The sequence below is a fragment of the Pseudomonas sp. Eth.TT006 genome, from assembly GCF_054456575.1.
Map to the genome: position 1 here is coordinate 168888 of NZ_JBTJEN010000007.1, position 57671 is coordinate 226558.

43 protein-coding genes and 1 pseudogene (1 of these 44 only partly in view) are annotated in these 57671 nt (G+C 59.6%); 18 read left to right on the forward strand and 26 right to left on the reverse strand.

All coding sequences use genetic code 11. From position 1 onward, the window contains the following. The 10 genes from tolQ to ACXR0M_RS13620 all read right to left on the reverse strand — a co-directional run. Positions 1 to 91: the beginning of a protein TolQ gene (gene tolQ, locus ACXR0M_RS13575; protein ID WP_458832341.1), read on the reverse strand. It extends 605 nt beyond the left edge of the window; the window shows 91 of its 696 coding nt (coding positions 1–91); it begins with the start codon at positions 89 to 91; its stop codon lies off the left edge, out of view. Continuing rightward, complete coding sequence (ybgC, locus tag ACXR0M_RS13580; protein ID WP_458832342.1) at positions 81 to 548, reverse strand: tol-pal system-associated acyl-CoA thioesterase; 468 nt, start codon at positions 546 to 548, stop codon at positions 81 to 83. The genes tolQ and ybgC overlap by 11 nt, the downstream gene beginning before the upstream one ends. 127 nt (positions 549 to 675) lie before the next feature. Then, on the reverse strand, positions 676 to 1737 hold the full coding sequence (gene ruvB / locus ACXR0M_RS13585; RefSeq protein WP_458832343.1) for a Holliday junction branch migration DNA helicase RuvB: 1062 nt from the start codon (positions 1735 to 1737) through the stop codon (positions 676 to 678). Further along, complete coding sequence (gene ruvA, locus ACXR0M_RS13590) at positions 1738 to 2346, reverse strand: Holliday junction branch migration protein RuvA (protein ID WP_003227522.1); 609 nt, start codon at positions 2344 to 2346, stop codon at positions 1738 to 1740. A gap of 113 nt (positions 2347 to 2459) precedes the next feature. Then, a complete protein-coding gene (gene ruvC, locus ACXR0M_RS13595; RefSeq protein ID WP_458832344.1) occupies positions 2460 to 2987 on the reverse strand; it encodes a crossover junction endodeoxyribonuclease RuvC in 528 nt (175 codons plus the stop codon). 157 nt (positions 2988 to 3144) lie between these two features. Beyond that, complete coding sequence (locus tag ACXR0M_RS13600; protein WP_458832345.1) at positions 3145 to 3891, reverse strand: YebC/PmpR family DNA-binding transcriptional regulator; 747 nt, start codon at positions 3889 to 3891, stop codon at positions 3145 to 3147. A 129-nt stretch (positions 3892 to 4020) separates the two neighbouring features. Beyond that, the gene (gene aspS / locus ACXR0M_RS13605) at positions 4021 to 5796 is read right to left on the reverse strand and encodes an aspartate--tRNA ligase (RefSeq protein ID WP_458832346.1); all 1776 of its coding nucleotides are present in this window, start codon (positions 5794 to 5796) and stop codon (positions 4021 to 4023) included. Positions 5797 to 5896: 100 nt separating this feature from the next. After that, entirely contained in the window at positions 5897 to 6118 is a 222-nt protein-coding gene (locus tag ACXR0M_RS13610; RefSeq protein ID WP_458832347.1) for an FmdB family zinc ribbon protein, read from the reverse strand. 120 nt (positions 6119 to 6238) lie between these two features. Beyond that, positions 6239 to 6589 carry a ribbon-helix-helix domain-containing protein gene (locus ACXR0M_RS13615; protein ID WP_458832348.1) on the reverse strand — a complete coding sequence of 117 codons (351 nt, stop codon included), beginning with the start codon at positions 6587 to 6589 and terminating at the stop codon, positions 6239 to 6241. Positions 6590 to 6772: 183 nt separating this feature from the next. After that, on the reverse strand, positions 6773 to 7243 hold the full coding sequence (locus ACXR0M_RS13620; RefSeq protein WP_123467217.1) for a Dps family protein: 471 nt from the start codon (positions 7241 to 7243) through the stop codon (positions 6773 to 6775). A gap of 309 nt (positions 7244 to 7552) precedes the next feature. On the opposite strand from ACXR0M_RS13620, the gene ACXR0M_RS13625 reads away from it, so the two are divergent. Continuing rightward, entirely contained in the window at positions 7553 to 8155 is a 603-nt protein-coding gene (locus ACXR0M_RS13625) for a cold-shock protein (protein WP_458832349.1), read from the forward strand. Between the two features lie 75 nt (positions 8156 to 8230). Here ACXR0M_RS13625 and ACXR0M_RS13630 read toward each other — a convergent pair whose 3' ends face one another. Beyond that, a complete protein-coding gene (locus ACXR0M_RS13630) occupies positions 8231 to 8437 on the reverse strand; it encodes a SlyX family protein (RefSeq protein WP_458832350.1) in 207 nt (68 codons plus the stop codon). A 3-nt stretch (positions 8438 to 8440) separates the two neighbouring features. Then, entirely contained in the window at positions 8441 to 8866 is a 426-nt protein-coding gene (locus ACXR0M_RS13635; RefSeq protein ID WP_458832351.1) for an HIT domain-containing protein, read from the reverse strand. An 890-nt stretch (positions 8867 to 9756) separates the two neighbouring features. On the opposite strand from ACXR0M_RS13635, the gene ACXR0M_RS13640 reads away from it, so the two are divergent. Continuing rightward, entirely contained in the window at positions 9757 to 11121 is a 1365-nt protein-coding gene (locus ACXR0M_RS13640; RefSeq protein ID WP_458832352.1) for an OprD family porin, read from the forward strand. A 118-nt stretch (positions 11122 to 11239) separates the two neighbouring features. On the opposite strand, the gene ACXR0M_RS13645 is transcribed toward ACXR0M_RS13640, so the two are convergent. Further along, positions 11240 to 12082 carry a mechanosensitive ion channel family protein gene (locus ACXR0M_RS13645; protein WP_458832353.1) on the reverse strand — a complete coding sequence of 281 codons (843 nt, stop codon included), beginning with the start codon at positions 12080 to 12082 and terminating at the stop codon, positions 11240 to 11242. 150 nt (positions 12083 to 12232) lie between these two features. Continuing rightward, positions 12233 to 12718 carry a YajQ family cyclic di-GMP-binding protein gene (locus tag ACXR0M_RS13650; RefSeq protein WP_003227548.1) on the reverse strand — a complete coding sequence of 162 codons (486 nt, stop codon included), beginning with the start codon at positions 12716 to 12718 and terminating at the stop codon, positions 12233 to 12235. Between the two features lie 140 nt (positions 12719 to 12858). Here ACXR0M_RS13650 and ACXR0M_RS13655 point away from each other — a divergent pair, with 140 nt between their 5' ends. The 3 genes from ACXR0M_RS13655 to ACXR0M_RS13665 are packed head-to-tail and all read left to right on the forward strand — an operon-like array spanning position 12859 to position 16446. Beyond that, complete coding sequence (locus ACXR0M_RS13655) at positions 12859 to 13776, forward strand: putative 2-dehydropantoate 2-reductase (RefSeq protein ID WP_458832354.1); 918 nt, start codon at positions 12859 to 12861, stop codon at positions 13774 to 13776. Positions 13777 to 13821: 45 nt separating this feature from the next. After that, complete coding sequence (locus tag ACXR0M_RS13660; protein ID WP_458832355.1) at positions 13822 to 15858, forward strand: sensor histidine kinase; 2037 nt, start codon at positions 13822 to 13824, stop codon at positions 15856 to 15858. Positions 15859 to 15861: 3 nt separating this feature from the next. After that, a complete protein-coding gene (locus ACXR0M_RS13665) occupies positions 15862 to 16446 on the forward strand; it encodes a cob(I)yrinic acid a,c-diamide adenosyltransferase (protein ID WP_458832356.1) in 585 nt (194 codons plus the stop codon). Between the two features lie 120 nt (positions 16447 to 16566). Here ACXR0M_RS13665 and ACXR0M_RS13670 read toward each other — a convergent pair whose 3' ends face one another. From ACXR0M_RS13670 to secA, 4 genes are all read right to left on the reverse strand, one after another. Beyond that, entirely contained in the window at positions 16567 to 17514 is a 948-nt protein-coding gene (locus ACXR0M_RS13670; protein ID WP_458832357.1) for a Nudix family hydrolase, read from the reverse strand. Beyond that, a complete protein-coding gene (locus ACXR0M_RS13675; RefSeq protein WP_458832358.1) occupies positions 17511 to 18143 on the reverse strand; it encodes a glutathione S-transferase family protein in 633 nt (210 codons plus the stop codon). The genes ACXR0M_RS13670 and ACXR0M_RS13675 overlap by 4 nt, the downstream gene beginning before the upstream one ends. A gap of 160 nt (positions 18144 to 18303) precedes the next feature. Continuing rightward, a complete protein-coding gene (gene argJ, locus ACXR0M_RS13680; RefSeq protein WP_458832359.1) occupies positions 18304 to 19521 on the reverse strand; it encodes a bifunctional glutamate N-acetyltransferase/amino-acid acetyltransferase ArgJ in 1218 nt (405 codons plus the stop codon). Between the two features lie 122 nt (positions 19522 to 19643). Continuing rightward, a complete protein-coding gene (gene secA, locus ACXR0M_RS13685; RefSeq protein ID WP_458832360.1) occupies positions 19644 to 22379 on the reverse strand; it encodes a preprotein translocase subunit SecA in 2736 nt (911 codons plus the stop codon). A 309-nt stretch (positions 22380 to 22688) separates the two neighbouring features. Here secA and ACXR0M_RS13690 point away from each other — a divergent pair, with 309 nt between their 5' ends. After that, complete coding sequence (locus ACXR0M_RS13690; protein WP_458832361.1) at positions 22689 to 23144, forward strand: DUF721 domain-containing protein; 456 nt, start codon at positions 22689 to 22691, stop codon at positions 23142 to 23144. A gap of 124 nt (positions 23145 to 23268) precedes the next feature. On the opposite strand, the gene ACXR0M_RS13695 is transcribed toward ACXR0M_RS13690, so the two are convergent. Continuing rightward, the gene (locus ACXR0M_RS13695; protein ID WP_458832362.1) at positions 23269 to 24756 is read right to left on the reverse strand and encodes a helicase HerA-like domain-containing protein; all 1488 of its coding nucleotides are present in this window, start codon (positions 24754 to 24756) and stop codon (positions 23269 to 23271) included. Between the two features lie 187 nt (positions 24757 to 24943). On the opposite strand from ACXR0M_RS13695, the pseudogene ACXR0M_RS13700 reads away from it, so the two are divergent. From ACXR0M_RS13700 to ACXR0M_RS13720, 5 genes and pseudogenes are all read left to right on the forward strand, one after another. Continuing rightward, positions 24944 to 25975 (forward strand): annotated as a pseudogene (locus tag ACXR0M_RS13700) (HAMP domain-containing protein); the annotation flags it as partial. 93 nt (positions 25976 to 26068) lie between these two features. After that, positions 26069 to 26833 (forward strand): methyl-accepting chemotaxis protein, encoded by a 765-nt coding sequence (locus ACXR0M_RS13705; protein WP_458832453.1) that lies wholly within the window; start codon positions 26069 to 26071, stop codon positions 26831 to 26833. Positions 26834 to 27275: 442 nt separating this feature from the next. After that, entirely contained in the window at positions 27276 to 28367 is a 1092-nt protein-coding gene (locus ACXR0M_RS13710) for a glycosyltransferase family 4 protein (protein WP_458832454.1), read from the forward strand. Further along, a complete protein-coding gene (locus ACXR0M_RS13715) occupies positions 28360 to 29136 on the forward strand; it encodes a DUF2334 domain-containing protein (RefSeq protein ID WP_458832363.1) in 777 nt (258 codons plus the stop codon). The genes ACXR0M_RS13710 and ACXR0M_RS13715 overlap by 8 nt, the downstream gene beginning before the upstream one ends. Next, the gene (locus ACXR0M_RS13720; protein WP_458832364.1) at positions 29133 to 30128 is read left to right on the forward strand and encodes a lysylphosphatidylglycerol synthase transmembrane domain-containing protein; all 996 of its coding nucleotides are present in this window, start codon (positions 29133 to 29135) and stop codon (positions 30126 to 30128) included. The genes ACXR0M_RS13715 and ACXR0M_RS13720 overlap by 4 nt, the downstream gene beginning before the upstream one ends. Before the next feature lie 23 nt (positions 30129 to 30151). Here ACXR0M_RS13720 and ACXR0M_RS13725 read toward each other — a convergent pair whose 3' ends face one another. Both ACXR0M_RS13725 and purU read right to left on the reverse strand, forming a co-directional pair. After that, positions 30152 to 30334, reverse strand: coding sequence for a hypothetical protein (locus ACXR0M_RS13725; protein WP_458832365.1), 183 nt, complete (start codon positions 30332 to 30334; stop codon positions 30152 to 30154). An 86-nt stretch (positions 30335 to 30420) separates the two neighbouring features. Next, complete coding sequence (gene purU, locus ACXR0M_RS13730) at positions 30421 to 31269, reverse strand: formyltetrahydrofolate deformylase (RefSeq protein WP_458832366.1); 849 nt, start codon at positions 31267 to 31269, stop codon at positions 30421 to 30423. Positions 31270 to 31606: 337 nt separating this feature from the next. Between purU and mvaT the strand changes: the two genes are divergently transcribed. Further along, positions 31607 to 31984 carry a histone-like nucleoid-structuring protein MvaT gene (gene mvaT, locus ACXR0M_RS13735; RefSeq protein WP_003227581.1) on the forward strand — a complete coding sequence of 126 codons (378 nt, stop codon included), beginning with the start codon at positions 31607 to 31609 and terminating at the stop codon, positions 31982 to 31984. A 103-nt stretch (positions 31985 to 32087) separates the two neighbouring features. Here mvaT and sbcB read toward each other — a convergent pair whose 3' ends face one another. Continuing rightward, positions 32088 to 33518: an exodeoxyribonuclease I gene (sbcB, locus tag ACXR0M_RS13740; protein ID WP_458832367.1), complete on the reverse strand. Its 1431-nt coding sequence runs from the start codon at positions 33516 to 33518 to the stop codon at positions 32088 to 32090. Positions 33519 to 33698: 180 nt separating this feature from the next. Between sbcB and ACXR0M_RS13745 the strand changes: the two genes are divergently transcribed. From ACXR0M_RS13745 to ACXR0M_RS13770, 6 genes are all read left to right on the forward strand, one after another. After that, positions 33699 to 34424 (forward strand): RDD family protein, encoded by a 726-nt coding sequence (locus ACXR0M_RS13745; protein ID WP_458832368.1) that lies wholly within the window; start codon positions 33699 to 33701, stop codon positions 34422 to 34424. Next, positions 34421 to 35398, forward strand: coding sequence for a stage II sporulation protein M (locus tag ACXR0M_RS13750; RefSeq protein WP_458832369.1), 978 nt, complete (start codon positions 34421 to 34423; stop codon positions 35396 to 35398). The genes ACXR0M_RS13745 and ACXR0M_RS13750 overlap by 4 nt, the downstream gene beginning before the upstream one ends. Further along, positions 35385 to 36932: a DUF4129 domain-containing protein gene (locus tag ACXR0M_RS13755; RefSeq protein WP_458832370.1), complete on the forward strand. Its 1548-nt coding sequence runs from the start codon at positions 35385 to 35387 to the stop codon at positions 36930 to 36932. Before ACXR0M_RS13750 ends, ACXR0M_RS13755 begins: the two co-directional genes overlap by 14 nt. After that, complete coding sequence (locus ACXR0M_RS13760) at positions 36929 to 38092, forward strand: DUF4350 domain-containing protein (RefSeq protein ID WP_458832371.1); 1164 nt, start codon at positions 36929 to 36931, stop codon at positions 38090 to 38092. Before ACXR0M_RS13755 ends, ACXR0M_RS13760 begins: the two co-directional genes overlap by 4 nt. Then, positions 38089 to 39090, forward strand: a complete 1002-nt coding sequence (locus tag ACXR0M_RS13765) for an AAA family ATPase (RefSeq protein WP_458832372.1) — start codon at positions 38089 to 38091, stop codon at positions 39088 to 39090. The genes ACXR0M_RS13760 and ACXR0M_RS13765 overlap by 4 nt, the downstream gene beginning before the upstream one ends. A gap of 178 nt (positions 39091 to 39268) precedes the next feature. Further along, positions 39269 to 40600 carry a DUF58 domain-containing protein gene (locus ACXR0M_RS13770; RefSeq protein WP_458832373.1) on the forward strand — a complete coding sequence of 444 codons (1332 nt, stop codon included), beginning with the start codon at positions 39269 to 39271 and terminating at the stop codon, positions 40598 to 40600. Here the strand turns inward: ACXR0M_RS13770 and ACXR0M_RS13775 are convergent. The 4 genes from ACXR0M_RS13775 to ACXR0M_RS13790 all read right to left on the reverse strand — a co-directional run bounded on the left by ACXR0M_RS13775 (position 40597) and on the right by ACXR0M_RS13790 (position 57668). Further along, complete coding sequence (locus tag ACXR0M_RS13775) at positions 40597 to 44166, reverse strand: Ig-like domain-containing protein (RefSeq protein WP_458832374.1); 3570 nt, start codon at positions 44164 to 44166, stop codon at positions 40597 to 40599. The genes ACXR0M_RS13770 and ACXR0M_RS13775 overlap by 4 nt on opposite strands. Continuing rightward, positions 44163 to 48671: a Tc toxin subunit A-related protein gene (locus tag ACXR0M_RS13780; protein ID WP_458832375.1), complete on the reverse strand. Its 4509-nt coding sequence runs from the start codon at positions 48669 to 48671 to the stop codon at positions 44163 to 44165. The genes ACXR0M_RS13775 and ACXR0M_RS13780 overlap by 4 nt, the downstream gene beginning before the upstream one ends. Before the next feature lie 3 nt (positions 48672 to 48674). After that, positions 48675 to 53351 (reverse strand): Tc toxin subunit A, encoded by a 4677-nt coding sequence (locus ACXR0M_RS13785; protein ID WP_458832376.1) that lies wholly within the window; start codon positions 53349 to 53351, stop codon positions 48675 to 48677. Between the two features lie 231 nt (positions 53352 to 53582). Then, positions 53583 to 57668 (reverse strand): hypothetical protein, encoded by a 4086-nt coding sequence (locus ACXR0M_RS13790; protein ID WP_458832377.1) that lies wholly within the window; start codon positions 57666 to 57668, stop codon positions 53583 to 53585. Between the last annotated feature and the right edge of the window lie 3 nt (positions 57669 to 57671).

Sequence of the window (57671 nt, forward strand, 5' to 3'; positions counted from 1 at the left end):
CCACCAGGGTCAACATTACCAACTGCACCACGATGCTGGCATTGCTGACCAGGCTCCACATGGAGGAATGGTCGACGACGTTAGCTTCCACGCTTTATCTCCTGCTTTGAGTGTTTACCCGTGCCGCCCGCGTCGGCAAAGGCCGCACGCAAGGATTCGGGCATGGCCCGGGGTTTCAAACTGTCGGTGCGCACGCAGGCCACCAGAAACTGCCCTTCGCAGAGCAGCACATTATCCGTGGCCCGCCTGACCTGCTGTTGGAAGCGCAGGCTGGCACGGTTCAATTCGATTACATCAGCGCTTACCAGCAGTTCGTCGTCCAGTCGCGCCGGCGCGTGGTAGCGCGCTTCGCTGGAATGCACGACAAACAACAGGTCCTCCCCGGCCAGTTCCGACTGGGCAAAGCCCAGCGTCCGGAGCCGCTCGGTTCGAGCCCGTTCCATAAACTTGAGGTAATTAACGTAATACACGATGCCGCCCGCATCGGTGTCCTCGTAATAAACGCGACAACGATGTGCGAACGGCTCAAGCCCGTTTTGCGCGCGCATACTCTAGTGCTTACTCCTCGGGTTGCCAATCCAGCCAGGCAACTGTTTTTTCAGTGTTTTAGGCTTTACCGCAAAAGTACCGTGCTGTGACAGTACAAACGCTGAATAAATCGACAATAAATGTGTACTAATCGTCTACCGCATCGAGAAACTCGTCTACCACGGGCATCTCGCCCATTCGTGACGGAATGTTTAAACCGAAATGCAGGTACGCATGCCGCGTCACCACCCTGCCCCGTGGCGTGCGCATGATGTAGCCCTGCTGAATCAGGTATGGCTCGAGCACGTCTTCAATGGTGTGGCGCTCTTCGCTGATCGCCGCCGCCAGACTGTCGATGCCGACCGGTCCGCCGTCGAACTTCTCGATCATGGTCAGCAGCAAGCGCCGGTCCTGATGATCGAAACCGTGCTCGTCGACATCCAGCAGGTTCAGCGCCAGATCGGCGACGGCCTTGGTGATGTGGCCCTTGGCGCGCACTTCGGCGAAATCGCGTACCCGGCGCAGCAAGCGGTTGGCGATCCTCGGCGTGCCACGAGCGCGGCGAGCCACCTCGAAAGCGCCCTCCGGATCCAGCGGCAGGCCGAGAATGTTCGCCGAACGACTGACAATCGTCGACAAGTCAGTGGTGTTGTAGAACTCGAGACGCTGGACGATACCGAAGCGGTCACGCAGCGGGTTGGTCAGCATGCCCGCGCGGGTGGTGGCGCCGACCAGAGTGAACGGTGGCAGATCCAGCTTGATCGAGCGCGCCGCCGGGCCTTCGCCGATCATGATGTCGAGCTGAAAATCTTCCATGGCCGGGTACAACACTTCTTCCACGATCGGCGACAGGCGATGGATTTCATCGATGAACAGCACATCGTGAGGCTCGAGATTGGTCAGCAGCGCCGCCAGATCGCCGGGGCGTTCAAGCACCGGGCCGGAGGTGCTCTTGATCGAGACGCCCATTTCCTGAGCGATGATGTTGGCCAGCGTGGTTTTACCCAAGCCGGGCGGGCCGAAGATCAGCGTGTGATCAAGCGATTCGCTCCGACCACGGGCGGCCTGGATGAACAGTTCCATCTGCTCGCGGACCGTCGGCTGGCCGATGTAGTCGGCCAGACTGACAGGGCGAATCGCCCGGTCCTGGACTTCTTCGCGCTCGCGCGGACTGTGCGCGGCGGCGATCAGACGATCAGCTTCAATCACTTAAATCATTCCCTTCAGGGCGCGGCGGATCAGGTCTTCACTGCTCAAATTCTTGTCCTTGATGGCGGTAATCGCCTTGCTCGCTTCCTGCGGCTTGTAGCCCAGGGAAATCAGCGCGCTGACCGCATCGTTTTCGGCGGTATTGACCGGCGCCGGGCCGTCCGGCTGGTTCGGCACCAGGGCGAACATCGCTGGCGAGGTTTCCCAGGCCTTGAAGCGGTCTTTCAGTTCAACCAGCAGACGCTCGGCGGTTTTCTTGCCGACGCCCGGGACCTTGGTCAGCGCCGAAGTGTCCTGGGATTGCACGCAGCGAATCAGCTCATCGACCTCCAGACTCGACATCAACGCCAGCGCCAGTTTCGGCCCGACACCATTGAGACGGATCAACTCGCGAAAAAAGTCTCGCTCACGCTTGCCGGCGAAACCATAGAGTAACTGCGCGTCTTCGCGTACGACCAAATGGGTGTGCAGCGTCAGCGGTTCACCGACCGACGGCAGGCGATAAAGGGTGGTCATGGGCACTTCCAGCTCATACCCGAGGCCGTTTACATCCAGAATCAGGTGCGGCGGCTGTTTCTCAGCCAGGGTGCCGCGCAAGCGTCCAATCACGTTTCAGATCCTTGAGCGTTGGCCAGCCGGGGCTGGCGACAAAACAGCATACGGATTCGGGCCGACGACCCAGGCACACAATCCCTATACCGGAAAATTGATTGCTGATGCTATCAGAGACGCAGGCGCCCGCCACGACTGCGTGCAGCTCCCAGACCGTGCGGCAGCAGACTGGAGCGGGTGTGTGCGTGACAAATGGCGATGGCCAGGGCATCCGAGGCGTCGATTTGCGGCTTGGCGGTCAGCTTGAGCATGTGCATGACCATCATCTGCACCTGCTCCTTGTTGGCCGCACCGGTGCCGACCACGGCTTGCTTGACCTGGGTTGCGGTGTACTCGGCAATCTCCAGACACTCTTCCGCCCCGGCCACAATCGCGGCGCCACGGGCCTGCCCCAGTTTCAACGCGGAATCGGCGTTTTTCGCCATGAACACTTTTTCGATGCCCATGGTTACCGGGCCATAGGTCTGAATGATTTCACGCACGCCGCGATAAACGATTTGCAGCCGCTCATGCAGCTCGCCGGCGCCGGTACGGATGCAGCCCGAGGCCACGTAGATGCAGCCGCCACGCCCGGTATCGCGAACAACGCCGTAACCGGTGATGCGCGAGCCGGGGTCGATACCCAGAATTAAAGTCATAACGCCTGCGGTTTTGAAAAAACACGATTTACATAACAACAAAAAACAACTGTGGGAGCGGGCTTGCTCGCGAAAGCGGTGGGTCATTCAGCATTAATGTTTGCTGATACGCCGCCTTCGCGAGCAAGCCCGCTCCCACATTCAAGCCTAGTCGCTCTTAACCGAGCTGAGCGGCCACGTCTTCCGGAATGTCCGCGTTGGAATAGACGTTCTGCACGTCATCCAGGTCCTCAAGCATGTCGATCAGCTTCAGCACCTTCTCCGCGCCGTCCAGATCCAGCTCGGCACTGGTGGTCGGCTGCATGACGATTTCCGCGTCATCGCCCTTGAACCCTGCGGCTTCCAGCGCGTTGCGTACGGCATAGAAACTGGTGAACGAGGTGAATACATCGATGGAGCCGTCTTCATGAGTGACCACGTCGTCGGTATCGGCTTCCAGCGCCGCTTCGGTCAGCGCATCTTCGTCAACGCCCGGGGCGAAGCTGATCTGGCCTTTACGTTCGAACAGATAAGCCACCGACCCGTCGGTGCCGAGGTTGCCACCGCACTTGCTGAACGCATGGCGGACGGCTGCCGCGGTGCGGTTGCGGTTGTCGGTCATGCATTCGACCATCACCGCCACGCCGCCCGGGCCGTAACCTTCGTAGGTCAGCTCTTCAACGTTGTCCGCTTCAGTCGCCCCGGCGCCACGGGCCACGGCACGATCGATAATGTCGCGGCTCATGTTGGCCCCGAGCGCCTTGTCCAGGGCCAGACGCAGGCGCGGGTTGGAACCCGGATCGCCGCCGCCCTGGCGGGCTGCAACGGTCAGTTCACGGATCCATTTGGTGAAGATCTTGCCCCTCTTGGCATCCTGACGTTCTTTGCGGTGCTTGATGTTCGCCCACTTGGAATGACCTGCCATAACTCGCTCCGAATTCTCTTTGAAACGTTGCCCGCCCTGCTCAGGCAGCGGCCGGCAAACAAAAAAATCTCGACCTGCTCTCTACAGAAAGAAAAAAGGCGCATCCGAAGATGCGCCTTCAGGCCCGTCTTACTCAGCCTTTGGCGTTTCGCGCAAACGAATGTGCAGCTCACGCAGTGCCTTGGCATCCACCACACCCGGCGCTTGCGTCATCACGTCGGCAGCACTCTGGGTTTTCGGGAAGGCGATCACTTCACGGATCGACTGGGCGCCGGTCATCAGCATCACCAGACGGTCGAGACCGAAGGCCAGACCACCGTGCGGCGGTGCACCGTACTTCAGCGCGTCGAGCAGGAAGCCGAATTTCTCTTCCTGTTCCGCCTCGTTGATACCCAGCAGACGGAACACCGCTTGCTGCATTTCCTTGCGGTGGATACGGATCGAGCCGCCACCCAGTTCGGTGCCGTTCAGCACCATGTCGTAGGCGCGGGACAGTGCGCCGGCCGGATTGGCTTCCAGTTCTTCAGGAGAGCATTTCGGCGCGGTGAACGGGTGGTGCAGCGCCGAGAAGCTGCCGTCGTCGTTTTCTTCGAACATCGGGAAGTCGACAACCCACATCGGTGCCCACTTGCAGGTCAGCAGGTTCAGGTCGTGACCGAGCTTGATCCGCAGTGCGCCCAAGGCTTCGCTGACGATCTTGGCCTTGTCGGCACCGAAGAACACGATGTCGCCATCGACCGCACCGACGCGATCGAGGATCACGTTCAGTTTGTCTTCCGGGATGTTCTTCACGATCGGCGACTGCAGGCCTTCAACACCGGCAGCACGCTCGTTGACCTTGATGTACGCCAGGCCCTTGGCACCATAGATGCCGACGAACTTGGTGTAGTCGTCGATCTGCTTGCGCGGCATGCTCGCCCCGCCTGGCACGCGCAGTGCGGCGATGCGGCATTTCGGGTCGTTGGCCGGGCCGCTGAACACCTTGAATTCGACTTCTTTCAACTGGTCGGCAACGTCTACCAGCTCCAGCGGGTTACGCAGGTCCGGCTTGTCGGAACCGTAACGACGCATGGCTTCTTCGAACGTCATGTGCGGGAATTCGCCGAACTCCAGATCCAGCACTTCCTTGAACAGGTTGCGGATCATGCCTTCGGTCAGGCCCATGATGTCTTTTTCGTCGAGGAAGCTGGTCTCGATGTCGATCTGAGTGAACTCAGGCTGACGGTCGGCACGCAGGTCTTCGTCGCGGAAGCACTTGGCGATCTGGTAGTAACGGTCGAAGCCGGCGACCATCAGCAGTTGCTTGAACAGCTGTGGCGATTGCGGCAGCGCGAAGAACGAACCGGCGTGAGTACGGCTTGGCACCAGATAGTCACGCGCACCTTCAGGGGTGGCACGGGTCAGGATCGGCGTTTCCACGTCGAGGAAGCCGTTCTCGTCGAGGTAGCGACGGATGCTGGTGGTCATGCGCGAACGCAGGCGCAGCTTCTCGGCCATTTCCGGACGACGCAGGTCGAGGAAGCGATAACGCAGACGGGTTTCTTCGCCGACATCGGAGTATTCGTTGAGCGGGAACGGCGGGGTTTCCGCTTCATTCAGCACTTCCAGCTCGTAGCCCAGCACTTCGATCATGCCCGACGCCATGTTGGCGTTGGTGGCACCGGCCGGACGCAGACGCACTTTACCGGTGATCTTCACCACGTATTCGCTGCGCACGCGGTCAGCGGCGGCGAAGCTCTCGGCGCGATCCGGGTCGAACACCACCTGAGCCAGACCATCACGATCACGGATATCGAGGAAAATCACCCCGCCGTGGTCGCGACGACGGTGAACCCATCCGCAAAGGGTAATTTCCTGACCTTCCAGGCTTTCGTTCAGTTGGCCGCAATAATGGCTGCGCATCATGGTAGTGGTTTCGCTTCTCGTAATTCGAAATTCGGTGGAGATCCCGTCGCCATCAAGCAGTGCGAAATCTCACGCGTGTCGTTCGACCTGGGATTGAACCCTAGTCAGCTTTGTCGCCACCGGCCAGGTTCTTCTTGGCTCCGGTCTTGAAATCGGTTTCGTACCAACCGCTGCCGCTGAGGCGAAAACCTGGCATGGACAGCTGTTTCTTGAGCTCTGGCGCCTGACAGGCAGGGCAGTCGACCAGCGGTGCCTCGCTGATCTTTTGAATGGCTTCCAACTGATGACCACAGGAAGCACATTGGTAATCGTACATCGGCATGGAGGGTGTCTCGGCGATCAGATTGCCACCGCGCGCAGGGCTTTGCGGCGAAAGAGCGGGATTATATCCATTAAAATGCGGGCTGTGCAGCCGTAAGACTGCACAGCCCGCCAGGTCATTTCAACTATTGCCGATTCCGGGCTCGGCGGCCGGCGCGGTATCGCGCAAGCCATTCATCACGCACACCACCCGCACCAGACCGCTGAAGTTTTTCACCCCGCCTTGACGCAGGTGCACCTCGCGGTCCACATGGGACAGCAGCGTACCGACCGAACAGCTGTTGTCTTCGGCCATCGCCGCCAGAATGTTCCAGTACACCTGCTCGAGCCGCAAGCAGGTCGCAAAGCCATTCAGACGCACCGACCTCGACAGCGGCCGGATCAATTCGAAGTCGAAGTCGCTGACCAGCGGTTCGACCTTCATTTCCTGTCGCGAACCAAGCTGTTCGCTTCGCCTGTCACCACCTACCATATCGCTGACACTCCTTTGCCATTTCTGGTTGTTACAAAAGCAACATCCTGTGCCTTCATAAAAACGCAGACGCCAAGTCAGCGCCAGACGACTAGTTGCCGATCTACGTAGGATAAGCCGACATCATCGGTAAGATTTGCATCAGCACGCGGACATCCACCGGGACGCCCGCGTTTATGGCGATCAGGCTTCCAGCAACGCGCGCAGCATCCATGCAGTCTTCTCATGCACCTGCATGCGCTGGGTCAGCAGGTCCGCCGTCGGCTCGTCACTGACTTTGTCCAGCAACGGGAAAATGCCGCGAGCGGTGCGGGTTACCGCCTCCTGCCCTTCGACCAGTTGCTTGATCATGGCCTCGGCACTGGGCACGCCCTCCTCCTCCTTGATCGAAGAGAGACGGGCATACGTGGCGTAGGCACCCGGCGCGGGGAAGCCGAGAGCACGGATACGCTCGGCGATCAGGTCCACGGCCAGCGCCAGTTCGTTGTACTGCTCTTCGAACATCAGGTGCAGGGTGCGGAACATCGGACCGGTGACGTTCCAGTGGAAGTTATGGGTTTTCAGATACAGCACGTAGGTGTCCGACAGCAGCCGCGACAGCCCTTCGACGATGGACTTGCGATCTTCTTCACTGATACCGATATCGATTGCCATGTTTACCCCCTGAGGCGATTGAATTCATCCAGCAGTTGCTGACTCACTCTAGCAAGGCCAGCGCCCGCTCGCAGCCTGCAATCGCCTTGCTGCGTGCGACAAATCGACCGGCAGGCGCCGCTGGCCGGGGTAATTTGAGAACCCGCAGGCTTTGCTGTTAAATAGACGGTGTGTCGCTACGCCCCATTTTTCGGGGGTGAGGCGCATAGGCTGATGCCGCGTACGTGTCCAACGCCTCTTTATTGTTCCGAAGCGAACCATGCGCCTTCAGCTCTTCCTTGTGAGCCGTCATAACGTGAGCCAATCAAAATGTTGAAAATCGTCCACCTGCTAATGGGCGCAGCGGCCTTGCTGCTGTCGTTCATACCCAGCTTGAAGTCCGAAGCCGTTCCTTACCTGCAACAACCCGATGCACTTTACCTGGCCTTTTTCGGCCTGCTGAACCTGGTCATCGCTCCAGTGATTCCTTACTGGAACAAAGGCCCGCGCCAGCATCTGCAAAACCTGGTCAGCGCGCTGCTGGTACTGACCGTCGTCCTGCAAACCCTGACCCTGATCGCGCCGATGCCGGTCATCGCCGGTCAACCGGCCGTGCTGTTCAGCCTGCTGATTGCACTGATTGCCGTGGTGGTGCACCTGGCTGTCAGCTTCTATAAATCGTCGCCGGCCGCCGCACCGACCAGCTATGACATGAGCAACCGCGATACCGGCACCGTCAAGTGGTTCAACACCTCTAAAGGCTTCGGTTTTATTTCCCGGGATTCCGGTGATGATATTTTCGTGCACTTTCGTGCAATCCGTGGCGAAGGCCACCGCGTTCTGGTCGAAGGCCAGCGCGTGGAGTTCTCGGTGATGAACCGCGACAAAGGCCTGCAAGCCGAGGACGTGATCGCCGCCCTGCCGCGTCGCTGATCCAAGGCAACAAAAAAAACCGCGAACAGCCAGACTGTTCGCGGTTTTTTTATGCCCGCACAAAAGGTGCTGCCATCAATAGTGCGGTGGCGGCGCCTCTTCCTCGGAAGAATCGAACTGCCCGACCATCTCTTCCTGACGCTTGAGCAATGCGGCCATTTGCAGTTGCAGACGCTCGATTATCCGTTGCTGCGCCACCAGCTCGTCGTTCAGGGCCTCGATGGTGTCGTCCTGAAAAGCCAGACGACTTTCCAGATCGGTAACGCGCGCTTCAAGGCTCATGACTCAATCCTCCAGAAACGTGAAGTGCTCGGTCAGCACCAGACCCAGCCGCTCACGGATGGCCGCTACCTGCTCGGCATTGTACGGCTTGGCCGGGTGCTTGCCCCAGACCGGCGCGGGCCACGCGGCGTCATCCCGTTTGCGCACGACCACATGCATATGCAGCTGGCTGACGACGTTGCCCAGGGTCGCGACGTTCATCTTGTCAGCGTCGAACAAGTCCTTGAGCAACTCGGCCAGTGCAGTGGTTTCCTGCCACAACTGCTGCTGGTCGGCGACATCCAACTGAAACAACTCGCTGATATCGTCGCGACGCGGTACCAGGATGAACCACGGGTAATTGGCATCGTTGGACAGCAGCAGCCGACACAACGGAAAGTCGCCGATGGTCAGGGTGTCCTGTTGAAGTCGTGAATCCAAAACAAACACTGCGTGCACTCCCGGCTGATCTACCTCATTTAGCTTGGCGGCCGCCTGTACAGGCAGCGCACCAAGCGACAGACAGGCAGCATACCTGCGAATGCACCGGGCTTCACGACGGCAATCCCCGACGAGGACCATCAGCCCCGACAAGAGACATCCATGTCCGTCGCGCACCATTGCGGAGCCCAGACAATTCTTTGATACAGAAAAATGGCCGAAACGACCTGTTACCCGCCAACAGTCCTGCTCCAGCTGTATGAATCTGGTACAGCCTGCAAATTTTTTGCACCAAAACCGTACATTGCGTCTACGCTCAGTGCGTCGGGCATCCGCCAAATACTCACGGACGGGGTGAACCGGTAACGTTTTTGGTTGTCAGGCCGCCCGGCGCACCTGACAACACGATGTAACGGTGTGCGTCAAGCCCCTGATAAAAAAGGGCTTGAACCCGCGTTTTCACAAGGTTTTCACGAACGCGGGTGGCTGTTTTGAAAAATAAAAGGCACACGCCTGCACTTTGTGCACGCTTGTTGCATTGATACACAGAAGGTCTGCAAGCACACCACGGGAAGTGGCAGCTTCAGACCAATCAAACACGGTGGCAGGGTTGCCCCAATGGAGATTCAAGTGTTTTGCCAGGGACTCTTTTTTACCGATGCAAAAGGCCCGAAAACAGCGATAAAGTTGTCAGCCCGGCTGCAGGGGTAATGTGAATTTGCGACATCAACCCAGCTGTTTGCGACGTCGTCGTAAAGAACGCGAAAGGTTGTATGTGCAAGTATCGCCAACATTGTCGGCGTGATATAAGTTTGCGCCGACACAAAAAGAAAGAGCCGCCCAGATAATAAAACAGGTGGGACGGCAGTACTCTTCTAAAACCAAAGGAGCAAATCACGATGCGCGTGATGAAGTGGAGCACAATCGCACTGGCCGTTGCAGCAGCAGCCAGTACTCAGTTGGCTACGGCCGCCCCGTTTGTTAGTGACCAGGCAGAAGCCAAAGGTTTCGTTGAAGATGCGAAACTCACCGAGACGTTGAAGAACTATTACTTCAACCGCGACAACAAGAACGGTGGTCACGACCAGAAAGACTGGACCCAGGGTTTCCTCGGTAACTTCACCTCCGGTTACACCCAAGGCACCGTAGGCGTCGGTATCGATGCATTCGGTTACCTGGCAGTCAAACTGGATGGCGGTGACGGTACTTCCGGCACTGGCAACATGAGCCGCAGCGACACCGTCAAGGCCAACGAGTATGCCCACGACGTTAATGACAGTCAGGGCAAAGCCGGCGCAGCCGTCAAGTTCCGCATCTCCAAAACCGAGCTGAAAGTCGGCGACCAGCAGCCAAGCACTGCTCCTGTGTTCGCAGTTGGTGGCTCCCGTATCATTCCGCAATCGGCTAGCGGCTTCCAGCTGCAGAGCAGCGAAGTCAAAGACCTGGACCTCGAAGCCGGTCACTTCTACTCGGCGACCAGCCAGGACAAAAACGCCCGTAACGGCGGCCTGTACGCTAACTACGCTGGCCAAGAAGCCAAGTCGATCGATTACTTCGGCGGCAAATACGGCATCACTGACAACCTGACCGCATCGCTCTACGGCGCCAAACTGGAAGACATCTGGAACCAGTACTACGCGAACGTCAACCTCACCACTCCATTCGGTGGCGACACTTCGCTGAACACTGACTTCAACATCTACCGCACCACCGACACCGGTGACAAGCTGGCAGGTGACATCAGCAACACTGCCTTCTCCCTGGCAACCGCGCTGTCGTTCCTGAAAGCACACACTTTCACCCTGGCCTTCCAGAAGGTTAACGGTGACACACCATTCGACTACGTCGGTGTAGGCAAGAACAACCGCGGTGGCGACTCGATTTTCCTCGCCAACTCCATCCAGTACTCTGACTTCAACGGCCCAGGCGAGAAATCCCTGCAAGCGCGTTATGACCTGAAAATGGCCGAGTACGGCGTACCAGGCTTGAGCTTCATGGTTCGCTACGTCAAAGGTTGGAATATCGACGGCACCGGCCTGGCTGCAAACAGCCAATACCGCACCGACACTGGCGCACCGCTGTACGGTGAAGATGGCAAACACCACGAAACCAACTTCGAAGCCAAATATGTTGTTCAGTCTGGCCCAGCAAAAGATCTGTCCTTCCGCATCCGTCAAGCCTGGCACACCGCCAACGCCGACGAAGGCGAAGGCGACGTTAAAGAGTTCCGCCTGATCACCGAATACCCACTGAACATCCTGTAACTGTCAGTGGTTAGTTTGGAAGCATAAAAAAAGGCCCATCTTCGGATGGGCCTTTTTTATTGCCTGTCGCCTTTCATAAATGCCTGACCAATAAGTCAGGCATTTAATTAGCAACCTATCATTGTGTTGCCGATTCCTGAACTACACGAATCACACGCTGTGGAAACGGGATATCAATACCGGCCGTCTTCAAACGATCACGCGACAGTTCGTTAAACATGAACATCACGTCCCAGTAGTCTGCGGTTTTAACCCAGACACGCAGGGAAACAGTGATCGAACTGTCACCCAAGGTCGAAATCACCGCCTGTGGCGCAGGGTCCTGCAACACGCGATCATCCTTGGCCAGATCCAGCAGCACCTGACGGGCTTTCTGTAGATCTGCTTCGTAGTCCACACCTACATCGAACACAACCTTGCGGGTAGGCTGACGATTGGTGTTGGTGATGATGCCGTTCGACAGGTTGCCGTTCGGCACGATGATGGTCTTGTTGTCGCCGGTACGCAGCACAGTGTGAAAAATCTGGATGCTGTCGACCGTACCCGCCACGCCTTGGGCTTCGATCCAGTCACCAATGCGGAACGGACGGAACAACAAAATCAGCACGCCGCCGGCGAAGTTCGCCAGGCTGCCCTGCAAAGCCAGACCGATGGCCAGACCGGCCGCACCGATGGCCGCCACGAACGAGGTAGTTTCCACGCCGATCATCGAAGCCACGCTGACGATCAGCAGCACCTTGAGGATGATGTTCGCCAGGCTGCTGATGAAACCTTGCAGCGCCAGGTCAGCATTGCGCAGGGCCAGCAGACCGCCGAGCTTTTGCGTGACCTTGTTGATCAGCCACCAGCCGATCGCCAGTGTAATCACCGCCAGCAGCACCCGGCTGCCGTATTCCATGATCATCGGAATCCACGCCTGGGATGCCTTGACCAGGTGGTCTACCTCAGCATTCAAATCCATCTCTCATCTCCTGATTCCGGCTACCCGGCCTGTACACAAAGTAAATGTGGGAGCGGGCTTGCTCGCGAAGGCGTTGTGTCAGTCAATCAATTGCTGACTGACAGAGCGCTTTCGCGAGCAAGCCCGCTCCCATAGGTCATACGACCGGACTCAGTCGCGGAAGTTGTTGAACTGCAGTGGCATGCCGAATTCCTTGGCGCGCAGGGCCGCGATGGCTTCCTGCAGGTCATCGCGCTTCTTGCCGGTTACACGTACTTGCTCGCCCTGAATGGCGGCCTGCACTTTCAACTTGGCGTCCTTGATGTGCGCGACGATTTTCTTCGCCAGCTCTTTGTCGATGCCTTCCTTGAGGATCGCATCCTGCTTCATCAGCTTGCCCGAGGCGTAAGCGTCTTTGACTTCCAGGCATTGCACATCGATCTTGCGCTTGGTCAGGGCCAGCTTCAGGATCTCGATCATCGCTTCCAGCTGGAAACCGGCTTCAGCGGTCAGATTGACGGTCAGGTCCTTTTCCTTGAACTCGAAGCTGCCCTTGCCTTTCAGGTCATAACGACGGTCGAGTTCCTTCACGGCGTTCTCGACCGCGTTGGTCAGCTCGTGTTTGTCCAGTTCGGATACCACGTCGAACGACGGCATGTAATCTCTCCAATAAAAAGGCGCGCTCGATCAGCATGGAGCGCGCTTGGCTTGCGGTTAAAATCCGGCTCATTATAACGGGTCTTTTCCCACCGATACGGCGAGCCTTGCATGCCAGTACCTTACCGAGTGCAAAACTGATGTCCACCCCCTGGCACGTTCTCGGCGCCGGCAGCCTCGGCACCCTGTGGGCCACGCGCCTGGCCCGCGCTGGCCTGCCGGTGCGGCTGATCGTGCGTGATGCCGAACGTCTGCGCAGTTATCAGGCGGCCGGTGGGCTGACCCTGGTCGAACAGGGCACAGCCCACACCTACGCCGTTCCCGCGCAGACGGCGGACGACCCGGAGCCGATCCGCCGCCTGCTGGTCGCCTGCAAAGCCTATGACGCCGAAAACGCCGTCGCTCGCCTCGCTCCAAGACTGACAGCGAATGCCGAGTTGATCCTGTTGCAGAACGGCCTCGGCAGTCAGGACGCGGTCGCGGCACGGGTTCCGCAGGCGCGCTGCATCAGCGCCTCCAGCACCGAAGGTGCCTTCCGGGACGGCGACTGGCGCGTGGTGTTCGCCGGTCATGGTTTCACCTGGCTGGGTGACGCCGCGCACCCGGTGGCGCCGATCTGGCTGGACGATCTGGAAGCGGCGAAGATTCCCCACGAATGGAGCACCGACATCCTCACCCGGCTGTGGCGCAAGCTGGCGCTCAATTGCGCGATCAATCCGCTGACCGTGCTCCACGGCTGCCGCAATGGCGGCCTTGAGCAGCATCAATGCGAAGTCGCCACGCTCTGCGCCGAACTGGCCGAGTTGCTGGAACGGTGCGGGCAGCCAGCGGCGGCAGTCAATCTGCAACAGGAAGTCGAACGGGTGATCCACGCCACGGCAGCCAACTACTCCTCGATGTATCAGGACGCGGCGAACCAGCGCCGCACCGAAATCAGCTACCTGCTGGGCCACGCCTGCAAAGTCGCCGCGCGCCATCAACTGAAACTGCCGCACCTCACGCAATTGCAACAGCGTCTGGTCGAGCACCTGCGCAGCCTTGGATTGCCCAGCGACTGAGCAGCGGCTACGCTGGCCACTTGTTCCTTAGCTGCGATAAACCTGATGCCATTGCGCCAGCGCCTCGAAAACCTGCCGGTCGGCCAGAAACTGTTGGCCGCCCTGCTGGTGTTGTTGACCACCGTTCTGCTGGTCGCCAACCTGACCTTTATCAGCGCCGCCTATTACATCTCCCAGGAAAGCATGGCGCCGCAGGCCCTGCAGACCATCGGCCGGCTGATCTCCAACCCGAGCCTGGTGTCCCAGGCACTGGAGTCGCCGCAAAGCGCCGAACGCCTGCTCAAGGAACTCGACAGTTATTCGCCGCTGCGCGCGGCAGCGCTGTATGACGGCAAGGGTGACCGCCTAGCCCAGGTGCAGCGTGGCGACAAGCTCAATCTGCCGGAACGCTATCGCCATGTGGAAGCCTGGCAACTCACCGAATTTCGCAGCAACCAGTTGATCACCCTGCCCCGCCCCGGCACCGCACCGGGGCATCTGCTGTTGGTGGCCAGCAGTGAACTGCCGATGGCGTTCTACACCGGCACGCTGACCGCCAGTCTCGGCATCCTGATTTTCAGTGTGCTGCTGTGGCTGGTGATTGCCCGACAGATCAAACGCCTGATCACCCGCCCGATCCATGAACTGGAAGAGCTCTCGCGTCAGGTCACCCGTGAAGAGAACTACGCCCTGCGCGCCTCGCGAGGCAACCACGATGAAATCGGCAGCCTCGCCGAAGCGTTCAACACCATGCTCTCGCGCATCGAAGCCCGCGAGCAGCAACTCAAGCGCGCCCGCGACGACTCGCAGGCCGCTTACGATCAGGCCCAGGGTCTGGCCGAAGAAACCCGCCACACCAACCGCAAGCTGGAGCTGGAAGTCCAGGTGCGGAGCAAGATCGAGAAGAAGCTCACCGGTTTCCAGAATTATCTCAACAGCATCATCGACTCGATGCCCTCGGCGCTGATCGCCCTCGACGAACAGCTTTACGTGACCCAGTGGAACCAGGAGGCCAGCGCCCTTTCCGGGACGCGTCTGGATGAGGCGCTGAACCAGCCGATCTTCCTCGCCTTCGAACCACTCAAGCCGTTTCTGCCGCAACTCAAGCAGACCGTCGAAGAGCACACGGTGGCGAAGATCGAGCGGGTGACCTGGGTCAAGGATGACGAACCGAAGCATTACGCCCTGACCTTCTACCCGCTGATGGGCGGTGCCGGTCGCGGCGTGGTGATCCGTATCGACGACATCACCCAGCGCCTGTCGCTGGAAGAAATGATGGTGCAGTCGGAAAAGATGCTTTCGGTGGGCGGTCTTGCTGCCGGCATGGCGCATGAGATCAACAACCCGCTTGGCGCGATTCTGCACAACGTGCAGAACATTCGCCGCCGACTGTCGCCGGAGCTGCCGAAAAACCTCGAAACCGCCGAACAACTGGGGATCGAGCTGGACACGGTCAACCTCTACCTGCAGAACCGCGAAGTGCCGAAACTGCTCGATGGCATCCAGCAGGCCGGCGCCCGTGCCGCGAAAATCGTTACCCATATGCTCAGCTTCAGTCGGCGCAGCACCCGGCAACTGGCGCCGTGCGATTTGCCGGCGCTGATCGATCAGGCGGTGGAAATCGCCGGCAACGACTTCGATCTGGCCATCGGCTTCGACTTCAAGGGTCAGGCGATCATCCGCCAGTTCGACCCGGCGCTCGGCCCGGTGCCGGGCACCGCCAACGAACTCGAGCAAGTGCTGCTCAACCTGCTGAAAAACGCCGCGCAGGCCATTCACCAGCGCGAAGATGACAGCGAGCCGGGGCGGATCATTCTGCGCACCAGACTCAACCCGCCATGGGCGGAAATTCAGGTCGAGGATAACGGCATCGGCATGAGCGAGAGCGTGCGCAAACGCACTTTCGAGCCGTTCTTCACCACCAAGGAAATCGGCCAGGGCACAGGCTTGGGGCTGTCGGTGTCGTACTTCATCATCACCAACAACCACAAAGGCCAGATGGAGGTGCAGTCCGCGCCGGGCCAGGGCACCTGCTTCACGCTGCGCCTCCCCCTGACCCAACCGGCCGCGATCGCCGCCGAAACCAATCAACTACCGAGGTAACCCATGGGCTTTCGCCTGTCGAAGATTTACACCCGCACCGGCGACTCCGGTGAAACCGGCCTGGGCGATGGCCGCCGCGTGCCCAAGGATCACCCGCGCATCGAAGCGATTGGCGAGGTCGACACGCTGAACAGTCAGGTTGGCGTGTTACTGGCCGGGTTGAGCGCCGAGTGTGAGAAGTTTCCGGGTCTGGATGAGCTGATCGAAGTGCTCGCCCCGTGCCAGCATCGTCTGTTCGACCTGGGCGGTGAGCTGGCGATGCCGGAATATCAGGCGCTGAACACCGCAGAAATCGAACGCCTGGAAGCGGCGATCGATGTGTGGAACGAGGAATTGGGGCCGCTGGAGAATTTCATTCTGCCGGGAGGCTCAACGCTGATCGCCCAGGCCCACGTGTGCCGCAGTCTGGCACGCAGCGCCGAGCGCCGCTGTCAGCACCTGAATGCGATCGAGCCGCTGGCCGGGGTGGGCCTGGCGTATATCAATCGATTGTCGGATTTGCTGTTTGTCGCGGCGCGGTTGATTGCGCGGCGGCAGGGGATTGCGGAGATTTTGTGGCAGCCGGCGGCGAAGCCTGCAGAAATCTAGCGCCTGACAGGACGCCATCGCTGGCAAGCCAGCTCCCACAGGTTTCGAGTTGTACGCAGCATTTGTGAACGACACGAAACCTTGTGGGAGCTGGCTTGCCAGCGATGAGGCCGGCAGCCTTTACAGAGCCTCAGGCCAAAACGCCCGAATCCCCGCCACCCCCTGCGCCCCAACGCCCCAGGCCTTCTCGCGCTCCGCCGGTCCCACCCCGCCGAGCAAAAACACCGGCTTGCTGAAACCCTCGATCAACGTTGACGCCTGCTCCCAACCCAACGGCTGCGCATCCGGGTGGGTCAAGGTTGGCTGCACCGGCGACAGGGTGACGAAATCCACGCCCATCTGCTCGGCCAGCGCCAGCTCTTCGGCGTTGTGGCACGAAGCCGCCAGCCAGCGCTCCGCCGGCAATGGCCGCCCCGCTGCGGCGTATTTGCGCAACTGCGCAGCGGTGATGTGCCAGCCGGCGGAGGGGAAATCGCCGAGCCACTCGAACGGCCCCTTGATCATCAACTGCGCCTTGCCGGCACACAGGCCGACCGCATCCACCGCCAGATCGCGGTATTTGGGGTCATAGCCGTTTGGTGCGCGCAACTGGATCAACTTGATCCCGCCGGCAATCGCCTTCTGGATACCACGCAGCAAGGCTGGCGTTTCCAGGTCTTCCGGGGTGATCAGGTATTCGCCGGGCAGGCGTGCGGCGGCGACGATCGGCTGGTTGGCGGCCGGAAACTCATAGCTCAGCAGCTCCTTGGCCGTCACCCAGGCCAGTGGTTGGCCCTCAGCGCCGTGTGGTTCGCCAGTGAAGCTCGACACTTCCCAGACGTCCAGCAACACCTGCTTGTCCGGATAATCGTGGCGCACTTTGATCAGCGGACGCGCAGCGCCAACGACAATACCCAACTCTTCCTGCAGCTCGCGCGCCAGGGCGCTTTCAACGGATTCGTCAACCTCGACCTTGCCGCCGGGAAACTCCCACAGACCACCCTGATGCTGGGTGTCGGCACGGCGGGCGATCAGGATCTTGCCGCTGTCGTCACGAATGACGGCGGCGGCGACGTGTACACGTTTCACGGGTTCAATTCCTCCAGTCCAGCCTTTTGCCACGCCTTGAAGGCGGGCCATTGGTAGACGGTTTCAACATAGGCTTCATCGACGTCAGGCAACGACACCTGATAAGTGCGCAGACGCACGGCAATCGGCGCGAAGAACGCATCCGCCAGACTTACCCGACCAAACAGATACGGCCCGCTCTCGGTGGCAGCCGCACGGCATTCGGCCCACAGCGCGAGCATGCGTTCGATATCGACCTTCACCTCCGGCGGCACCGGGTTGAGTGGCGCGTCGTGGCTCAGGTTGAACGGCATGTGGTTGCGCATGGCGAAAAAACCGCTGTGCATCTGCGCGCAGGCCGAACGGGCCTGGGCGCGGGCGAAAAGATCGCTCGGCCAGAGTTGCTCGGACGGGAACTGTTCAGCGAGGTATTCGGCAATCGCCAGCGAGTCGGCGATGGTGCCGCGAGAAGTCTGCAGCAGCGGCACCTTGGCGGTCGGCGAATGCTTGAGCAGCCGTTCGCGGGTATCGGGCTTGCCGAGTTTGATCAGTTCTTCAGTGTAGGGTGCGCCGGTCAGTTCAACGGCCAGTGCGGCACGCAGGGACCAGGAGGAAAGCAGTTTGTCGCCGATGATCAGGTGCAGGGACATGGTGTGGCGCCTTTTCGTCAGGAGGATCAGGCTGGAATTTTTGGTGCCTGATTAGTCGCCATCGCGAGCAGGCTCACTCCTACAGGGGTTCGGTGAACGACACACATCTCCTGTAGGAGTGAGCCTGCTCGCGATGGCGGCGACTCGGTCTCAGGTTAGATCAGGTACGGTACTCGGCGTTGATTTTCACGTATTCATGCGACAGGTCGGTGGTCCAGATGGTTTCGCTGCAATCGCCGCGACCCAGTTCGATGCGGATGGTGATTTCTTCCTGCTGCATCACCGCCGAGCCTTGGGCTTCAGTGTAGGTCGCTGCGCGGGCGCCACGGCTGGCAATGCACACATCGCCGAGGAACACGTCGATCTTGCTCACGTCCAGATCCGGCACGCCGGCCCGGCCAACCGCGGCCAGAATACGGCCCCAGTTCGGGTCGGAGGCGAACAGCGCGGTCTTGATCAGCGGCGAGTGCGCCACGGTGTAACCGACGTCCAGGCATTCCTGATGGTTGCCGCCGCCGTTGACTTCAACAGTGACAAACTTGGTCGCGCCTTCGCCGTCGCGCACGATGGCCTGGGCTACGTCCATGCAAACTTCGAACACCGCTTGCTTGAGCTTGTTGAACAGCTCGCCTTCGGCGCGGGTGATTTCCGGCAGCGCGGCCTTGCCGGTGGCAATCAGCATGCAGCAGTCGTTGGTCGAAGTGTCGCCGTCGATAGTGATGCGGTTGAACGACTTGTTCGCGCCATCGAGCATCAAGCTGTGCAGCACCTCGCGGGAGACTTTGGCGTCGGTGGCGATGTAACCGAGCATGGTCGCCATGTTCGGCCGGATCATCCCCGCGCCTTTGCTGATGCCGGTGACGGTGATGGTCACGCCGTCATGCTGGAACTTGCGGCTGGCACCCTTGGGCAAGGTGTCGGTGGTCATGATGCCGGTCGCGGCGGCTTCCCAGTTGTTTTCCGAGAGGTCGTCCAGCGCCGCTTGCAGCGCGCCTTCGATCTTCTCGACCGGCAATGGCTCGCCGATCACCCCAGTGGAGTACGGCAGAATCTGGCTGGCATCGACACCGGTCAGCTCGGCCAGCTTCGCGGTGGTGTGCTCGGCGGCGGCCAGGCCCGGCTCGCCGGTGCCGGCGTTGGCGTTGCCGGTGTTGGTCAGTAGGTAACGCACGTCGTTGTGCACGCGCTTTTTCGCCAGGATCACCGGCGCGGCGCAAAAGGCGTTCAGCGTGAACACACCGGCCACGGTCGAACCTTCGGCGCAGCGCATCACTACCACATCCTTGCGCCCGGGGCGCTTGATGCCGGCTGAGGCGATACCGAGTTCAAAACCGGCAACCGGGTGCAACGTTGGCAAAGGACCAAGACCAACAGCCATGAATGCGCTCCTTACTCAATGATGTCAGCACCGCTCAGAGTGAGGGCGGTGGTGTAAATGGCAAAACGCCGCGACGGCTGATGCCGGTCGCGGCGCGGGTATTTCAGCAATGGAAACGGGGGTTACTGGATCTGCCCGTGGCAATGCTTGAATTTCTTGCCCGAACCGCAGTAGCACAGTTCGTTGCGGCCCAGCTTCTGCTCGTTGCGCACCGGCGCGGTGGCGAGGGCCACATCGACCTCTTCACCCAACACTTCCGGCTGATCCAGACCAGGGGCCTCGGCGTGTTCGAACTGCATGCGCGCGGCCAGTGCTTCGGCTTCCTGACGCAGGCGTTGCTCTTCGGCTTCCGGATCTTCGCGGCGTACCTGAACGTGCGACAGCACACGGATCGAGTCCCGCTTGATCGAATCCAGCAGCTCGGAGAACAGCGTGAACGACTCGCGCTTGTATTCCTGCTTCGGGTTCTTCTGGGCGTAGCCACGCAGGTGGATGCCGTGACGCAGGTGATCCATGGTCGACAGGTGGTCTTTCCACAGATCGTCGAGCACGCGCAGCACGATTTGTTTCTCGAAGGAGCGCAGCGCTTCGGCACCGGCCTGGTCTTCTTTCTCGTTGTACGCGGCCATCAGCTCGACCATCAGCTTCTCGCGCAGGGTCTCTTCGTACAGGTGATCGTCTTCGTCGAGCCATTGCTGGATCGGCAGTTTCACCCCGAAGTCGCTGGCAATCGACGCTTCCAGACCGGCAACGTCCCACTGCTCTGGCAGCGATTGCGGCGGAATGTGAGCGCTGACGGTGGCGTTGAGCACGTCCTGACGGAAGTCGGCGATGGTTTCACCGATGTTGTCGGCGGCCAGCAACGTGTTACGCATGTGATAGATCACTTTACGCTGTTCGTTGTTGACGTCGTCGAACTCGAGCAATTGCTTGCGGATGTCGAAGTTGCGACCTTCCACCTTGCGCTGCGCCTTCTCGATCGCGTTGGTCACCATGCGGTGCTCGATCGCTTCGCCCGGCTGCATGCCCAGGGCTTTCATGAAGTTCTTCACCCGGTCAGAGGCGAAGATGCGCATCAGGCTGTCTTCCAGCGACAGGTAGAAGCGGCTGGAACCGGCGTCGCCCTGACGGCCGGCACGGCCACGCAGCTGGTTGTCGATACGGCGCGATTCGTGACGCTCGGAGGCGATCACCTGCAAACCGCCGGACTCCAGCACTTGCTGGTGACGCTTCTGCCAGTCGGCCTTGATCTGGGCGATCTGCTCCGGGCTCGGGTTTTCCAGCGCCGCAACTTCCACTTCCCAGTTGCCGCCCAGCAGGATGTCGGTACCACGACCGGCCATGTTGGTGGCGATGGTCAAGGCGCCCGGACGACCGGCCTGTGCAATGATTTCAGCTTCTTTTTCGTGGAACTTGGCGTTCAGAACCTTGTGCTCGATGCCTTCCTTGGTGAGCAGGTTGGACACGTGCTCGGAAGTCTCGATGGTCGCGGTACCCACCAGGATCGGACGGCCCTGGGCCATGCCTTCCTTGATGTCGTTGATGATCGCCGCGTATTTCTCTTCGGCAGTCAGGAACACCAGGTCGTTGTAGTCTTTACGCGCCAACGGCTTGTTCGGCGGGATGACCATGACCTGCAGGCCATAGATCTGGTGGAATTCGAACGCTTCGGTGTCGGCGGTACCGGTCATGCCGGACAGCTTGGTGTACAGACGGAAGTAGTTCTGGAACGTGGTCGAGGCCAGGGTCTGGCTCTCGGCCTGAATGTTCAGACCTTCCTTGGCTTCGATGGCCTGGTGCAGGCCTTCGGACAGACGGCGGCCCGGCATGGTACGGCCGGTGTGTTCGTCGACCAGTACGACCTGACCGTCCTGCACGATGTATTCGACGTTGCGGTGGAACAGCTTGTGCGCACGCAGACCCGAGTAGACGTGGGTCAGCAGGCCCAGGTTATGCGCCGAGTACAGGCTTTCGCCTTCGGCCAGCAGGCCGACGCCGGTGAGCATTTCTTCGATGAACTGGTGACCGGCCTCGTTGAGTTCGACCTGACGGGTCTTCTCGTCGATGGTGTAGTGACCGGCCTTGGTGACCTGGCCTTCGACTTCTTCGACGTGCAGTTCCAACTGCGGGATCAGTTTGTTGATCTCCATGTACAGCTTGGAACTGTCCTCGGCCTGACCGGAAATGATCAGCGGGGTACGGGCTTCGTCGATGAGGATGGAGTCGACTTCGTCGATCACGGCAAAATTGAGTTCGCGCTGGAATTTCTCTTCCATGCTGAACGCCATGTTGTCGCGCAGGTAGTCGAAGCCGAATTCGTTGTTGGTGCCGTAAGTGATGTCGGCAGCATAGGCGGCGCGCTTCTCTTCCGGCGGCTGGAACGGCGTCACGACGCCGACGGTCAGACCGAGGAATTCATACAGCGGGCGCATCCAGTTGGCGTCACGGCGGGCCAGGTAGTCGTTCACGGTTACCACGTGCACGCCCTTGCCGGACAACGCGTTGAGGTAAACGCCGAGGGTGGCCACGAGGGTTTTACCCTCACCGGTACGCATTTCGGCAATCATGCCTTCATGCAAGGTCATGCCGCCGATCAACTGCACGTCGAAGTGGCGCATGCCCATGACGCGTTTACCGGCTTCACGGGCGACCGCGAAGGCTTCTGGCAACAGCTTGTCGAGGGATTCCCCTTTGGCGATGCGGGCCTTGAACTCAGCGGTCTTGGCGCGCAATTGATCGTCCGAAAGGGCCACCATTTGCTCTTCGAAGGCATTGACGAGCTGCACCGTCTTGAGCATGCGTTTGACTTCACGCTCGTTCTTGCTTCCAAAAAGTTTCTTTAACAAAGGCGCAAACATATCGGCAGGATCTTCCACACTAAAGGGATGGAGGGCGGCCCCGTGAGCGTCGCCCGTGCAGCCCTCATGGCCGCATGCGAACGAGCATTCTACCCGGAAACGGAAGTGAGGAAAGTGGCGATATTCCACGATGCTGGCACTGCGCTTTGACGGGGCCCACCTAAAATAAGGGCGTTTTGCTCAACTTCAACCCATACGGGCAAGAAGTTAGTCGTTGATTTAATGGGCAAAGCACAGACAAAAGCAATGGGCGAGTGGTTCCGCGGCTTTCTGCTACCATGGCTTCTCTGTGACTTCAGGTGTTAGATCATGGCATTTCGCCCGCTTGCAGCCAAAGCGCCCGCCGCTCTGCTACGCGAAGCCAAGCCGCTCAAAGCCATTCTCGGCCATGCCCAACGTCTGGCGCATTTGCAACGTCTGCTCGAAAGCCAGCTGCAACCAGCCGCACGCGCGCATTGCCATGTCGCGAAATGGCGCGAAGGCGAACTGTCACTGGTGGTCACCGACGGCCATTGGGCGACGCGCCTGCGCTATCAGCAAAAACGCCTGCAACGGCAACTGCAGTTGTTCGAAGAGTTCGCCAACCTGACGCGTATCAAATTTACCGTACGCCCGCCGATCGTGCAGCCCGGGGTTGTGGGGCATACGCTGGATCTGTCGACTGATGCGGCGGCGACCATTCAATCGACGGCTGACGGGATCAGTGATCCGGGGTTGCGGGCGGCGCTGGAGCGGTTGGCGGCGCACGCTAAAGACAAAACCTGACAGCTATCTGACCGCTCACGCATCCTGCAATGTGGGAGCGAGCTTGCTCGCGAATACGGTTTCACATTCAACATTCATGCTGGTTGATCCACCGCTTTCGCGAGCAAGCCCGCTCCCACAGGGTTTAGCGGCGTTTGCTGCCACCCAGCAACGAGCCCATCAGCCCGCGCACCAGTTGCTTGCCCAGATTATTGGCGGCCTGGCGCATGGCTGACTTCAGCGCCTGCCCCGCCGCCGTCCCGAGGAATTCGCCCGCCCGATCAGCCAGGCTCGGCTCCTCGGCAGCGGGTTTGCCCGCCGGAGTTTCTGCCTCCGGCGCGAGGTTTTTGCGGCCCATGAGGATTTCATACGCCGACTCGCGATCGATCGGCTTGTCGTAGCGGCCTTTGAACGGCGAACCGGCAATCAGCAGCGTGCGCTCGGTTTCGCTCAACGGCCCGATCCGCGATTGCGGCGGCGCCACCAGTACGCGCTGGACCATTTCTGGCGTGCCTTTTTCCTGCAGCGTGCCGACCAGCGCTTCGCCGATGCCCAACTCGGTCAGCACCGACAAAGTATCGAACGCCGGATTCGGCCGGAAGCCATCAGCCACCGCGCGCAGGGATTTCTGTTCCTTGGCGGTAAACGCGCGCAAACCGTGCTGGATGCGCAAGCCCAGCTGCGCCAGAACGTCATCCGGCAGGTCGCCCGGCGACTGGGTGACGAAATACACGCCGACGCCTTTCGAACGAATCAGCCGCACCACTTGCTCCAGCCGCTCCTGCAAGGCCTTGGGCGTATCGCCGAAGAGCAAATGCGCCTCGTCGAAAAACAGCGCCAGCAGTGGTTTGTCGGCATCGCCACGCTCCGGCAACTGCTCGAACAGCTCAGCCAGCAGCCACAGCAGGAACGTCGCGTAGACCTTCGGCGCCTCGTGCACCAGCCGGCTGGCATCGAGCAGATGAATGCGCCCACGGCCGTCCGCCGCCGGTTGCAGAATATCTTCGAGTTGCAGCGCCGGTTCGCCGAACAAGGCTTCGGCGCCCTGCTGTTCCAGGGTTGCCAGCCGGCGCAACAAGGCCTGACTGGAACCGGTGGTCATCAGCGCGGCGTCTTCGCCCAGCAACTGCGGGTTGTCCTTGAGGTGATTGAGCAGCGCCTTGAGGTCTTTCAGGTCCAGCAGCAACAGGCCTTCGCGGTCCGCCACTTTAAAGGCTGCATACAGCGCCGACTGCTGGCTGTCGGTCAGTTCCAGCAGACTGCCAATCAGCAGCGGGCCCATTTCACTCAAGGTAGTGCGCAACGGATGACCCGATTCACCATGAATGTCCCACAGCGTCACCGGATAAGCCTGCGGTTTGTAGTTCAGCCAAGGCATCCCGGCGATGCGCTCGGCGACTTTCCCCTGCGGATTGCCGGCGGCGCCGAGGCCGCATAGGTCACCCTTGATGTCTGCAGCAAAAACCGCGACCCCGGCGTCGCTGAATGCTTCGGCGAGGCGCTGCAGGGACACCGTTTTGCCGGTCCCGGTCGCCCCGGCGATCAGCCCGTGGCGGTTCGCCAGGCGCATGGCCTGAGCAATCGGTTGCCCCGCCAGATCGGCGCCGATAACAAGTTGCGATGTGTCAGGCATTTCGTCACCTATGGTTAATCTTTAATTCGCTGTGGCCGATAGATAAAGGCGAGAACCTGACTGAAAAGTCGGGTCGGACATTTCCCTAAGGAGAGTCGGAAATATCAGTTTGTTTCACCCTTGCCCATATTGCGCGTCTTTATAAAAGCACGCCCAGGACATTAAGACCTTAGCGGAACCCCAAGCCATGAACAAAAACCTGCGCTTCAGCCATAAAATTTTGCTTGCCGCCGCTCTCATCGTCATCGCCGCTTTCGCCTCGTTCACGCTGTACAACGACTGGCTGCAACGCAACGCGACCCGCGATGACCTGAACAACTATCTCAACGAGATGGGCGAAGTCACCGCCGACAACATTCAGACCTGGCTCAACGGTCGTATTCTGCTGGTCGAAAACGCCGCGCAGAACATCGCCATCAACCCGGAACAAGCCAACGTCGCCAGCCTGCTGGAACAGAAGTCCCTGACTTCGACCTTCATGGCGACCTATCTGGGTGATGCCACCGGTCATTTCACCATCCGCCCGGACGTGAAGATGCCGGACGGCTTCGATCCACGGGTTCGCCCTTGGTACAAAGGCGCCGAGGGCAGCAGCGGCTCGACCCTGACCGAACCGTACATCGACGCTGCCACCGGGCAGTTGATCATTTCCATCGCCACCGCCTCGAAAAAGGCCGGGCAGAGCGTCGGTGTAGTCGGCGGCGACCTGAGCCTGCAAACCCTGGTCGAGACCCTCACCGCCCGGGACTTCTCCGGCATGGGTTACGCGTTCCTGGTCAGTGCCGACGGCAAGATCCTCGTGCACCCGGACAAGGCTTTGGTGATGAAATCGCTGAAAGACGCCTATCCGCAGGACACTCCGCGCATCAGCAGCGACTTCAGTGAAGTCACCGTCGACGGCAAGACCCGCATCGTCAGCTTCACGCCGATCAAAGGCCTGCCGTCGGTGAACTGGTACGTCGGCCTATCCGTGGACAAGGACAAAGCCTTCTCGATGCTCAGCGAGTTCCGCACCTCGGCGGTGATCGCTACCGTGATTGCGGTGGTGATCATCATCGCCCTGCTGGGCATGCTGATCCGTCTGCTGATCCAGCCGCTGCACGTCATGACCCGCGCCATGGAAGACATTGCCGACGGCGAAGGCGACCTGACCAAGCGCCTGACCATCGTCAACAACGATGAGTTTGGTGTGCTGGGTACCGCGTTCAACCGCTTCGTCGAGCGTATTCATGGTTCGATCCGTGAAGTGTCTTCTGCCACCGGCCAGGTCAATGAGGTTGCCCTGCGCGTGGTCGCCGCATCCAACTCGTCGATGTACAACTCCGACCAGCAAGCCTCGCGCACCAGCAGCGTCGCCGCCGCGATCAATCAACTGGGCGCCGCCGCTCAGGAAATCGCGCGCAATGCCGCGCAGGCCTCGAACCAGGCCAGCGACGCCCGTGGCCTTGCCGAGGACGGTCAACAAGTGGTGGATCGCAGCATCAAGGCGATGAATCAGCTGTCGAGCATGCTCAGCGCCTCCAGCACCAACATCGAGTCGCTGAACAGCAAAACCGTGAACATCGGGCAGATTCTGGAAGTGATCACCAGCATCTCCCAGCAGACCAACCTGCTGGCGCTCAACGCGGCCATCGAAGCGGCACGTGCCGGTGAGGCCGGCCGTGGTTTCGCCGTGGTGGCGGATGAAGTGCGCAACCTCGCGCACCGCACCCAGGAGTCGGCGCAACAAGTACAAACCATGATCGAGGAGCTGCAAGTCGGCGCCCGCGAATCGGTGAGCACCATGAGCGACAGCCAGCGCCACAGCCAGGACAGCGTGGAAATCGCCAACCTTGCCGGCGAACGCCTCAATAGCGTGACCCAGCGCATCGGCGAGATCGACGGGATGAACCAGTCGGTCGCCACCGCGACCGAGGAGCAGACCGCCGTGGTCGAATCGATCAACGTCGACATCACCGAGATCAACACGCTGAACCAGGAAGGCGTCGAAAACCTGCAGGCGACCTTGCGCGCCTGTACCGATCTGGAACAGCAGGCTGCACGACTGAAGCAGCTGGTCGGCAGTTTCCGCATCTAAGATCAAGATCAAAAGCCTACCCCCTCACCCCAGCCCTCTCCCCCATAGGGGGCGAGGGGGAAAGGGAGCAGATCTCCAAGCCTTTCAAATCCAGAGTTCGACTCCGGACTTTCAGGTCGATGTATAGCAAAAGAACAACCCGGTCAGTCCCCTCTCCCTTCCCCATTGGGGGCGAGGGGAAAGGGAGCAGATCTTCAAGCCTTTCAAATCCGGAGTTCGACTCCGGACTTTCAGGTCGATGTATAGCGAGAGAACAACCCGGTCAGTCCCCTCTCCCCCTGGGAGAGGGTTAGGGTGAGGGCCTTACGCTCTCACCCCCGCCACAAATCCACCTGCCGCCCCCCACCGCGAAACCCCGACCGAACGTCTATTACGGACAAAGGTCAACCAAGGGAGTGAACACAACGGAGGGTCGATCACCGTGCATATCGCCGACATCACCATGTTCTACGCCCCGGCCAGCGGTGGCGTACGCACCTACCTGGACGCCAAGCACCGCCGCCTGACCGGCAAACCGGCGATTCGGCACAGCCTGCTGATCCCCGGCGCGCGTTTCGCTGAACATGACGGTATCTACACCGTGCCCGCCCCCGCCCTGCCCTTCGGCAAAGGCTACCGCTTTCCGTTGCGCCTCGCGCCTTGGCGCAATGTCCTGCAGGATTTGCAGCCGGATCTGATCGAGGTTGGTGACCCCTACCTCACCGCATGGGCGGCGCTCGATGCACGGCGGCAACTGGATGTGCCGGTAATCGGCTTTTACCACTCGGACCTGCCGCTGCTGGTCGGCAACCGCATGGGCCATTGGCTCACGCCGAATGTCGAGGCGTACGTGACCAAGCTTTATGGCAACTTCGACCGGGTGCTGGCGCCAAGTCAGGTGATGGCCGACAAGCTCACCGGGCTGGGCGTGCGCAACGTGTTCGTGCAGCCATTGGGCGTGGATCTGCAAACCTTTCATCCGCAAGCCCGCGATAACGGCCTGCGCGCCGAACTGGGAATCGCCGAAGACACCCGCCTGCTGATCTTTGCCGGGCGCGGTTCGAAAGAGAAAAACCTGCCGGTTCTGCTCAAGTGCATGCAGCGCCTCGGCCCGCGCTATCACTTGCTGCTGGTCGGTTCATCGATGCCGGCGATGGTGCCGGACAATGTCAGCGTGATCGACTCGTTCTGCCCGGCGCCCACCGTCGCGCGCTTGATGGCCAGCGCCGATGCCCTGCTGCATGCCGGTGATCAGGAGACCTTCGGTCTGGTGATTCTGGAGGCCATGGCCTGCGGGATTCCGGTGGTCGCAGTCGCCGCCGGAGCCTTCGAGGAAATCGTCAACGAAGAATGCGGCTTGCTGTGTCTGCCAAACAACCCGCAAGCCATGGCCAATGCCGTGCGCGAACTGTTCAGCCGCGGTTGCAGCCAGCTAGGCCAACAAGCGCGGCAACATGTGGAGCGGCATTATGCCTGGGACAGCGTGGTCGACAGCCTGCTCGGGCACTACCACGCGGTGCTCGGCCAAACGCTGCCAAGGGTGGCCAATGGCTGATGTCCTGAACGAGCGCGCCGTGCTGCTGGTACTGCACGACGTAGCACCGTCGACGTGGGCGGATTATCGGCCATTCGTCGAAGCGGTGGATGCCATCGGCGGCGTACCGATGACCTGGCTGGTGGTGCCGAATTTCCACGGCCACGACGCACTGGCCAAGCATCCGCAGTTTTGTCGAATGCTTGGCGAGCGTGTGGCCCGTGGCGATGAACTGGCCTTGCACGGCTTTTACCATGATGACCGCGAGCCCGCCCCCACCACGCCCCGCGACTGGTTCATGCGCCGCATCTATACCCACGAAGGTGAGTTTTATCGCCTGTCGCGCGAGGCGGCCCTGGCCCGGATAAACGCCGGCATCGAGCTGTTTCGGCACAATGACTGGCCGCTGCACGGTTTCGTCGCCCCCGCCTGGCTGATGAGCAAAGGGACGCGTCAGGCCCTTCGCCAGACGTCATTGAGTTACACCAGCGACCCGCAACATATTTATCAACTGCCGGATTTCACCGCCATTGAGGCGCCGGGTCTGGTGTGGAGCGCGCGCAATGCCTGGCGGCGCGGCTTGTCAAAAGTCGTCAGTGATTGCCGCGAACAACACTGGCGCGACGCGGCGGTGATTCGTCTAGGCTTGCACCCGGTAGACATGCGCCACGCGTTTTCGCGTAATTACTGGCTACACACCCTTGAACGGCTGCTGGCGGAAGGACGCAAGCCCATGAACAAAATCGACTGGTTGTTGCAACAACGTGAGCGAACGGGACGCGCGGCATGAGTCGCGGCATTGTCCTGCTGATCGGCCTGCTCGCCGCCCTGCTGATTCCGCTGTTGCTCGGCGGCAGCGAGATCGGCGCGCGCCTGCAGAACTTTCCGCTGCAGTGGCTGCTGATCATGTTCGGCATGATCCTGCTCTGCTGGGGCATCAACACCCTGCGCCTGCGCCTGTTGCTGGGTGATCAGCGCAACCGGGTCACGCCGCTGAAAAGCCTCGGCGTGGTCATGGCTGCGGAATTCGCTTACTGCGCCACGCCCGGTGGCAGTGGCGGACCGCTGACGATCATGGCGTTGCTGGCCCGTTGCGGGGTGCGCCCGGCCCGCGGCAGTGCGGTGTTTGCCATGGATCAGTTGAGTGATCTGCTGTTCTTCCTCTGCGCCCTCAGCGGGATTCTGATTTACGCGTTATTTCAGCACCTCAGCGACCGTCTGGAATGGCTGCTGATGGTCAGCGCGGTGTCGCTGTTCGGCGGCCTGTTCAGCTGCGTACTGCTGGCGCGCTATCACCGGCGGCTGATTCTCCTCAGCGGACGCCTGCTCGCGCGCCTGAACGTGCAGCCGGCCACGCGCCGGCGCTGGGCGCGCAAGCTGCTGCATTTTCTCGATGCGTTTATCGACACATTGAAGTTGCCGTGGCAGACGCTGATCAAGGTGTTCGCCCTGACCTGTCTGCATTGGCTGCTGCGCTACAGCGTGTTGTACCTGGCGTTGCGCGGCTTGGGCGCGGACTTGCAATGGGCCTGGAGTTTCCTGGTGCAGATGCTGTCGCTGGGTGCCGGCCAGATGAGCCTGTTACCCGGTGGTGCAGGCGCGGCGGAACTGACGTCGGCGGCGCTGCTGGCGCCGATGGTCGGCAAATCCACGGCGGCGGCAGCGATTCTGATCTGGCGGGTGGTGACGTTCTATTTCTATCTGGTAGTGGGTGGGCCGGTGTTTTTGCTGATGCTCGGGCGGCCATTGCTGAAGAAACTGTTGAAGATTCGGCAAGCTTAAAAGATCGCAGCCTTCGGCAGCTCCTACAGGGGATCGGATTTGGGGTCTTCCTCCGGTTCGGGCTTTACCTGTTCCCACAACTCGGCAGCGCCGGGAAACTCGGTGCCGTCTTCCGGGCTGAGCTCATCCGGGTCATAGCGACTCAGGCAGCCCTCGCCCAGCGTGGCGGGGGCTTTCGAAACGGCTTTGTCCAGTGGATCGCTCACGGGCATGTCCTCAACGGCTGAAACGAAAAAAGGGCCTGGACGATTGAACGCCCAGGCCCTTCATTATTCAAGCACGCGGGGTTGGATCAGAACACCACGGTCTTGTTGCCGTGCACCAGCACGCGGTCTTCGAGGTGATAGCGCAGGCCACGGGCCAACACCATCTTCTCGACGTCACGGCCGAAACGCACCATGTCTTCGATGCTGTCGCTGTGGCTGACACGTACCACGTCCTGCTCGATGATCGGACCGGCATCCAGCTCTTCGGTGACGTAGTGGCAGGTCGCGCCGATCAGCTTCACGCCGCGCATCGACGCTTGATGGTACGGCTTGGCACCGACGAACGACGGCAGGAAGCTGTGGTGAATGTTGATCACCTTGTGCGCGTATTCGCGGCACAGCGCCGGCGGCAGGATCTGCATGTAGCGCGCCAGCACCACCACTTCGGCATCGTGCTGCTTGACCAGACGCGAGACCTCGGCGAACGCCGGCTCCTTGTCCTGGGGATTGACCGGGACATGGTAATAAGGAATGCCGTGCCACTCGACCATGCTGCGCAGGTCGTTGTGGTTGGAAATCACGCAGGAGATTTCGCAGTCGAGCTCATCGCTGTGCCAGCGGTGCAGCAGGTCGGCCAGGCAGTGGGATTCGCGGCTGGCCATCAGCACTACGCGTTTCTTCTGCTCGGTGTCGGTGATGCGCCAGTCCATCGAGAACTCTTCGGCGATCGGCGCAAACTTCTCGCGCAATACTTCGATACCGAACGGCAGCGAATCGGCGCGAATCTCGTGACGCATGAAAAACCAGCCGTTCTGATTGTCCGAATGATGGCTCGCTTCGGTAATCCAGCCGTTGTGGGATGCCAGAAAGTTACTGACTTTGGCAACGATGCCAACGCGGTCAGGGCAGGAAATCACCAACCGAAAGGTGCGCATGGGGGAAAAACTCCAGAACTTCGCAAAGGCGGCCATTCTAGCGACTGCGCGCGGAAACTGCAGTATTGATGACCCTATCCGGTCGAAAAGCGGGTTCACTGGTTATGACTGCCCGGCCCGACAGGGTGCTGGCGCTCGGCTGGCAATGCCCAGGTAAATAATTGTGGTTATTCGTGATGACCGCATCACAGTATTTAACAGCGCATTCAAATTCCCGGTGAACTCCTGCAACTAACTCAAATAAAAAACCGCTTAAATGTTTACTTGATGAAACAGCCTGACTATTATTGCGGCACTGTCCCCCTGCCATTCAACACCTCCACACAAGGTAGTTATCATGTCGTTGATCAACGAATATCGTGCCACTGAAGAAGCCATCAAAGAGCTGCAAGCTCGTTTGAAGAACCTGTCGCAAGACGACAAACTGCAAGCCGAGCTGGAATTCGAAGGCAAACTGCGCACTCTGATGGGCGAATACTCCAAGTCCCTGCGCGATATCATCGCGCTGCTGGATCCGGAGTCGAAAACCAAGGGCACCCGTGGCGCCGCAGTAAAAACTACCGGCACCAAGCGCGCACGCAAAGTTAAGCAATACAAAAACCCGCACAACGGTGAAGTCATCGAAACCAAAGGTGGCAACCATAAAACTCTGAAAGAGTGGAAAGCCAAGTGGGGCGGTGACGTGGTTGAAGGCTGGGCTACCCTGCTGGGCTAAGCCTGCGCAGCGGTCGTCTGTCTGTTCGACGGCCCATGAAAAACGCCAGCATACGCTGGCGTTTTTTTATGCCCGGGTTTTCATCGCCACACTTTGTTCGATTTCAAAGATCCAAACGTTTGCGCAATGCCTCGACATAATTTTGCCACTCACTCAGCACATTATTTTGTATCGGCGTAGCACTAAGTGCCCATTGCTGCGCGGCCTCGGCAAAAGATTTCAAGGTATTAGGTGCGCCCATTTGCGGCTCGGACAAGCGCTGCCGGCAGAATATTCTCCAGCGCTCTTGCTCTTCGAAATTCAACGTATCGGCAAAGTTGCGTGCGCGATATCGAAAGAGTAATTCGGGCAGACGTTCATCATCGAACGGCCATTGCTCTTGTGCTAATTGCGCAGGATCCGCTGCTCTCACTTGCTCGCATAGACGCCGATCACGATCACCGATAAATCCATCGTACAACTGCTGTTCCGGGTCTTCACTCGGGGTGAAATCCTCGCTGGCGTAAATCGCCGCAATTTTATCCTGCCAACTTTGTTGTGCGTCACTTAGCCGCAGCGCGCGCGCCTGATACAACGCCATGTCCAGCCCCAGGCGCTGCTGATCTTCGGCACGCAATACCGACAACGGCGCCACCACCGGACAACGATTGATGTGAATCAGTTTGAGCGGTACCGGCAGCTCTCCTTCGGCCAGCGCATCGCGACGGGTATACAGCCGCTGGCGCAAAGTCTCGGCGTCCAGTTCCAGCAAGCCTTGCGGATCCAGATGCAGGTCACAGACGATCAACGCATTGCGATTGCGCGGGTGCCAGGCCAATGGCAGCACCACACCGACGTAGTGCCGCGCCACGGAAAAGCGTCCGGAGATATGCACCAGCGGCTGCAGCAGACGAATCTGATCCATGACCTTCTGCTTGCTGCGCAGTTGAAACAGCCAGTCATACAACTTCGGCTGTTTCTCACGGATCAACCGCGCGAGGGCGATGGTCGCGCGCACGTCCGAGAGCGCTTCGTGGGCATGGCCATGGTCGATGTGGTTGGCGGCAGTCAGGCGTTCGAGCTTGAGGGTGACCTTGCCGTCGTCATCGGTGGGCCAGACCAGACCATCAGGGCGCAGGGCGTACGCGGCGCGCACCACATCGATCAGATCCCAGCGACTGTTGCCGCCCTGCCATTCGCGGGCGTACGGGTCGAAGAAATTGCGGTAGAGGCTGTAGCGGGTCATCTCGTCGTCAAAGCGCAGGGTGTTGTAACCCGCGCCGCAAGTGCCGGGCGCTGCCAGTTGCGCATGCACCCGGGTCATGAAGTCGGCTTCGCTCAGGCCCTGCTCGGCGAGACGGCTCGGGGTGATGCCGGTGATCGCACAGGCAGCCGGATGCGGCAGGATGTCTTCGCTGGGCTGGCAGTAGAGGTTGACCGGTTCGTCGATTTCATTGAGGTCGTGGTCGGTGCGAATCCCGGCCACCTGCAGCGGACGATCGTTGCGCGGATTGATGCCGGTGGTTTCGTAGTCGTACCAGAAGATTGAAGTCACGGGCGGTTCCTGAACTGAAGATCGGCAAAGTCTAGGCGTTGAACCGCCGTCGCGGCCAGCGCTCTGTCATTCAAGCACCTCGCGCCACACGCTGTGCAATACATAGTTATGTCGTTTCCCCCCAAGAGGCTGCTAGCATCGGACGCACTTCACCTCCCGATCCGGCCCCTCAGGTAGCCCATGCTCGAGAACACAGCACCGCCACGGAAAGCACCGCTGACCCCGCCACTCGATACCCGCTATCAAGTGGAAACCCCGGAGGGTATCGACCTGCCGTTGCGCCCGGCCGGGCTGATGGTGCGCACCCTGGCCTTCGCCATCGACCTGGGCATTCGAGGGACCCTCCTCGGCGTACTGTTCGTGGCGCTGGCGTTTCTCGGTCAGCTCGGAATGGGGCTGGGATCGCTGCTGCTGTTTGCCGTCAGCTGGTGGTACATGGTGCTGTTTGAAGTGCTGTGCCAGGGCCGTTCACCGGGCAAGCAATGGATGGGCCTGCGGGTGATACACGATGACGGCACGCCGATTGGCTGGTCGGCGTCGCTGCTGCGCAACCTGTTGCGCTTTGTCGATCTGCTGCCGTTCGGTTATTGCCTCGGCGCCCTCAGTTGCCTGCAACACCCGACCTTCAAACGCCTGGGCGACATCGCCGCCGGCACTCTGGTGGTCTACAGCGAGCGCCCGCTGCTGCGTCCGTCATTACCTGAAGCCCCGCCACGCAGCGCGCCCGTGCCGCTCGCTCTCAGCGAGCAACGGGCGCTGCTCGCTTTCGCCGAGCGTCAGGCTGAACTGTCGCCGGCGCGGGTCAATGAGCTGGCCGCCCTGCTCGCCCAGCCGCTGCACATCTCGGCGCCCAAAGCGGTCAGCGAACTCAACGGCATCGCTCGCGGTTTGCTGGGGCCGACATGAAGCAGAGTCTTTTCGAAGCTCGGCACAAGGCCGAATGGGAGCGTTTCACCCTGGCCCTCGAACGCCTCGAACACGGCAAGGACACCTCGCAGGTGGCCGGTTTCCCCAAGGCTTATCGGCGTTTGTGTCAGCACCTGGCGCTGGCGCAGGAGCGCGGCTACAGCAGCTTTCTGATCGACTCGCTGCAACAGCAAGTGCTGCGCGGTCATCAGCAGCTGTATCGGCATCGCAGTCGGTTCGGCGCCAACTTTCTGGGCTTTATTCTCGCCGACTTCCCCCGACTGGTGCGCGGCGAATGGCCGTTCGTGCTGGCCGCCGCGCTGTTGTTTTTCGGCAGCCTCCTTGGATTCGCCCTGCTGGTGTACGGCTATCCCGAGCTGGTCTACAACCTGCTCCCCGCCGAACAGGTGCGCGAGATGCAGAGCATGTACGACCCGGTGGCCGGTCACCTCGGCCGCTCGGCTGAACGCGCCGCCAGCGAAGACTGGGTGATGTTCGGTTACTACGTGATGCACAACATCGGCATCGCCTTCCAGACCTTCGCCAGTGGTTTGCTGCTGGGCGTCGGCAGCGGGTTTTTCCTGCTCTACAACGGACTGATCATCGGGGCGGTGGCCGGGCATCTGACCGAGATCGGTTTCGGGCAGACGTTCTGGTCGTTCGTGATCGGCCACGGCGCGTTCGAACTGACCGCCATTGCCCTGGCAGGCGCAGCCGGTCTGAAACTGGGTTGGGCGCTGATTGCACCGGGTCGATTGAGCCGTGGCGAAGCGCTGGTGAAAGCTGCGCGCAAGAGCGTGCTGCTGGTGTGCGGGGTCATGCTGTTGCTGCTGGTCGCGGCTTTCGTCGAGGCCTATTGGTCATCGAAAACCAGCGTCACGCCACAGACCAAATACCTGGTCGGCGCAGCACTGTGGGCAGCGGTGGCGGCGTACCTGCTGTTCGCCGGAAGGAGCCGTCATGCGCCTGAGTGACGCCAGCGTAGCGATCCGCCCGCGCAGCACCTGGGAAGCCATGGACCTGGGCGTGCTCATGAGCCAGCAGCATCGGCGCCTGTTGATGACCAGCTGGGCGATCGTCACCCTGCCGCTGTTCGCCCTGTTGACCTTGTTGCTGTGGGATTCGCCGTCGCTGGCGGTGTTGATTTTCTGGTGGCTGAAACCGGCCTATGAACGCCTGCCGTTGTACATCCTGTCCAAGGCCCTGTTCGGCGAAACACCGACGTTGAAACAGGCCTTGCGCGAATTTCCCCGCCTGCTCAAACCGCAACTGCTGGCGAGCCTGACCTGGCGCCGCCTGAGCCTGAGCCGCAGTTTTCTGTTGCCGGTGGTTCAGCTCGAAAGCCTTGATGGTGTGGCCCGCCAGCAACGCCTGCAAGTGCTGCTGCAACGCAACGCCGGCGCCGCGCAATGGCTGACCATCATCGGCATGCATCTGGAGACCGCGCTGTGGATCGGCCTGATGGTGTTGTTCTATATGTTGCTGCCGCAGCAGATCGAAACCGACTGGGACTGGCAGTCTCTGATCCTTGAAGCCGACCACCATTGGCGCTGGCTGGAGCACCTGACCAACGCCTTCTACGCGCTGGTGCTGGTGGTCTGGGAACCGGTGTATGTCGCCTGCGGTTTCAGCCTGTATCTGAACCGGCGCACCACCCTCGAAGCGTGGGACATCGAACTGGTGTTCCGCCGTTTGCGCCAGCGTCTGAACAGCAGCGCGCTGGGTCTGTTGCTTGCGTTCTCCCTGCTCGTGCCAGCCGTCCCACCGGTATGGGCCGCCGCCGATCCAGCCAGCGCCCCGGAGGCGCCACGGCTGTTGCAGCAACCGCTGAACAGTCAGGCCGCGCACGACAGCATCAAGGCGCTGCTGGAACAACCGCCATTCAAGAACAAGCAAAGCGTCACTCGCTATCGCTTCGGCGATGACCCGGCCGCCCCCGCCGAAGCCAAACCCGGCGAGGCGCCGCAATGGCTGAAAAACCTGCTCGGCTGGCTCGACGGGCAGCGTTTCAATGCACTGGCCAGCCTGATCGAAGTGCTGCTGTGGGGCGCGGTGATCGCCGCTCTCGGCTGGTTGATCTGGCGCTATCGTGAATTCTTCCGTACCTTCGTCAGCCGCCGCGCCAAGCTGCCTGCTCGGGTCAGACCCGCCGCACCGCAACAAGCGTTCGGCCTCGACCTGAATCCGCAAAGCCTGCCCGATGACATCGCCGCCGCTGCCGCACAGCTCTGGCGGACCCAGCCACGCGCGGCGCTGGGCCTGCTTTATCGTGGCTTGCTCAGCCGTTTGCTGCACGACTTCGCTCTGACCTTGAAACCCGCCGACACCGAGCAACAAGTGCTGCTGCACATCGAACAACTACAGCGCCCTGAGCTGCTGGGTTTCAGCCGCAGCCTGACCCTGCACTGGCAGAACATGGCCTACGGGCATCGCGTACCGGCGGCGCATCTGCAGCAGGAACTGTGTGATGGCTGGCGTGCGCTGTTCGGCCCGGGAGCGCGCGCTTGAACCGGCGCAGCGCGTGGCTGATCGGCGGGCTGATCGTGGCTCTGCTCGCAGCGCTGGGTGGGTATCTGTATCTCAAGGCCAGGCCGTATCAGGAAGTGATCGATCACGGCCCTTCGCCGCAGGCGCAAGCCAATCCTTATCTGGCGGCGGAAATGTTCCTGCGCCAGCACGGCCTCAACGTCAGCCATGCCGAGACGCTGGCGGTGCTGCCCGACATCGATCCGCGGCAGCACACGCTGCTGTTGTTCGGTGAGCGCTCGCGGATGACGCCGCGCCAGGTCGATCAGCTGCTGAACTGGGCGCGCGCCGGCGGGCGTCTGGTGTTCGTTGCCGAAGCGTTGTGGGACAAACAGGCCGGACAAAGTGATGACCTGTTGCTGGACCGGGTACAGCTGCACCAGATCCTTAGCAAGAACCTCAAGGAGCCACCGGAAGGGCTGGCCGATGATCCTTACCCGAACCTGACCAAGTTGTACCTCGAAGATGAAGACGCCCCGGCCTACGTCGGTTTCGACACTGCGTTTCATCTGGAAGACCCGAAGAATCTCGCGCAAGCCTGGGCCAACAGCGCCAAGGCCACGCACATGATGCAACTGGCCTACGGCCTCGGCTCGATCACCGTGGTCACCGATGCCGAACTGTGGAAGACCGCCGCCATCAGTCAGCACGACAACGCCTGGCTGCTCTGGTACCTGAGCGCCGACACCGACGTCACGCTGATTTTCAACACCACGCACGACGGGCTGCCAACCCTGCTCTGGCACTATTTCCCCCAGGCCATCGTTGCACTGCTGGCGCTGCTCGCGCTTGGTTTGTGGCACGTCGGTGTACGTCACGGCCCGTTGCTCGCGCCCGCCCCGAAGGCTCGCCGGCAGTTGCAGGAACACCTGCGCGCCAGTGCCGATTTCATCCTGCGCCACAACGGTCAGCACACGCTGCTGCAAGCCTTGCAACAGGACGTACTGCGCCGCGCCCGCCGCCGCCATCCCGGTTTCGATCAATTGAACGTGGCCGAGCAATGGCTGGTGCTGTCGCGCCTGACCCGCCAGCCGACACGCGCCATCAGTCAGGCCCTGAGCCCGGTGCCGAAACAGCGCTTGAGCAGTGCTGATTTCAGCCGCCAGGTGGCCCACCTGCAAACCTTGAGGAACTCGCTATGAATGAACCGATCGAGCCCGGCACCGCCAGCCACGCCGCTCAGCAACGCCAGCGTGCCAGCCAGTTGGCGCAAGCGGTGCGCGGTGAATTGCACAAGGCGCTGATCGGCCAGAGCGGGGTGATCGACGACGTGCTGACCGCGTTGATTGCCGGCGGCCACGTGCTGCTCGAAGGCGTCCCCGGACTGGGCAAGACCTTGCTGGTGCGCGCGTTGGCACGCTGCTTCGGCGGTGAGTTCGCGCGCATCCAGTTCACCCCGGACCTGATGCCCAGCGACGTCACCGGTCACGCGGTGTACGACCTGCACACCGAGCAGTTCAAGCTGCGCAAGGGGCCGTTGTTCACCAACTTGTTGCTGGCCGACGAGATCAACCGCGCACCGGCAAAAACCCAGGCGGCGCTGCTCGAAGCAATGCAGGAGCGCCAGGTCACCCTCGAAGGTCGCGCGCTGCCGATCGCCCAGCCGTTCATGGTGCTCGCCACGCAAAACCCGATCGAACAGGAAGGCACTTACCCCCTGCCGGAAGCCGAGCTCGATCGTTTCATGCTCAAGGTGCGCATGGACTATCCGGATGCCGAGCAGGAGTTGCACATGGTGCGCCAGGTCAGCCGCTCGACCCGCGCCGACATGCTCGATGTGCAGCCGTTGCGCACCGTGCTGCAAGCCAAGGATGTGTTGGCCTTGCAGCGCATCACCAGCGATCTGCCGCTGGACGATCAAGTGCTCGACTACGCCGTGCGCCTGGCGCGCAGCACCCGCAGCTGGCCCGGTTTGAGCCTCGGCGCCGGACCACGGGCTTCGATTGCGCTGGTGCGCTGTGCCCGTGCCCGGGCCTTGTTGCGCGGCGGTGAATTCGTGATTCCCGATGACATCAAAGGCTGCGCGCTGGCCGTTCTGCGTCACCGTGTGCGCATTGCCCCGGAGCTGGACATCGAAGGCCTGGAGGTGGATCAGGTGCTCCAGCAGTTGCTCGATCAAGTGCCGGCGCCGCGTCTGTGAATACGGTCATGCCGCCCTCTGTGGCGAGGGGGCTTGCCCCCGTTGGAGTGCGAAGCGCTCCCAAGAACCCCCAAACCGTTTTACGACTGCTTCGCAGCCGAACGCGGGCAAGCCCGCTCGCCACAAAGGTACTGTGCCAGATGGTTGAATGTAGCCCTTACCAAGGAATCGCGACGCAATGAAACCCTCGCGCCTGCTGCTGACCTGGCTCGCAGTACTGCTGGCCATCGGCATCGTGCTCGGCACCTTGCGGGCACTGGACATCGCCGTTCCATCGAGCCTCTCGTCCATCGACTGGGGATTACTGCTGGCACTGCTGGCGCTAGCGATACTCGACGCCATCCGCCTCAAACGCCTGCCCTCGCCCCACGTGCAACGGCAGATGCCCGGCAGCCTGGCGCTCGGTCGATGGAGTGAAGTGCGACTGGAGGTCGAGCATGATTTTGCTCAACCGCTGAACGTACACATCTTCGATCATGTGCCGCACGGCCTGGACTTCGAACAGCTTCCCCTGTCGGCCGAACTGCAACCCGGCCAACAGAGCCAGATCGGCTATCGCCTGCGCCCACTCAAGCGCGGCCACTTCACCTTCGACCACTGCGAAATCAGCCTGCCGAGCCCAATGGGCCTGTGGTCCGGCAAACGCCTGCTGAACGTGGTCGACAACACCCGCGTCTACCCCGACTTCGCCCGCCTCTACGGCGGCCAACTGCTGGCGGTGGATAACTGGCTCAGCCAGCTCGGTGTGCGCCAGCGCCAACGGCGTGGTCAGGGCCTGGAGTTTCATCAACTGCGCGAATTCAGAGAAGGCGACAGCCTGCGCCAGATCGACTGGAAAGCCACCGCTCGCCAGCGCACGCCGATTGCTCGTGAGTATCAGGATGAGCGTGATCAGCAGATCATTTTCATGCTCGACTGCGGCCGACGCATGCGCAGTCAGGATGACGAACTGGCGCATTTCGACCATGCGCTCAATGCCTGTCTGCTGCTCAGCTATGTGGCGTTACGTCAGGGTGACGCCGTGGGCCTTTGCACGTTCGCGGGCGATCAACCACGTTACCTCGTGCCCATCAAAGGCCCCGCACAACTCAAGGTGCTGCTCAACACCGTCTACGATCTGGACAGCAGCCAGCGCCCGGCTGACTTCCAGGCCGCCGCCAGCCAGTTACTGGCCCGGCAAAAACGTCGGGCGCTGGTGGTGCTGGTGACCAACCTGTGCGATGAAGACGACGGTGATTTGCTTGGCGCGGTCAAACACCTGAACCGACATCATCAGGTGCTGGTGGCCAGCCTGCGCGAAGCAACCCTCGACCTGGTGCGCCACGCCCCGGTGCAAACCCTGGACGAAGCACTGGCCTATTGCGGCACGGTAGACTACCTCAACGCCCGGGCCGAACTCCATGAGCGGTTGAGTGCTCATGGGGTTCCGGTGCTGGATGTGCGGCCTGGGGAGTTGGGCTCGGAGCTGGTGAGCCGGTATCTGGGGTGGAAGAAAACCGGTGCCTTCTAATCCCCCGCCAACTCGGCAGTGGGTGCCGGTATCGGGCCCAATGACATGGCATTGAGCGGTGATAGTTTTAACAAGCGATAAGCCTCCAGTTGCAAGAAATGGGCCCCACCTTTCGTCCCGGTGAACTGCCAGCTCAAGCCATTTGCAGTCAACGTTCGAGGCACGCCTAGTGCTGGTTGCACACTGGTCAGTCCCAAATCGCGGGCAGAGGAGTATCCCTTCAACCCAAGGGTGATGGCGCGCCCCAACAAATGACTGTCCGGATTGTCGACCCACAACCGGATCGTGTAAGTCTGCATGCGGGGAAAGCAGGTTTCCGCGCCCCAAACCGTCTTGGGCGAATCCGTGGCCAACTGGATCCGGGCGTCATCCCACACGTTGGCGGCCAAGGCCTGGAAGCGGAAGGTATGGAACGGAGCACTTCCTTGCCGGGCATTGGCGCTTTCCAGTGTAGCGACCACTTCGACGGTACCGACTTGCGTGGCGGGGAAAGCAAAGCGCGCCCAACCGTCGTCTTGCGTCTTCACCCGAACAGACGATTGCCCCACCGTGAACGTAACGTCTATACCCGCCATTGATCGCCGTGAGCCCAGGGAACGAACCTTGATAGCCAGCCACACGCTTTCGCCCACCATCGGATCGAATGAGGCCTCACGCACCTCGTCAATTTCGATGTTGGCAGGTAACTGTTCTTCAAGAGCAGGTGCGCCCTCGCCCGCCGGCTCGACAGGCGGCATCAATCGGGTTGAGTCCGACTTCTCGACGACAGCCAGCACAATGAATTCAAATGTGAATGAGGGCGAATTGCCAGGTTCATCGTAGAGGCTTGGCGCCGTGGCGATCACTTGTACGCTGCCCGTTTGCGTCGCGGTGAAACGAAAGCGTGCCCAGCCATCGGCTGATGTCAGAACGGGGGTTGTCGCGCCCCCGTGCGAAAAACCGAGCCAGATCCCCGCTAGCGCACGCTCAGTGTAGTAAGACTGAATATTGATCTCCAGGTTAACGGTCTCACCCACAAACGGATCAAACGTTGGCCCGCGGACATCGGCGATCTTGATACGGTTATGCCCCAGCGACAGATCGATTGGCGGGTAGGTGAACCCGGCCTGAGGGAGTTCCAGTGAGAGCACCGACTCTCCGGCCTCGGTGGCGTTCCGGGCATCAAGTGTCCACCCCAGGCCCTCACTCTGCAGCTCACGGGCCTGCTCAGGTTCAAGTTTCATATCGGGTGCCCGGCCCGAGACGTCGGACACTATTGCCGCGACCTCAAGCCCGTTCAACAGACTGCCGATTGCGGGGGTAAAGTGCAGGGTGTGCTCACCTCCCAGGCAGGGGTACAACGTACCTGACGAATCCACCACTTTGTCGTCGAACCTGAGCGTCCCCTCCTCCTCGAGTCTTTTCGACAGTAATCGCCCCTGCAACTCAAAGGGTGTCAGCTCTTCATGGCAGACATACAGCTGAAACAACGCACTGACATTCGAGTTCGAATGGACTTTCCAGACCAGCCCGGTCTTGGTCAACTGGCGTCGGGTATTCAGAGGCGGATCGAAATGAAAGTCCAGATCCAGGTCGTCCGCATTCCTCAATTCAAGAAAGATCTCCTCGTCCAGCAGAGTGTCGTCACCGGGGACGACCAGAAGATCCACCGGCTCGGCATTGCGAAAACAGAGAAGCCCGACGCGTTCTTCCTTGCGTCCGTTCAAGGTCACGGTAACCAACTGGTTCCACGGGTTTTCAGGCAGGACAGTAATCCTGAACTCGAACTCGATTTCTAGTCCATCAAATAAACTGACAGCTTTGGCGGCAATGGTGCTGACACCTTCCTCGACGAGTCTGAAGGGATAAACAGACCAGCCATCGTCCCCAGTGCGCAATGTCTCAACCAGACTTCCGTTGATATGCCACTCGACATCAATTCCTGAAACGCCGCCCACGCCGGGTACCTGCGACAGAATTTGCGCCTCCAGACGAAGGTCGGCCCCCCCCACCGAAGGGAATCTCGTCGGTTGCCTCGTTTCCCCAAGCGCCAGCCAGTTATGAGCAAGTACCAACGCCTGCGAGGGTGACGGATGCAACAGTTTCGAACAGCTGACAGTGAAACCGAAACGGCTGTCGCGCCTGTTGCCGCACACCATTGCCCACTTCTGGCCCGCTCCTTCGACCGGGTTGAAAGCATCAAGGTCCGGATTGAAAGCCATATCCAGACCGGCCGGATCATCCCCTTCCCAATGCAAGGCCAGTTCGGATTCGGACAATACGTGCTCAGGCGCAAAAGACAGCCTCACTTCATGAGTTGCACCACGGCAGGGATAACCCGTGTCCTGCCCCCAGATCCATTGCCGCTGCGAGCCATCCAGCGAAAATGTGGCGCTCAACCATGGGTCTTCCTTCAGCACCCGCACCGCAAACCTGTACCGGGCGTCTTCCTTCTTGTAGTGGCTGTTGACCGACGCTTCGATCTGCCAATTGCCTGCGGCACTCGGTGTCCAGGTAAATTCGGCCTCCCCGTTCTCGTCCGTCGGCTGCCTGAACAGCACGATATCGTCCGCATCCGTCGGGCCTTTCAGCGTCCAGGTAACCTCGCGGCTGGCCAGAGGCATTCGGGTGTAATGGGACAGCACTCGCACCCGTAACAGCACACGCTGATTCAAATCGATCACTGGGTAATAAACGGCCTCCAACAGTGCAATGACGTCGAGTCGAAAGTGCCCGGAGACCGTGCTCAACGAGTAAGTGTCAGCGGTGTATTGACTACGCACAGCCAGGATGTGCTCGATTTCCCTGTCCTCAAAAACATCCCTGCAGGAGATTTCCCAAGGATCGGCCACGGGGTGTTCCGCGCCCCAGGGCGGGCTGGAATCGAGGATATTCTCGGGATCGCTCACGTCATCATTCACCAGCATGCCTGCCAGCGTTCCCGACCACATGCTGTCGCTCGACAGTTGCAATGCCAACTCATGACGGGCACCAAAGCACAGGTGCAGTCTTTCACCTGGCGGTTGTCGTTCGCCGTCGATCATCACACAATCCAGGCGCAGTGGTTCAAGCAATAATTCCACACGAACGAACGTGACGCGCACGGCGCCAGGTCGACCCGGTCCACCATTGTCAGGACTGATGATGGTGAATTTCACACTCTCCTCTTCTGTAGCAAGGGTGAGCTCGTGGGAGTATTCCTTGAGATCGAGATCCAGCAGAAGGTCGTCGAGTCCAGCCAATGGCTCGGATTCAGCCTCCAGGGAGGGTGCAAGCCGCAGATCCACTTCCCCGCCCAGCCCCGGATTGATCCGCAGCGTACCTATCGCGCCCTGAACCGCCTCGTAGTGGAACATGAGCTTGTACACAGCTCTGTCAGGGGTCGGACGCGGCAGCAATGCCAGCATTATTGTCTGCTCGCCCTCACCCATATTGACCGCGTTTATATAGCTGACCTCTTTGTTCTGCCATTGCCCTGTCTGACGGGTGACCTTTCTTTCGTCATTAATTTCCCATCCATCCAGGTCATTGGAAAAATCACCATTGACGATAAAGTTTTTATTGGCGAGAGGATTTTCAGTGTTCATGGCTGGGTCTTCCTTACGCGTGCAGTACGCGTGGCCGGGGCTGGCAGTTGGCTCTCCAGGGTGGAGACAAGCAAGTCTTCGACGTCTCCGGCAAACGCTTGCCCGCCATCACGCGCCTGGTAAACCAGCGTCAGAATGACATCCGTCAATGATTCAAGCAGGCGCACCTGGGCAGGCTGCTCATGCCGGGGGAGCGTCAATACATATTCAGCATGGGCGCCCGTGCATTCGAAGGGCAGATAACGATCATCATCCATCCGACCGGGCATGCCACCGTCCTCCAGCCCCGACGACAATCCGATCTGCTGGTAAGGACGCAGATTCTGCACCAGCGAACCGGGTGATACCGGACTGGACTCAAGACCATGCAAGAATTTGACAGCCTCAATATCCGGTACGAGCAATGTGGAACTGCTGATTTGCACCAGCGTTGCTCGAATGTTCTCGTACGGCCCCAGCAAACCGGGAAAGGTCAGTGACAACGACTTGACCTGACGGCAGTAATGTCCCGGATAGTCTTCATTGAAGAGCTTTTCGTTCAGATTGATGACCAACTGCCCCGAACTTTTGAAGCTGGCCCATTTATCCGCGTCCAGGTCCTTGAGCGAGATCGTTTTGACCAACTGCAACCGGTGTTCATCGCGTTTTATGCGTGCAGCGGCCATCCTCAACAGATCAAGCTTCAACGATTGGCCGGTGGTGAACCCATGGTAGGTATCCATCCAGACGTCCGGGCGCACGAACCGGGTTTTGTAGTCGGCCATCTCATACTGCCAACAGGTTTCAGCGCACAGGCACAACCCGGCAACCACGTCGTACACCTGATAGATCAGGGTTTTTACTTGCCCCACGACCCAGTTGCTCAACTCCTGGCCAGTCGTGCGATTCCTGTAGAACGCGTACACCGCGTTGGCCTGCGTACGGGTGATTTCGATCTGTCGCAGACCGGCACGGGCGGCACTGATCGCATGTTCCTGCGCCTGCAATTGCTCACGCAATACCCGAATTTCGGCATTGGACTGATCGCGGGCAAGCTCCCACTCCTGCTTGCGTCGCCGTTGTTGCTCAATGACGCTGGCCTCTTCGGCTTCGCGCATCATGAGATCCGCCGCGAGCTGAGTTCCCTCGGCCAGTGCATAAGGAACGGCCGCCAAACGATAGCCGCCGTAGGTCGTCCCGAACATATTGGGAGCCAGATCCAGCAGCGCTCCCACGGTCCGGAATCCTGCCGCGCCCGCTGCGATATAACGGGCCACCCGGTTTTTTTCCAGAACGCCGTACTCGGCCCCGGACACCCCTTCCTCAATCAACAGGTCATAATGCTGCGCCCGGGCCCTGACCATGCTTTCGCTTTGCCTCAACGAAGCAGCGGTCGACTCAAGTTGGGCAATCGTCGCTTCCTGGATCGAGCGGGAATAGTCCGCCAACTCGATCATGTGGCTTTGCTGCAGTTCCTCAAGTTCTCCCCGGTCACGCGACTCCAGCCACAACCGCAGTTGATCCTCCTGCTGAGTCAGAAACTCCACACCTTGCAACGCCAGCCCGTACACGGTCTGCCATTTGTAGGGCACCACCTGCGCCTGCCCTCCCGGATTGCGAGTCGCGGCCAGATTGCCGTTGGCTTGTGCACGCAACAGCTCCAGCGGGTCCATCGTCCGGTTGAACAGCGGAATCGACAATGGCTGACCATCGATCGAACGATTGTTGCGCAAGTTGTCCAGACGCGTGTTGAGCAGGGTCCACAATGCCTTGGGCCGCTCGTTGATTCCGGACCGAAACACGCCGGAACCCAAAAGATCAAAACGCGGTGTGGCCTGCATGGCGCTGGGCACATCAGCCAGGCTGAGTTCAAGACCGCCCTCAAATGCCTTGAGCTGATCGCGCCCGCTGATATCCATCAGCAGCTCGCTCAGTTTTTTGGGTTTCCAGTCGCTGGCCGTTCGGGTGACCGGTTCCTCGCCGATCAATGTCAGGGCTCTGCTGTAATTGAGCCCCGCATGTACCATGCTGTCGTAATCCAGATGCCGGTAAAGCGCATCACCCCATTCGATCAGGTTTTCGATATAACGCAGAAAAATGGCGATCTTGAAGTGAACCGGCGCGCAATAACCGATCGCATCCGGATCCGAAGGCGCTGCGATTTCATAGGAGCATTCGATGTCTTCGTTTTGCAGCGGCCGGCAGCGCCAGTACGCGGGCGCCGGGATGACCTCCGGCTCTTGACGTTGTGGCTTGATCTCGCGCGCCAATGGATTGAAGACGTATTCATACCAGGCTTGCGCCTCGTGATGACGGCCCTCGGCCGACAAGCGCGAGCCCACCAGATCCGGCGTATGGAAAAACAGCTCCCAGAAGTACAAACCGTTGCAGCCGTCGAAGGGCCCATTGGCTTCAATACTGCCATCGGGCATCGGCGGCTCGTTGACATGCTGGGTCTCCCAAGCCAGCAGCGCATCGACCGATACCGCCGCGCGACTGGTCAACACAGGGCCGAACGTTGAGTTCACCCGCGAATACTTGAGCGCCTGGTTGCTGTTGTTGAAACTCAGAAACTGCGCGCCCTCGGCGCTGCTTTTGTCGATGGAGGGGGTCGTGTAAGTCTTTGGTCGCCTGTTCAGCGAGACCGCAAACTCCTTGCTGCCGTATACATCTTTAACCGCTTCGCCGAAAAGGAACTTGAGCGGAACGTCAATGGGAAAGTTATTGATATGTATCAATGAGCTTTCCCTGCGATAAGTCAGCCAGGGTGTCGCGTAGTGACCATTCAAAAAGCCGATGGAACTCCAGTGCGGCGGATCAATTTCTGTGCGTGCCGGAAATTCGAGTTTGAATGCCACGGTGGCATATAAAATCCGGGGGACTATTTGATTCTGCTCGTTAAGGACAGCGTTCCCCACACCAGTAATGGAAAAACCGGCGCCCGAAAGAATCTCGTCACGGTTTCTGCCAAGCAAATACATCAGCGCAGTATCGGACAACGTCGCAGTCGCTTCAGCGACCCAAATGCCGTCGCCGGTTACCGCTTCCTTGAAGTCATCGATAGCGAAGGAATGGATGCTTTCCCTGGCCTCGTCTTTGGGCAGCTCCACCGCGTGACTCTGTGTCGGCTTCAGTCGGGTGGTCAGCGTAATCCGCAGCTGTTGCTCACCGGCGTCAACGATCCTGATGTCGAAAGATGAATTGCCCGTCACAGCCCTCCAACCGACGGACAGCCGCTCCAGCACCCGCCCCGCTTCTTTCACCGCATCGCAACGGCCTCGAACCCTTAACACCTCATAAAAGCCCCCGTCCGTAAACAACTCACGGGTGTAGACGACGTCGAGAAACAGATTCGCAGTAATGGAACCTTCCACCGCTACAGTGCTGGTGATGGTGACGGGCGAATAATCGGCAGGCACAACCTTTTGCTGCAGGCTGGCGGCACCTCTGAAACGCCCGAACGTCATCGCCAGTAGCGTCGCCATGTCGTCAGGGACTTTACGGAACAACGCATCGCGGGTTTCATGGATTTCAATCTCATGAAAGGAAGCCTCCCCGTCCAGGCCGTGACGGTTGGTATAACAAACAGCCAGACGGTCGTCCCGTGGATCGCCATCCCCCAGTGACACGACGGTCAACCGTCCATTGGAAACATCGTTCTCGCAATCACGCTTGTGCAACGACAGCGGAGCGGACCACTGACCGTTCAGTGTGCTGAAGGCAAGTTTGATTTCCAGCGACCAGGGTGTCTGCACGACGCCATCGCTATCAATCAGGCGTTCACGCCACTCACACCAGACCATGACCGGCAGGCCCAGCCAGTTCACACAGCGGATATCCACCACTGTGTCGGTGGTCGCGATGTCGATCTTCTGCCACTCACCCCAGGCGGCGGGGTTGATTTTCTTGCTGTGGTTGTCCAGCTCGACTTTGACACTGCGCAAGTAGTAGGCGAATGGCGCGGTTCGCTCCCGTCCAATAAGGTAGTAGCGTGCGTCCTGAACGTTTTCGCCATCGATATAGCCACTGAGTACATCAAGATCACACAGGCGTTGGAAGCCTTGTGTGTACTCCATCAATCCCCTTTGCACCGAACCGGTACTCAGGCGCATCTGATTGAGGCTGCTTTCCAGCGCCCGGAACAGTGAGGTCTTTTTCAGGCGCAGTGACGGGACAATGTAGTTTTCTGCCTGGTCCTTGAGCAGCACATTGGCCGACCAGGTGCTGTAGTGACTCAGAAACCCGTACCAGTACTGCAAGTCCTCATCTTCAAAATGGCTGTTTTCGTAGCCCTTCTCCATACCGCTGTAAACAGACTGAATATGCTGCTGCAAACAACGCACGGTCGAAGAAATCCGGGTGGCTTGCAATTGTGCGCTGTCCTGAGTATCGAGCATCAGATACTCACTCAGCTCATCGGGTGTTCTCGGGGTGACGGCGCCTGACCACAGCCTCTGGCCCAGGACGGCTTCCACCATCGCGGCCGTGTAACGCTCTGTCAGCTCGTTGATCTGGAGCGATTCCATTATCTATCTCCCTTTCACTGCGCGAGTGCTCGAGCGTTCCGGCTTTTTACCCAAAGTGCCTTCGAGCACCAACGCCTCATTCAGACGATCGCAAAACAGACTCAACTGGAAGCGGCCGTTGCGGATGTTTGCGGTGCGAATCTCAACCACATAGGGGGCATCGGTGAACTCAAAACGCGTGGCCAGTGACGGCGTAAAGACCATTCCCAATGCCTGGGTGGTGTAATCGGAACTCCAGCCCAGTGCCCCCCAACTACCTTTCAACTGCGTGGCATCGGCGGGGGCGATGCTCAATTGATAGTGGCCGTTTCTGAACAGAGTCAGCTCATCAGTGCCTGGAGTGATCGGTACAGGAGTGCGTTTATCGTTGGCATCAATGGTGATCAGCTCGACTTTCCACTCGAAGGCTTTGATCACTGTCAGATTGAATGGTTGACGCAGCGTCGGCGCGTGTTTCAATTCGGCGGTTACAACGAAGCTTCCCGCCGTCGCCGACTTGAACGGATACACGGATCGACCCTGCGCATCGGTCACGATTGTCTCTCCCTCCGGAGGGGTGGGGTTGACCTGCCATGTCACCGGGTAATTAGCCACCGGCTTCGGCTCCGCCCCACTCGTCATCACATCGATCCACAGCAACGTCGGCCGCGAAGCCCCGGCCACCGGGAAGCGAGTGTTTTCCGAGAAATTGCGAATCACTGCGTCGGCGGCCACCCACACCTTGACCTCGACAACAGGGTCAGTGCCCAACTGTGCGAAGACCGTCAAATCGCCTGCCTTCGGAGCCGCCACGGAGAAATCGGAGAACCCGTCCGCGTCGCTGAGTTTCTCGACTTTTGTCGGCGCTTCGCTCGTCCACCACATCACCTTTTGCCCTTGTACCGGCGCATCATCCAGCCCGACGACCCGGCAGCGCACTGGCAATGCCTGGCCCACCAGTGCGACCGCAGTGATGACGGGCGCAGCCAGAATTCTCGGTTTGTCGGCAAACACAATGGGCCGACTGAATGTAAAACTGTGGCTGCCTTCCACATTGCTAACTGTAATGATGGCTTCACCCGGACTCAGACTGGAGACCCATACACGGCTCACTCCATCCTTGTCGGTGAACGTCCGGCTGGGACTGATTACGCCCAAGGTCGTGGACCAGACCACCTCACGATAGGCGCCGCGGTTGCCGTAATCGTCGATCAGCACGGCATACATCTCCTGCGACCACAGAAGCCCGGCCAGCACGGGATCGCGGGGTGGCACGCCACTCAACTCGGAATTGAACTTCAGTGTCGCCTCATCGCAACCGATCAGCACCGACGGGCCATAGATCGGCTCGTGCAACGGAATGCTGTAGTGCAAATGGGCAGTACCCATTCTGGCCCCGGCCTGAAGTTGCGCCCAGGCGCGACCTTGGTCGTCAGTACGAATCTCGGGCGTGAGCACTGCCCCAAGATCCGTACCGATACGAAGAACTACCCCTTTGAGCGGCACACCGAAAAAATCCAGGAGCGTGATCATGAATTCCGCGACTTCCTGTGACAGGTTCGCAATCAGGGTCGGGTTGTCCACCACGCATCGACTGGTGAAACTCTGTCCGACTTCCGCCGAATCCTGTGGTGTCGTCATGGCGTTGAATCGGGCCAGACTTTCCAGCGCGTTTTGCGCGGCGTTCGCATAAAGCGATTCCGGATCCAGTGGATTGAGTGCACCCAGGCTGAATGCAGCAGTGGCGTCCATCCCGTTGCGGGCCAGTTGCAATGTCCGATCAAGCAAATCCAGGTGAGCCAGATTGCGCAGAATGGGCCAGGCGGTAGCTTCACTGTCTTCGGTCTCGCTGGTGATGTGCTGGGCGCACTCCAGCACATGACGAATCCCGCAGCCGAAATAAGTTGCCAGCTTGTCGGCCGCAGCGTCACGAACCAGACGCAAGCCGTCCTCACTCATGTCATCGGGCAACTGATTGACCTGACTGAGGTAATCGAGGATTTTCTCCTCTGGCTGTCTGGCCCGGGAAATCATTCGCCGATAGAGCGCAAGGTAGTAAACCGCCCGGATCGAAATCTCGTACGGATTTTCAAGACTGAACCACTGGTACTGCTCATCCTTCAGCAGCGTCGCGAGCATCTGCGGACTCAGTTCCAGCTTGTCGGCGATCCGGCCGCGCCGCTCCAGTTCCACGAGCATTTGCAGAAACGAATCCGGTTTTTCCTGCACCCGTGAAGCAAGATCCGACGGCAGTGCCATGGCCTCTTTCAAAAAGTCATACGGGTGACCCTGGGCCCAGGACAACACCTGTGTTGTCAGCAAGGATTCCAGCTTCAGATAAACCGCAAGGCCCTCTTCCACCACCACCCGTTGCTCGTCCCGGCAGCGCAAAACAATGGTGCGAACGAGTGTTTCCAACGGCTCGCGCCAGGCCGCGTCCTCTTCCTCCGGATAGATCGTCCTCACCACATCCTTGATGACAGCGGTCGCGTATTCGAGATACTGGGCCTGTGTCTGGTCAGCTCGGCCTCTCACCAGGCCATACTCATCGATCAACGGTTCCAGCATGGTCAGCCACTCGATGAGCTGCTCGTTGGCATTGCGCAATGGCGCCCCCTCCTCCAGCAAGGTGGCCTCTTCAATCCGCACAGCCTGCACCTGACTGCGCAACTGGCGCAGCAATTGCTCCTGCAACTCGCTCCAGACCGTCGGCACATAGACCGGATTGACGTTTTGTACCAACCACAGCGGCGACACATCGTAGTCCCGGCACCAATCCGCGCAGCTCATCAGCCCGCGTATGGCATTCAGTACATCCGCTCCGTCCGTCGAGCCGTAATTGGACACCACTGGCTCACCTGCCAGTTGCGCCACCAGCCCTTCCCCTTCACTGAGGGTTTGCAAAAGGGCTGTCGATTCAATCGGGGTCAGTCCGGATAACCGCCCCAAAAACACCAGGCGCCAGAAGCTGGACAGAATGTCCAGGCTGCGCTTCAAGTGTGTCTTGAGGCCATAAGCGTCGGCTATCACGGTGGCCAGGAAGCGGTAAGTTTCGAAATTGATTTCCAGCGCACTGCAAATCCGATGCACCGTCTCTTGTTCGGCTTGCGTACGCGGGATGATCGAAAACTCGACGTTGTCGATAAGTAGCGGTTGCTCATATAGCTGACTGCGGTTGTAAACACGGTCGAAGTGCGACAGTTGACCATCCTGGCCGTACACCGACAGAACATCGACAAGCGCTGCGAACTCCTCCGCCTTGCAGGCATGGGTGTTATTGAGTTCCTTGAACAACCCAATGCAGCGCAGTGTGTTGGGGCGAATCCAGATCGACGACTCCCCGGTACCACGGCGCTCGGCATTCATTACAGCCACGAGCAGTTTATCGACTTCATGGCTGGGCAGTTGCAGCATGCGGTCCAGACGACACTTGCGATTGATGCGGTCCATGCGGTGCTCATGCTCTTTAGAGCCAGGCTCTCCGACATGAAACAATTCGAACATTTCGGCAAAACTGCCTTTCTTCAGCTCGATAGCAGGTTCTTCTCCCCCATGGATAAACCGCGCGCCTGCCACTACTCCCGTGTTCGGTGCATCTGGCTCACCCAATGCCGGTGCATTGGCAGACAATTTTGGCGTGAACACACCGCGACCCAGCAAGCAATCGACCTGATGTTGGTCAAGGCGCGTCGAGTCCTTGAAAATCCACAGCTTGCGCAGACTTTCGAGGTAGTTCGCCAGACTGCCAAAGTTGTCGGGATAAAAATTCTCCGCCGATTTCAGCGGATCCGGATCGACCCTTCGGCTCCGTGGATCCACCCGGTGCAATGGCGCCCCGGCCATCGTCGCATTCAAGGGAAAGTACGGGTCCTCCAGCAGCAACGACAACTTCAACGGGCCGATTCCGGCACTCAGTTGCATTGCCACGTCGTCGCGTGAACCTCGTGCACCGGGGTTCTTGAAATACGGAGAGTCGAGGTCAACCTGGCGAATGACGTCCCCCAACGTCCCATCTTCAAGGGCTGTACCGACAACGTGGGAAATGCTCTCCCAGTCATGATCGTAGGGCAGGCCGTTATGGAAACGGATTGTCCGCAGGTACGCCTTGACGTCCCTCCCCCCCATCTCGATCCCTATCCCGGACACAATCTGTGCTTCAAGCACCGAATTGGCGATTTCCAGGCGGGACTGCACGCGTTCGATAGCCATATCGTCGATCAGCAATTCATCTACATCGGGACGGCGCTCCTGCAACGGAATGGTTTGATCCTTATCGCCATGTGGAACGATTTTTTCCTCCACCCACTCGCGCAGGGCCACCATGTATGCAGTCGTCGAAGCAATGTGTTCAGGACTGCCGGGCGGGGCAGCGCCGTCAATATCCGGCTGGAACTGTTCACTGTATGTAGGCAATGGCACCAGGGCTCGTTCAGCATCCGCCGACGGTGTGGCGCGCAAGGACTGCTCTCGAAACAGCCTGGCGATATACAACGCCAGCGCATTGCCACGGGCGATCAGCGAGCGCGAATCCGGGCCATTGAGCCCCAGCTTCTGCAAACCCGCCGGGCCCTTCTTTATCAAATCGAATACGCTGGGATTCTGCGCCAGGTACTCATCGAAAGACGATTGCTCCTCGGCGGTTCTGTCCCCAAGTACAGCCTTGACCAACTGATGAACCGGACGGTTGTCGGATGCATTCATTGCGCAAGCTCCCTGGGAGGCAGACCATCAATCGCCAGTGCGTTGTCGGCCTTTGGTTTTGGGATGATTTGGCGCTTGTTTCGTAAGCCCGACAACTGTCACATCTGACAGGTTGCATGACCACTCATCGGATTTGGCAGCGTTTCAAGGCACATCGAAGGGAAGCGAAATTTTCGCCGGCGCGCAAAAAATGGCCCCGCGAGAGGGCCATTCGAAGGGAAGAGCGGACGGTCAGCCGATGTCCGTCACGTTGAGACTCAGGGTTGTCGACCACGGCGAGACAGCTGCGCCGCTATATACCCTCGCTACCATCAGGAACGCCCCCATTGGCAAGGGATCAGTCACAATCAGCCACTGTCCGAACTCATCGACAATCCCGGAGCCCCATACCTTGCTACTGTTCCCTGACTTGTACAGTTTCACCTCTGCGGTGGGCATCGCAGTACCGCGAATGACGGCACGGGGCGAAACCCAGCCATTCTGGAGCGGAGAGGTGAACAGGGGCTTGTCCAGTTGCTCAATGCTGGTTCTGAATGCCACTGCTTCCGTGTAATCCGAACGGGCGTCATCAATGTACTGACGAAAAACGACTTGATGCGACCCTGTTCCCAAGTCATACCTAATTCGATACGACCAGTTCCCTTGATGATCGACAATGCCGTAGAAATTGTTTGCACCTCCCTCTTCCCCATAAATCCCTGCCCCCGGTATTCCTCTTCCCGAGCACACCGGAAAACTTTCAAGGACTTGATCCGGATCGTTCACGGGGCTTGTGATGGTCGGAGGCTCAACCCCGGAGGAAAAGTCCCTCATGACAAAATTGCGATCAGGCAACAACCACTTCGAGATAGCACCATCGCGCGATTGCCGCACCGAATAGACGTAAGGCGTGGCTGCCATTGGCAGTAGGTTCCGCGGCCGCGCCGCCCATCGTCCGTCGCGATCCACGGGGGCTCTGCACAGCTCGGTGGAGATCGACCCTTGCTTGACAATCAGGATCTCGGAACCCGGCTCACCTGTACCGGAGAACATCGGACGGCGTCCGACCTCCTGCCCCTCGAGCGGATAATCGACACGGGGAGCCGCGAAATCCGCAGTCTTGCGTTCTACGATAAAGCGCCCACTCTCGACCCACTCGGATAGCCCCCCGTTCACCGTCTGGCGCACGACCACTCGCGTGGCGCCCTCAAGCAAATCCTTGGTACCGATTACCGCCCAACGACCATCGGGATCTACAGTCGTCGCAGGGGCCAGCACCTCATCGGTGTTGAACCACGAAGCAATGGTAATACTCGCCCCTTTTATACCCAGACCACTGAACTGCGGTCGAACCCCGACCCAGTCGCCGTCCAGAGGACCAGTGATGCTTGGCGCAGGTTTGAGCAACTGATAATAATGGGCCGCCGAAAGGGCTGAGTCCAGCCCGGAGCCTGCACTTGCGAGGGCACTGATGCCTTCTGCATTCGGGTCAAGCAACCCGTGCGCGACACTCTCCGACCACGTGCCGGCTTGCGACACAACGGTGTTGATTAAACGGCCGTATCGCGTACCGCGTCGCCAGATCTGAACGGTATCGCCCGGATGACCATACCCGGAGATCAGCAACCGCCCCCCGAGCGCCTCGCCATCGAGAGGTGTATCGACCACCGGAATCGCCGGCACCACCGTGATGATGCGTTCAAGCGGATCACTGGCGTAGTTTTTTTGCCGAAGCCTCGCCTCCACGGTTACTGGGCCACCCACTGGCAACGAGACCTTTGCCTGCCAAGTGCCATCCGCTTTCACTTCAATGTCTTTGAGAAAAGGTGAAGTCTGCCCTTTGATCGATAACTCAACGGTGCCGGGAAACTGCCCTGTGCCGGAAAACACCGACTCACGAGCCGGTCTGCCATTGGGTGCTGGCACGCTGAGCCCAGGTTTGGCGACGCGAACCTTGACCGTCCGCACATCACTGCGGTCGGAGACGTTACTGCTGGATTGGGATGCTTGTTGAATGGCATAGAGCGTCAAATTGCCAGGAGTCTGGTCAACGAGTGTCACCACCCATTTGCCATCCTGCCCCACCGGCCCGGCGCCTACAGGCTGGTGGGTAACATTTGAATAGATCACCACCCAACAGCCCTTGAAACCCGTGCCATTGATGACCGGAGAAAGATCGACCTCGGCATTGGCGGCCGTTGTGATCACAGGTTTGGGTGTTTTAACCGTAAATGTCCGGCTCGCCACCGAGGAGGTCTGCCCACCGAAGGCCGCTGTTGCGGTGAGGGTGTAGGTGCCTGGCGCCCAATCTTCAGTCGCACTCTGGGAAAACGCGCCACCTGTGGCTGTCAAAGACACATCCGGCTTTCCAGGAATTTTCAACACGATCGCCGAACCGGGCCAGGCATTGCCGGAAATCAACGGACGTTGTCCGGTGGGGGTGTCCGTGGGTGGATTGGTGAATACCGGAGCGGGCGAAGCTACGGTCATGGAAAAGCGGGTGCTGTCGCCGGACCACTGATTGTTCACCCATTGCCGGGCTGTCAATGCGGGGTAATTGCCTGGGGCGATATCAGTGGTTGCTGTGGTCTCCCAGTTGAGATTGGTCTGCACATCCGCCTGCGGTACGCCGGCCAGGGCAACGCCATTGTTGAAGATACCGATTTTGACCGCACTTGTTTCCCACTGACGCCCCCGCCCCCTGAAGGTAGCCCGTTGCCCGTTGACGGTTACGGTTATTGCGGTTGGGGCAGGGGTCGGAATAGTGGCCCGGGCTTCAGCAACCACCCAGCCCGAGTTGTAAATGCGCCCGTTCCCGCCGTCGGAAACGCTTTGTCTACCACTAAATACATAAATACCGGGTTTCAAGGTGTCTGGGACTACCTTCGTCCAGCGGATCGAAACGACTGTAGCCTCTAGATAAGGGGTGGTGTTGCCACTGAAATGAATGTCCATTCGAGCGCCGCCCCACCCCGTACCCGATAATGTGACGGTTTCCCCATTGAGTTCTGATGTAATCGTCGGCTTGGGTGGCCGTACCAGTAACCGGATGGGAGCGCTGCGTATCGACTCTACCGACTCATAGAAATGACTCGCTACGATGGTGTATGGCCCCGGAGTCAAGCTGATCGTTGCCTCCCACCCTCCCGTGCCAAGGACGTTCCCTCTACCCAGTCGCGTAGTAGTAGTATCCCTGTAGACTCGAACCTCGCCACCCTTGAACGAACCGCTCAGTACTCCGCCGACAGTGATCTGCTGCTCGACTTGCTGGTTATTGGAATGGGTAGTCAGGGGCGGCGGGCCGAGCAGACGAAGCTTATGGGTGGGCTCCAGCCAGTTGGACTCCACTCCATTGATGCGCTGTATTGTGTGGAACCCGATTTCGCTGCCCCAATTCAAAGTCCCAAGCGTCGTAGTCCAGCGTCCATTTGGGGACACCAGAATTCCTGTTTTCAGCGGGTGACCGCCGGGATACGCGAGATCAACCAAAGCACCTGGATAACCATCGCCGCTAACGGTGATGGGTTGCGAAGCGATTACCGTGTTTGAAGCTGGAGAGGAGACGCCCGGAACGCGAGGCACTAGCGACAAGTTATTAATGACATTCGCCGAAATCTGCCCTGCCACCAAGTAATACTTTCCAGGAACAAAATTGTCGGTGAAATTTGCCGTCCAAGTACTACTTGTATTCTGATTAGCGACAACCCGGTCATATAGCGCCCCACCCTCCTTCATCAACTCTACCGTTATCGGAGAAACATCGGCGTGTGTCCCACTGACACGCAGAGGATAGCCAACATAGCGTGAATTAGCCGTGGGGGAAGTAATCGCAGCTGTGCTTGTTACATATCTATAAGTAGGTGTCCAGAACCAGCCCCCTCCACCTGGGCCATCAAAATCAATTTCCAGACGAATATACAATGGTTGTCCGGCGCGATAGGTGACATACAACTCAGTTTCGTACGCACGCCACCGACCGTCCTGAATTAATTTGTCCGGCGAGTTATATTGAGATTTTTCATCACCCGACTTAATCTCTAAATTTATATTCGCCCTGTCTTTGATAACGAAGTCACTCGGCTGAGTTATGTAATATCGAGAGCCCAGGACATAAATCCGTCCACTCCGGACTGTGTATCTAAACTCCAACGCTGCGGTAAACCTGTTATTATCCCCACCTACTGCGGTTATCACCTTCAAGGCACCATCAGTCCAGAGAGGTTCAACATCCGGCACCGGACCTGAATCGACGCTCTCTATTTGTGGTATTTGCTGTTTCAAGCTTTCCTGAAACTGTGCCGATTCCCCATCAACTGCAACAACATCGTTATTATCCATTTT

Bases quoted from the DNA above. Each gene is read 5' to 3' on its own strand.
- ybgC (WP_458832342.1), bottom strand. From the start codon at position 548: ATGCGCGCGCAAAACGGGCTTGAGCCGTTCGCACATCGTTGTCGCGTT.
- ruvC (WP_458832344.1), bottom strand. From the start codon at position 2,987: ATGACTTTAATTCTGGGTATCGACCCCGGCTCGCGCATCACCGGTTAC.
- ACXR0M_RS13600 (WP_458832345.1), bottom strand. From the start codon at position 3,891: ATGGCAGGTCATTCCAAGTGGGCGAACATCAAGCACCGCAAAGAACGT.
- aspS (WP_458832346.1), bottom strand. From the start codon at position 5,796: ATGATGCGCAGCCATTATTGCGGCCAACTGAACGAAAGCCTGGAAGGT.
- ACXR0M_RS13610 (WP_458832347.1), bottom strand. From the start codon at position 6,118: ATGCCGATGTACGATTACCAATGTGCTTCCTGTGGTCATCAGTTGGAA.
- ACXR0M_RS13615 (WP_458832348.1), bottom strand. From the start codon at position 6,589: ATGGTAGGTGGTGACAGGCGAAGCGAACAGCTTGGTTCGCGACAGGAA.
- ACXR0M_RS13620 (WP_123467217.1), bottom strand. From the start codon at position 7,243: ATGGCAATCGATATCGGTATCAGTGAAGAAGATCGCAAGTCCATCGTC.
- ACXR0M_RS13625 (WP_458832349.1), top strand. From the start codon at position 7,553: ATGTTGAAAATCGTCCACCTGCTAATGGGCGCAGCGGCCTTGCTGCTG.
- ACXR0M_RS13630 (WP_458832350.1), bottom strand. From the start codon at position 8,437: ATGAGCCTTGAAGCGCGCGTTACCGATCTGGAAAGTCGTCTGGCTTTT.
- ACXR0M_RS13640 (WP_458832352.1), top strand. From the start codon at position 9,757: ATGCGCGTGATGAAGTGGAGCACAATCGCACTGGCCGTTGCAGCAGCA.
- ACXR0M_RS13645 (WP_458832353.1), bottom strand. From the start codon at position 12,082: ATGGATTTGAATGCTGAGGTAGACCACCTGGTCAAGGCATCCCAGGCG.
- ACXR0M_RS13650 (WP_003227548.1), bottom strand. From the start codon at position 12,718: ATGCCGTCGTTCGACGTGGTATCCGAACTGGACAAACACGAGCTGACC.
- ACXR0M_RS13655 (WP_458832354.1), top strand. From the start codon at position 12,859: ATGTCCACCCCCTGGCACGTTCTCGGCGCCGGCAGCCTCGGCACCCTG.
- ACXR0M_RS13660 (WP_458832355.1), top strand. From the start codon at position 13,822: ATGCCATTGCGCCAGCGCCTCGAAAACCTGCCGGTCGGCCAGAAACTG.
- ACXR0M_RS13665 (WP_458832356.1), top strand. From the start codon at position 15,862: ATGGGCTTTCGCCTGTCGAAGATTTACACCCGCACCGGCGACTCCGGT.
- ACXR0M_RS13675 (WP_458832358.1), bottom strand. From the start codon at position 18,143: ATGTCCCTGCACCTGATCATCGGCGACAAACTGCTTTCCTCCTGGTCC.
- argJ (WP_458832359.1), bottom strand. From the start codon at position 19,521: ATGGCTGTTGGTCTTGGTCCTTTGCCAACGTTGCACCCGGTTGCCGGT.
- secA (WP_458832360.1), bottom strand. From the start codon at position 22,379: ATGTTTGCGCCTTTGTTAAAGAAACTTTTTGGAAGCAAGAACGAGCGT.
- ACXR0M_RS13690 (WP_458832361.1), top strand. From the start codon at position 22,689: ATGGCATTTCGCCCGCTTGCAGCCAAAGCGCCCGCCGCTCTGCTACGC.
- ACXR0M_RS13695 (WP_458832362.1), bottom strand. From the start codon at position 24,756: ATGCCTGACACATCGCAACTTGTTATCGGCGCCGATCTGGCGGGGCAA.
- ACXR0M_RS13705 (WP_458832453.1), top strand. From the start codon at position 26,069: ATGTACAACTCCGACCAGCAAGCCTCGCGCACCAGCAGCGTCGCCGCC.
- ACXR0M_RS13710 (WP_458832454.1), top strand. From the start codon at position 27,276: ATGTTCTACGCCCCGGCCAGCGGTGGCGTACGCACCTACCTGGACGCC.
- ACXR0M_RS13715 (WP_458832363.1), top strand. From the start codon at position 28,360: ATGGCTGATGTCCTGAACGAGCGCGCCGTGCTGCTGGTACTGCACGAC.
- ACXR0M_RS13720 (WP_458832364.1), top strand. From the start codon at position 29,133: ATGAGTCGCGGCATTGTCCTGCTGATCGGCCTGCTCGCCGCCCTGCTG.
- purU (WP_458832366.1), bottom strand. From the start codon at position 31,269: ATGCGCACCTTTCGGTTGGTGATTTCCTGCCCTGACCGCGTTGGCATC.
- mvaT (WP_003227581.1), top strand. From the start codon at position 31,607: ATGTCGTTGATCAACGAATATCGTGCCACTGAAGAAGCCATCAAAGAG.
- ACXR0M_RS13745 (WP_458832368.1), top strand. From the start codon at position 33,699: ATGCTCGAGAACACAGCACCGCCACGGAAAGCACCGCTGACCCCGCCA.
- ACXR0M_RS13750 (WP_458832369.1), top strand. From the start codon at position 34,421: ATGAAGCAGAGTCTTTTCGAAGCTCGGCACAAGGCCGAATGGGAGCGT.
- ACXR0M_RS13755 (WP_458832370.1), top strand. From the start codon at position 35,385: ATGCGCCTGAGTGACGCCAGCGTAGCGATCCGCCCGCGCAGCACCTGG.
- ACXR0M_RS13765 (WP_458832372.1), top strand. From the start codon at position 38,089: ATGAATGAACCGATCGAGCCCGGCACCGCCAGCCACGCCGCTCAGCAA.
- ACXR0M_RS13770 (WP_458832373.1), top strand. From the start codon at position 39,269: ATGAAACCCTCGCGCCTGCTGCTGACCTGGCTCGCAGTACTGCTGGCC.
- ACXR0M_RS13775 (WP_458832374.1), bottom strand. From the start codon at position 44,166: ATGAACACTGAAAATCCTCTCGCCAATAAAAACTTTATCGTCAATGGT.
- ACXR0M_RS13780 (WP_458832375.1), bottom strand. From the start codon at position 48,671: ATGGAATCGCTCCAGATCAACGAGCTGACAGAGCGTTACACGGCCGCG.
- ACXR0M_RS13785 (WP_458832376.1), bottom strand. From the start codon at position 53,351: ATGAATGCATCCGACAACCGTCCGGTTCATCAGTTGGTCAAGGCTGTA.
- ACXR0M_RS13790 (WP_458832377.1), bottom strand. From the start codon at position 57,668: ATGGATAATAACGATGTTGTTGCAGTTGATGGGGAATCGGCACAGTTT.